The 57,671-nt window shown below is 74.6% G+C and carries 49 protein-coding genes (2 of these 49 only partly in view); 26 read left to right on the top strand and 23 right to left on the bottom strand.

Going from position 1 to position 57,671, the window contains the following annotated elements; translation table 11 throughout:
- The 5 genes from QSK03_RS12505 to QSK03_RS12485 all read left to right on the top strand — a co-directional run.
- On the top strand, window positions 1–430 hold the 3' end of the coding sequence (locus tag QSK03_RS12505) for a 5-oxoprolinase subunit B family protein (protein WP_285652265.1). The gene continues 470 nt to the left of window position 1, outside the view; only the last 430 of its 900 coding nucleotides appear in the window; the start codon falls outside the window, past its left edge; it ends in the stop codon at window positions 428–430.
- Complete coding sequence (locus QSK03_RS12500; protein WP_285652263.1) at window positions 427–1,401, top strand: 5-oxoprolinase subunit C family protein; 975 nt, start codon at window positions 427–429, stop codon at window positions 1,399–1,401. Before QSK03_RS12505 ends, QSK03_RS12500 begins: the two co-directional genes overlap by 4 nt.
- A 10-nt stretch (window positions 1,402–1,411) precedes the next feature.
- Window positions 1,412–1,654: an acetyl-CoA carboxylase gene (locus QSK03_RS12495; RefSeq protein WP_285652261.1), complete on the top strand. Its 243-nt coding sequence runs from the start codon at window positions 1,412–1,414 to the stop codon at window positions 1,652–1,654.
- Window positions 1,651–3,000 carry an acetyl-CoA carboxylase biotin carboxylase subunit gene (locus tag QSK03_RS12490; RefSeq protein WP_285652259.1) on the top strand — a complete coding sequence of 450 codons (1,350 nt, stop codon included), beginning with the start codon at window positions 1,651–1,653 and terminating at the stop codon, window positions 2,998–3,000. Before QSK03_RS12495 ends, QSK03_RS12490 begins: the two co-directional genes overlap by 4 nt.
- Window positions 3,001–3,086: 86 nt before the next feature.
- Window positions 3,087–3,512, top strand: coding sequence for a PH domain-containing protein (locus QSK03_RS12485; protein ID WP_285652257.1), 426 nt, complete (start codon window positions 3,087–3,089; stop codon window positions 3,510–3,512).
- 3 nt (window positions 3,513–3,515) lie between these two features.
- Here QSK03_RS12485 and QSK03_RS12480 read toward each other — a convergent pair whose 3' ends face one another.
- From QSK03_RS12480 to QSK03_RS12465, 4 genes are read right to left on the bottom strand one after another with little or no spacing between them, the layout of a single operon-like run.
- On the bottom strand, window positions 3,516–4,280 hold the full coding sequence (locus QSK03_RS12480) for a LamB/YcsF family protein (protein ID WP_285652255.1): 765 nt from the start codon (window positions 4,278–4,280) through the stop codon (window positions 3,516–3,518).
- Window positions 4,277–5,122, bottom strand: coding sequence for an NAD(P)H-binding protein (locus QSK03_RS12475; protein WP_285652253.1), 846 nt, complete (start codon window positions 5,120–5,122; stop codon window positions 4,277–4,279). The genes QSK03_RS12480 and QSK03_RS12475 overlap by 4 nt, the downstream gene beginning before the upstream one ends.
- Window positions 5,123–5,163: 41 nt before the next feature.
- Window positions 5,164–5,487 carry a winged helix-turn-helix transcriptional regulator gene (locus QSK03_RS12470; RefSeq protein WP_285652251.1) on the bottom strand — a complete coding sequence of 108 codons (324 nt, stop codon included), beginning with the start codon at window positions 5,485–5,487 and terminating at the stop codon, window positions 5,164–5,166.
- The gene (locus QSK03_RS12465) at window positions 5,484–6,767 is read right to left on the bottom strand and encodes an aminotransferase family protein (RefSeq protein ID WP_285652249.1); all 1,284 of its coding nucleotides are present in this window, start codon (window positions 6,765–6,767) and stop codon (window positions 5,484–5,486) included. The genes QSK03_RS12470 and QSK03_RS12465 overlap by 4 nt, the downstream gene beginning before the upstream one ends.
- A gap of 91 nt (window positions 6,768–6,858) precedes the next feature.
- Here QSK03_RS12465 and QSK03_RS12460 point away from each other — a divergent pair, with 91 nt between their 5' ends.
- The gene (locus QSK03_RS12460) at window positions 6,859–7,443 is read left to right on the top strand and encodes a DUF7711 family protein (RefSeq protein ID WP_285652247.1); all 585 of its coding nucleotides are present in this window, start codon (window positions 6,859–6,861) and stop codon (window positions 7,441–7,443) included.
- Window positions 7,444–7,944: 501 nt separating this feature from the next.
- Here the strand turns inward: QSK03_RS12460 and QSK03_RS12455 are convergent.
- The 4 genes from QSK03_RS12455 to QSK03_RS12440 are packed head-to-tail and all read right to left on the bottom strand — an operon-like array spanning window position 7,945 to window position 11,182.
- Window positions 7,945–8,265, bottom strand: coding sequence for a thioredoxin domain-containing protein (locus QSK03_RS12455; RefSeq protein WP_285652245.1), 321 nt, complete (start codon window positions 8,263–8,265; stop codon window positions 7,945–7,947).
- 4 nt (window positions 8,266–8,269) lie between these two features.
- Window positions 8,270–9,487: a metal-dependent hydrolase family protein gene (locus QSK03_RS12450; RefSeq protein WP_285652243.1), complete on the bottom strand. Its 1,218-nt coding sequence runs from the start codon at window positions 9,485–9,487 to the stop codon at window positions 8,270–8,272.
- Between the two features lie 43 nt (window positions 9,488–9,530).
- Window positions 9,531–10,295 carry an alpha/beta fold hydrolase gene (locus QSK03_RS12445; RefSeq protein WP_285652241.1) on the bottom strand — a complete coding sequence of 255 codons (765 nt, stop codon included), beginning with the start codon at window positions 10,293–10,295 and terminating at the stop codon, window positions 9,531–9,533.
- Window positions 10,296–10,318: 23 nt separating this feature from the next.
- Window positions 10,319–11,182 (bottom strand): fumarylacetoacetate hydrolase family protein, encoded by an 864-nt coding sequence (locus QSK03_RS12440; RefSeq protein WP_285652240.1) that lies wholly within the window; start codon window positions 11,180–11,182, stop codon window positions 10,319–10,321.
- A 140-nt stretch (window positions 11,183–11,322) separates the two neighbouring features.
- Between QSK03_RS12440 and QSK03_RS12435 the strand changes: the two genes are divergently transcribed.
- Both QSK03_RS12435 and QSK03_RS12430 read left to right on the top strand, forming a co-directional pair.
- Window positions 11,323–12,000, top strand: a complete 678-nt coding sequence (locus tag QSK03_RS12435; RefSeq protein WP_285652238.1) for a FadR/GntR family transcriptional regulator — start codon at window positions 11,323–11,325, stop codon at window positions 11,998–12,000.
- Between the two features lie 17 nt (window positions 12,001–12,017).
- Window positions 12,018–13,670: a phytoene desaturase family protein gene (locus QSK03_RS12430; protein WP_285652235.1), complete on the top strand. Its 1,653-nt coding sequence runs from the start codon at window positions 12,018–12,020 to the stop codon at window positions 13,668–13,670.
- Here QSK03_RS12430 and QSK03_RS12425 read toward each other — a convergent pair.
- Window positions 13,625–15,067 carry a lipase maturation factor family protein gene (locus QSK03_RS12425; RefSeq protein WP_285652232.1) on the bottom strand — a complete coding sequence of 481 codons (1,443 nt, stop codon included), beginning with the start codon at window positions 15,065–15,067 and terminating at the stop codon, window positions 13,625–13,627. The genes QSK03_RS12430 and QSK03_RS12425 overlap by 46 nt on opposite strands.
- A gap of 150 nt (window positions 15,068–15,217) precedes the next feature.
- Window positions 15,218–17,554: a thiamine pyrophosphate-binding protein gene (locus tag QSK03_RS12420; RefSeq protein ID WP_285652229.1), complete on the bottom strand. Its 2,337-nt coding sequence runs from the start codon at window positions 17,552–17,554 to the stop codon at window positions 15,218–15,220.
- A 128-nt stretch (window positions 17,555–17,682) separates the two neighbouring features.
- Between QSK03_RS12420 and QSK03_RS12415 the strand changes: the two genes are divergently transcribed.
- Window positions 17,683–18,153 carry an Lrp/AsnC family transcriptional regulator gene (locus QSK03_RS12415; RefSeq protein ID WP_285652226.1) on the top strand — a complete coding sequence of 157 codons (471 nt, stop codon included), beginning with the start codon at window positions 17,683–17,685 and terminating at the stop codon, window positions 18,151–18,153.
- Window positions 18,154–18,198: 45 nt separating this feature from the next.
- Here the strand turns inward: QSK03_RS12415 and QSK03_RS12410 are convergent, their stop codons facing one another.
- Genes QSK03_RS12410 through QSK03_RS12400 form a run of 3 tightly spaced genes read right to left on the bottom strand, consistent with a single transcriptional unit; the run spans window position 18,199 to window position 21,661 of the window.
- Entirely contained in the window at window positions 18,199–19,671 is a 1,473-nt protein-coding gene (locus tag QSK03_RS12410; RefSeq protein WP_285652224.1) for an aldehyde dehydrogenase, read from the bottom strand.
- Window positions 19,672–19,694: 23 nt separating this feature from the next.
- Window positions 19,695–20,582 (bottom strand): hydroxymethylglutaryl-CoA lyase, encoded by an 888-nt coding sequence (locus QSK03_RS12405; RefSeq protein WP_285652222.1) that lies wholly within the window; start codon window positions 20,580–20,582, stop codon window positions 19,695–19,697.
- A 17-nt stretch (window positions 20,583–20,599) separates the two neighbouring features.
- Window positions 20,600–21,661, bottom strand: coding sequence for a hypothetical protein (locus QSK03_RS12400; protein WP_285652220.1), 1,062 nt, complete (start codon window positions 21,659–21,661; stop codon window positions 20,600–20,602).
- A gap of 223 nt (window positions 21,662–21,884) precedes the next feature.
- On the opposite strand from QSK03_RS12400, the gene QSK03_RS12395 reads away from it, so the two are divergent.
- From QSK03_RS12395 to QSK03_RS12365, 7 genes are all read left to right on the top strand, one after another.
- Complete coding sequence (locus QSK03_RS12395) at window positions 21,885–23,090, top strand: lysylphosphatidylglycerol synthase transmembrane domain-containing protein (protein WP_285652218.1); 1,206 nt, start codon at window positions 21,885–21,887, stop codon at window positions 23,088–23,090.
- 88 nt (window positions 23,091–23,178) lie between these two features.
- Window positions 23,179–23,436 (top strand): hypothetical protein, encoded by a 258-nt coding sequence (locus QSK03_RS12390; RefSeq protein WP_285652215.1) that lies wholly within the window; start codon window positions 23,179–23,181, stop codon window positions 23,434–23,436.
- 244 nt (window positions 23,437–23,680) lie between these two features.
- Entirely contained in the window at window positions 23,681–25,825 is a 2,145-nt protein-coding gene (locus QSK03_RS12385; protein WP_285652212.1) for a hypothetical protein, read from the top strand.
- A gap of 88 nt (window positions 25,826–25,913) precedes the next feature.
- A complete protein-coding gene (locus QSK03_RS12380) occupies window positions 25,914–26,120 on the top strand; it encodes a hypothetical protein (protein WP_285652210.1) in 207 nt (68 codons plus the stop codon).
- Complete coding sequence (locus tag QSK03_RS12375; RefSeq protein ID WP_285652208.1) at window positions 26,117–28,453, top strand: dynamin family protein; 2,337 nt, start codon at window positions 26,117–26,119, stop codon at window positions 28,451–28,453. Before QSK03_RS12380 ends, QSK03_RS12375 begins: the two co-directional genes overlap by 4 nt.
- The gene (locus tag QSK03_RS12370; RefSeq protein ID WP_285652205.1) at window positions 28,450–30,237 is read left to right on the top strand and encodes a dynamin family protein; all 1,788 of its coding nucleotides are present in this window, start codon (window positions 28,450–28,452) and stop codon (window positions 30,235–30,237) included. Before QSK03_RS12375 ends, QSK03_RS12370 begins: the two co-directional genes overlap by 4 nt.
- Window positions 30,238–30,342: 105 nt before the next feature.
- Window positions 30,343–32,469, top strand: coding sequence for an Hsp70 family protein (locus tag QSK03_RS12365; protein ID WP_285652202.1), 2,127 nt, complete (start codon window positions 30,343–30,345; stop codon window positions 32,467–32,469).
- A gap of 19 nt (window positions 32,470–32,488) precedes the next feature.
- On the opposite strand, the gene QSK03_RS12360 is transcribed toward QSK03_RS12365, so the two are convergent.
- Window positions 32,489–35,125 (bottom strand): helix-turn-helix transcriptional regulator, encoded by a 2,637-nt coding sequence (locus QSK03_RS12360; protein ID WP_285652200.1) that lies wholly within the window; start codon window positions 35,123–35,125, stop codon window positions 32,489–32,491.
- Between the two features lie 196 nt (window positions 35,126–35,321).
- On the opposite strand from QSK03_RS12360, the gene QSK03_RS12355 reads away from it, so the two are divergent.
- Entirely contained in the window at window positions 35,322–36,338 is a 1,017-nt protein-coding gene (locus QSK03_RS12355) for a LacI family DNA-binding transcriptional regulator (RefSeq protein WP_285652443.1), read from the top strand.
- On the opposite strand, the gene QSK03_RS12350 is transcribed toward QSK03_RS12355, so the two are convergent.
- On the bottom strand, window positions 36,330–37,646 hold the full coding sequence (locus tag QSK03_RS12350; protein ID WP_285652198.1) for an MFS transporter: 1,317 nt from the start codon (window positions 37,644–37,646) through the stop codon (window positions 36,330–36,332). The two genes, QSK03_RS12355 and QSK03_RS12350, sit on opposite strands and share 9 nt — an antisense overlap.
- 192 nt (window positions 37,647–37,838) lie before the next feature.
- Here QSK03_RS12350 and rhaI point away from each other — a divergent pair, with 192 nt between their 5' ends.
- From rhaI to QSK03_RS12315, 7 genes are all read left to right on the top strand, one after another.
- Window positions 37,839–39,005, top strand: a complete 1,167-nt coding sequence (gene rhaI / locus QSK03_RS12345) for an L-rhamnose isomerase (RefSeq protein WP_285652195.1) — start codon at window positions 37,839–37,841, stop codon at window positions 39,003–39,005.
- Window positions 38,993–41,044 (top strand): bifunctional aldolase/short-chain dehydrogenase, encoded by a 2,052-nt coding sequence (locus tag QSK03_RS12340; RefSeq protein WP_285652192.1) that lies wholly within the window; start codon window positions 38,993–38,995, stop codon window positions 41,042–41,044. The genes rhaI and QSK03_RS12340 overlap by 13 nt, the downstream gene beginning before the upstream one ends.
- Window positions 41,041–42,489 (top strand): rhamnulokinase, encoded by a 1,449-nt coding sequence (locus QSK03_RS12335; RefSeq protein WP_285652190.1) that lies wholly within the window; start codon window positions 41,041–41,043, stop codon window positions 42,487–42,489. The genes QSK03_RS12340 and QSK03_RS12335 overlap by 4 nt, the downstream gene beginning before the upstream one ends.
- A 55-nt stretch (window positions 42,490–42,544) precedes the next feature.
- Entirely contained in the window at window positions 42,545–43,306 is a 762-nt protein-coding gene (locus QSK03_RS12330) for a (Fe-S)-binding protein (RefSeq protein WP_285652187.1), read from the top strand.
- Window positions 43,307–43,329: 23 nt separating this feature from the next.
- Window positions 43,330–44,799: a LutB/LldF family L-lactate oxidation iron-sulfur protein gene (locus QSK03_RS12325; RefSeq protein WP_502872165.1), complete on the top strand. Its 1,470-nt coding sequence runs from the start codon at window positions 43,330–43,332 to the stop codon at window positions 44,797–44,799.
- Complete coding sequence (locus tag QSK03_RS12320; protein WP_285652184.1) at window positions 44,786–45,427, top strand: LutC/YkgG family protein; 642 nt, start codon at window positions 44,786–44,788, stop codon at window positions 45,425–45,427. Before QSK03_RS12325 ends, QSK03_RS12320 begins: the two co-directional genes overlap by 14 nt.
- Before the next feature lie 211 nt (window positions 45,428–45,638).
- Window positions 45,639–47,171, top strand: a complete 1,533-nt coding sequence (locus tag QSK03_RS12315; RefSeq protein ID WP_285652182.1) for a DICT sensory domain-containing protein — start codon at window positions 45,639–45,641, stop codon at window positions 47,169–47,171.
- 54 nt (window positions 47,172–47,225) lie between these two features.
- On the opposite strand, the gene QSK03_RS12310 is transcribed toward QSK03_RS12315, so the two are convergent.
- From QSK03_RS12310 to QSK03_RS12300, 3 genes are all read right to left on the bottom strand, one after another.
- Window positions 47,226–48,746, bottom strand: a complete 1,521-nt coding sequence (locus tag QSK03_RS12310) for a class I adenylate-forming enzyme family protein (protein ID WP_285652179.1) — start codon at window positions 48,744–48,746, stop codon at window positions 47,226–47,228.
- Window positions 48,743–49,717, bottom strand: coding sequence for a phosphotriesterase family protein (locus QSK03_RS12305; RefSeq protein ID WP_285652176.1), 975 nt, complete (start codon window positions 49,715–49,717; stop codon window positions 48,743–48,745). Before QSK03_RS12305 ends, QSK03_RS12310 begins: the two co-directional genes overlap by 4 nt.
- 66 nt (window positions 49,718–49,783) lie before the next feature.
- Complete coding sequence (locus QSK03_RS12300) at window positions 49,784–49,999, bottom strand: hypothetical protein (protein WP_285652174.1); 216 nt, start codon at window positions 49,997–49,999, stop codon at window positions 49,784–49,786.
- 122 nt (window positions 50,000–50,121) lie between these two features.
- Between QSK03_RS12300 and QSK03_RS12295 the strand changes: the two genes are divergently transcribed.
- Entirely contained in the window at window positions 50,122–51,213 is a 1,092-nt protein-coding gene (locus QSK03_RS12295) for an SPL family radical SAM protein (protein ID WP_285652171.1), read from the top strand.
- 18 nt (window positions 51,214–51,231) lie between these two features.
- Here QSK03_RS12295 and QSK03_RS12290 read toward each other — a convergent pair whose 3' ends face one another.
- Both QSK03_RS12290 and QSK03_RS12285 read right to left on the bottom strand, forming a co-directional pair.
- Window positions 51,232–52,035, bottom strand: coding sequence for a thioesterase family protein (locus QSK03_RS12290; RefSeq protein ID WP_285652168.1), 804 nt, complete (start codon window positions 52,033–52,035; stop codon window positions 51,232–51,234).
- A 17-nt stretch (window positions 52,036–52,052) separates the two neighbouring features.
- Window positions 52,053–52,544 carry an Lrp/AsnC family transcriptional regulator gene (locus tag QSK03_RS12285; RefSeq protein ID WP_285652165.1) on the bottom strand — a complete coding sequence of 164 codons (492 nt, stop codon included), beginning with the start codon at window positions 52,542–52,544 and terminating at the stop codon, window positions 52,053–52,055.
- A gap of 174 nt (window positions 52,545–52,718) precedes the next feature.
- Between QSK03_RS12285 and QSK03_RS12280 the strand changes: the two genes are divergently transcribed.
- Window positions 52,719–56,249, top strand: a complete 3,531-nt coding sequence (locus QSK03_RS12280; RefSeq protein ID WP_502872162.1) for an indolepyruvate ferredoxin oxidoreductase family protein — start codon at window positions 52,719–52,721, stop codon at window positions 56,247–56,249.
- Between the two features lie 45 nt (window positions 56,250–56,294).
- On the opposite strand, the gene QSK03_RS12275 is transcribed toward QSK03_RS12280, so the two are convergent.
- The 3 genes in view from QSK03_RS12275 to QSK03_RS12265 are tightly spaced (at most 36 nt apart) and all read right to left on the bottom strand, a layout consistent with a single transcriptional unit that may run on beyond the window.
- Window positions 56,295–56,774 (bottom strand): OsmC family protein, encoded by a 480-nt coding sequence (locus tag QSK03_RS12275; RefSeq protein WP_285652162.1) that lies wholly within the window; start codon window positions 56,772–56,774, stop codon window positions 56,295–56,297.
- Window positions 56,775–56,776: 2 nt separating this feature from the next.
- On the bottom strand, window positions 56,777–57,172 hold the full coding sequence (locus QSK03_RS12270; protein ID WP_285652160.1) for a DUF3224 domain-containing protein: 396 nt from the start codon (window positions 57,170–57,172) through the stop codon (window positions 56,777–56,779).
- A gap of 36 nt (window positions 57,173–57,208) precedes the next feature.
- Window positions 57,209–57,671, bottom strand: the 3' portion of a protein-coding gene (locus QSK03_RS12265; RefSeq protein WP_285652157.1) for an SDR family NAD(P)-dependent oxidoreductase. The gene runs 353 nt beyond the window's last position; the window shows 463 of its 816 coding nt (coding positions 354–816); its start codon lies off the right edge, out of view; it ends in the stop codon at window positions 57,209–57,211.

Genomic DNA, 57,671 nt, shown 5'->3' with positions numbered 1-57,671 from the left:
GGGCTTCGTGCCGGGCTTGCCGTGGTGCTTCCAGCTGGTGCCCCGGGAGCGGCAGGTCGAGGTGCCCAAGTACGTCCGGCCGCGCACCGAGACCCCGGAGCGGGCGTTCGGGTTCGGCGGCGCGTTCGCCGTGATCTACCCGGTGAAGGGCGCCGGCGGCTACCAGCTCTTCGGTTCGGCGCCGGCGCCGATCTTCGACGGCGAGCAGCGCCTGCCGGACTTCGCCGAGAACGACTCCGTGGTGTTCTTCCGGCACGGCGACGTCATCAACTACCGGCGTGTCGACCAGGAGGAGTACGACGACGTGCGCGCGCAGGTCGACGCCGGCACGTGGCGGTACTCCTACCGGGAACTGGAGTTCTCGCCGAGCCGCTTCCTCGCCGACCCGGACGGCACCAACGCCGCGATGAAGGAGGTGCTGTACGGGTGAGCGTCATCGTTCGTGACCCCGGGCTCGAGACGACGGTGCAGGACACCGGGCGGCTCGGCTACTACAGCATCGGCTTCCCGCCCTCGGGTGCGCTCGACTCGTTCGCCTACCACGTCGGCAACGCGCTCGTGGGCAACGAGCCGGGCGCCGCGGGCCTCGAGGCCGTGTACCTCGGGCCGACGCTGGAGTTCACGCAGGACACCGTGATCGCCGTGACGGGCGCGGACATCCCGGCGTTCGTCGACGACGCGGAGATCCCGACCTGGGAGTCGGTGGCCGTGCCGGCTGGCTCAGTGCTGTCGTTCGGGCAGCTGCGCGCCGGCGCCCGCCCGTACGTCGCCGTCGCCGGCGGCATCGACGTGCCGCTCTACTACGGCAGCCGCTCGACCTACACGCTCGTGGGCATCGGCGGGTTCCAGGGGCGCGCGCTGCGGGCCGGCGACGAGCTCCCGTTCGGGTCGCTCGCGCGGGATCCGCGAGCCGGCCGACGGGTGGACGACGCGGACATCCCGTCGCACCCGTCGACCGCCGAGGTGCACCTGCTGGTCGGGCTGCACAGCTACCGGCTCACCGAGGACAGCCTCGCGCGCTTCACCGACACCGAGTGGAAGGTGACCCCGGACGCCAACCGCGTCGGCTACCGGTTCCGCGGCGCCGAGCTGGAGTTCGTGCCGCGCGAGCAGCCCTTCGGGGCCGGCAGCGACCCGGCGAACGTCACCGACTGCGGCTACCCGGTCGGGTCGGTGCAGGTGCCCGGCGGCGTCGAGCCGATCGTGCTGCTGCAGGACGCGGTCACGGGCGGCGGCTACGCGACGCTCGGCACCGTCGTCTCCGTCGACCGCGACCGGCTCGCCCAGACCAAGACGGGCGACCGGACCCGCTTCGTCCCCGTCGACCTCGACGGGGCGCTGGAGGTACGGCGGGACCGCCTCGCCGCGCTCGACCGCATCCGATCCGCACTCGCGTCCTAGGGGGTCCCCGGTGGCCAGTCACAAGATCACCTCTCGTACGCCCGGCGTCTTCTACCACCGGCCCTCGCCCGACGCGGACCCCTACGTGACGACGGGGGCGTCGGTCGCCGAGGGCGACACGGTCGGGCTGGTCGAGGTCATGAAGACGTTCCACGAGGTCAAGGCCGACGCCGCGGGCACCGTGTCGGCGTTCCTCGTCGAGAACGAGGACGAGGTGACGATCGGCCAGGACCTGGTCGAGCTGGAGACGTGACGATCGACAGCGTGCTCGTCGCGAACCGCGGCGAGATCGCCCTGCGCGTCGTGCGGGCGTGCCGGGAGCTCGGGATCCGGTCGGTCGCGGTGTACTCGGACGCCGACGCCGAGGCCGCCCACGTCCGGCTGGCCGACGACGCCGTGCACCTCGGGAAGTCGGCGGCGTCGAAGAGCTACCTGAACGTCGACGCGGTGCTCGAGGCCGCGCTGTCGGCCGGCGTCGACGCGATCCACCCTGGCTACGGCTTCCTCTCCGAACGCCCGGCGTTCGCGGCCGCCGTGGAGGAGGCGGGTCTGGCGTTCGTCGGCCCGCCGTCGTCGGTGATCGCGACGATGGGGGACAAGGCGGCGGCGCGCGCCGTGGCCCGGTCGGCAGACGTGCCCGTCGTCCCCGGCAGTGACGAGGTCTCCGCGGTCGAGGACGCCGTCGCCGCGGCCGAGGAGATCGGCTTCCCGGTACTGGTCAAGGCCTCGGCGGGCGGCGGCGGGCGGGGCATCCGGCCGGCGGCGAGCGCGGACGAGCTGCGCACCGTCGTCGTCGAGGCCCAGCGCGAGGCGTCGTCGGCGTTCGGGTCGGACGCGGTCTACCTGGAGCGGGCGTTGCAGGGGCCGAAGCACGTCGAGGTGCAGGTCCTCGCCGACACCCACGGCACCGTCGTGCACTGCTTCGAACGCGAGTGCTCGCTGCAGCGCCGCCGCCAGAAGATCCTGGAGGAGGCGCCGGCGCCGGGGTTGGACCCGTCGGTCCGGTCCTCGTTGTGCGACGCGGCTGTGCGCCTCGCGCGCGAGGTGGGTTACGTGGGCGCCGGGACCGTGGAGTTCCTGGTGGACGGCGAGGAGTTCTTCTTCATCGAGATGAACACCCGCATCCAGGTCGAGCACCCGGTCACCGAGTGGATCACCGGTCTCGACCTCGTCGCCGAGCAGCTGCGCATCGCGGGCGGAGCGCCGCTGTCGGTGGCCCAGGACGAGATCGTCTGCCGGGGCGCGTCGATCGAGTTCCGGGTCAACGCCGAGGACCCGGACCAGGATTTCCTGCCGTCGCCGGGCTCCATGGACGGTCTGGAATTGCCGGGCGGGCCCGGGGTCCGCGTGGACACCGCGCTCATGACCGGCGACGTCGTGCCGCCGTTCTACGACTCGCTCGTCGCCAAGCTGTCGGTCTGGGCGCCCACCCGCGCCGAGGCCCTCGCCCGCGGCCGCCGCGCCCTCGCCGAGTACCGCGTCGAGGGCCTGCCGACCACGATCGGCCTGCACCGCCGTCTGCTCGACGAACCCGCTGTCGTCGACGGGAGCTACGACATCACGACGCTGGAGTCGTGGCTGTCCGGAGCAACAGACTAGGACCGAAGAACCTATCTCGTTCCGCGAAGTGGAGCTGACGCATCGTCACCTGCACACTGCTGGGAGTAGTGATGCGAGGAGAGACCATGTCGCTCCAAGGTCGGACGGGTGATTCCGGGCAGCTGGCGGGACCGGTCAGGCCCGAGCACCGCGCGGGATACATCCAGCACCACGGCCCCGGTGTCCAGGCCATCCGGCGGGACATCCTCGAGGGCGAGCAGATCTACGGCATCTTCGGCGACCGGCGTGGCCCGACCATCCTCATCGGGATCACCAACCGCCGTGTGCTGCTCGTGGACGCGGCGTACGAGGACGGACGTGTGGCGCTGACCTCGGTGCCGCTGCGCCAGATCGTCAGCTGCTCGTACATCGTGGCGGCGGACCGGCCGGTCACCGAGGCCACCGTCGTGGGGATCAAGGTCGGCCGGAACATGTTCGAGGTGAGCTGCACGTCGCCCGAGGAGGCGCAGGACGTGCACGGCCTGATCATGTGGCACCTGATCGGCCTGTAGCGCTCAGCCGCGCAGCAGCTCGACCGCCGGCACCCGCTCCACACCGGCGTCGTCGAAGCGCCGCACGAGGGTCTCGACGATCTCGACGGCGTTGGGACGGTCGCCGTGCAGGCAGATCGTGTCGACCTCGACGTCGAGGTGCTTGCCGGACGTCGACGTCACGTGACCGTCGAGCAGGTCGAGGGCCTGCCGGGCGACGGCGTCGGGGTCCTTCGCCTTCGGCTCGGGCTCGACGATGATGTGGCCCTCGTCGGTGTACTCGAGGTCGGCGAACCCCTCGCGGGCCACGGTCGCACCGAGCGACCGGGCGAGCTCCGCGGTCGGGCCCGCGAGCCAGAAGATCATGAGGCCCGGGTCGAGGCGCAGGACGGCCTCGGTGATCGCCGTCGTGATCTCGGGGTCGGTCAGCGCCATGCCGTAGAGCGCCCCGTGCGGCTTCACGTGCACGACCTCGGCGCCCTCCGCGCGGGCCGTCGCCTGCAGCGCACCGGTCTGGTACAGCACCAGCTGCGCGGCCTCGTCCGGGCGCAGCGCCATCCGCCGCCGCCCGAACCCGACGAGGTCGGGCAGACCGGGGTGCGAACCGATCGCGGTGCCGGTGGCGACGGCGGTGCGCACCGACTCGCGCATGGTCACCGGATCGCTGGCGTGGAAGCCGCAGGCCACGTTCACCGAGGTCACGTGGGCCATGAGCTCGCTGTCGTGCCCGAGCTTCCAGCGCCCGAGGCTCTCGCCGGCGTCGGCGTTGAGGTCGACACGGGTCGTCATGGTCGGACAGTCTCCGCCCGGAACGCGTCGAGGTGAACCTCTGCCCACTCCCGGAATGTCCGTGCCGGCCGCCCGAGCAGATCCGGGACGACGCTGGTGACGTGCCCGTCGTCGTACTCCCCGCCGCGGAAGAAGCGGAAGAAGGCGTCGACGTAGCGCTCCGGCATCGTCCCGCTCATCCGCGCCCGCGCCGCGTCGTCGGGCTCCGGCTCGAGGCGCAGGTCGCGGCCCAGCAGGTCGGCGAGGACCGCGAGGCGGTCGGCCGGGAGGGAGACCTCGGGGCCGGTGAGGCGCAGGCTCCGCCCGGCGAGGCCGGGGTCGGTCAGCGCGCGGGCGGCGACCGCGCCGATGTCGGCGGGGTCGATGACGGCGACCCCGACGTCGGCGAACGGCTCGCGGACGACGCCGGTCAGGGGCGCCCACCCGAGCGCGTTGGACATGAACCCGCTCGGCCGCAGCACCGTCCACGCGAGCTCCGCGTCCCGGACGGCCGCCTCGGACACGACGTTGAACCGGGTGACCGCGTTGTCGAGGTCGCCGCCGACGACCGCGCCGGTCGAGAGCAGCACGACCCGGCGCACCCCGGCCGCCCTCATGTCGGCGAGCAGGCCCGGCGGGTCGGGATGGCCGGCCGGGAGGAAGACGGCGTCCACTCCCCGCCAGGCGTCCGCCACCGACGCGCGGTCGCCGAGGTCCCCGGTCACGGCCGTCGCCCCGTCGACGGGCGCACCCCGCCGCGAGAGCGCGCGGACGGCCGGGACCCCCAGCTCCACCAGCGCGCGCACGACCTCTGCGCCCACGTTCCCCGTGGCACCGACGACGAGCGCCGTGTCGATGTCCATGACCGCGATGGTGGTCGCCGTGAGGGAACCGTGGGGTTCCCTCAGGCGAGCTCGTGGGCGTGCTCCTCGGCCCACGCGGTCAGCGCCGTGAGCGGGCCGAGGAGCGACACGCCGAGATCGGAGAGCCGGTAGTCCCCACCGCGCGTCGCGGGCCGGACGACGAGGCCCGCGTCGACGAGGCGCCGCAGGGTCTGGGTCAGCATCTTCTTGCTGATCCCGCCCGCCCGCTCGAGCAGCGCCGAGTACCGCCGGGGACCGTGGGCGAGGCCCACGATCACCACCACCGACCACGTGTCGGCGACCAGCTCCAGCGTCGAGCGGGCCGGACAGTCGGCGAGGAAGACGTCCGGCGCGGGCGCACTCACGCGCCCGGGGCGGACGGCACGGGACGCTCGACGGTGAGGGACTCCAGGCCGGCGCGGATGCCCTCGGCGAGGAAGGCGATCTCCTCGTCTCCGACGGTCAGGGCCGGCGACACCGCGACGCCCTTGCCGAGCCCGCGGACCAGCACGCCCGCCTTCCGCGCCGCCCGCAGCAGGACGTTGGGGGCGTCGGGGATCGCGTCGAGCACCTCCTGCTCCAGCTCGACGGCGGCCAGGAACCCGAAGCCGGCACGCACCTCGTGGACGTACGGGTGCGAGGTCAGCGGGGCGAGCGCCTCGAACAGCGGCATCTCGAGCTCCCCGCCGCGCTGGATCAGGTTCTCGCGCTCGTAGATGTCCAGTGTCGCGAGCCCGGCCGCACAGCACGTCGGGTGGCCCGAGTAGGTCGGGCCGTGGCGCAGGGTGCGCTCGCCGGGGGTGGTCCACCACGGGGCGGCGACCTCGCCGGACGCGATCACGCCGCCGAGGGGGAGGTACCCGGCGGTGACGCCCTTCGCGAACGTGATCATGTCGGGCCGGACGCCGAAGCGCTCGATGCCGAACCACGTGCCGAGCCGCCCGAACCCGCAGATCACCGCGTCGATCACCAGCAGCACGCCGTGGCGGCGGCACAGCTCGGCGACGCCCTCGACGTAGCCGTCGACCGGCAGGTGCACCCCGCCCGCGCCGGTGACGGGCTCGATGACGAACGCCGCGATCCGCTCCGGCCCCACCTCCGCGAAGATCTTCTCGACGCCGTCGAGGTCGTGCAGCGGGGCGACCGTGTTCTCCCCGGCCAGCACGCCCCAGCCCTCGCGATTCGGCGGGATACCGGTGATCGACGTGCCGTAGCCGTGGGTGCCGTGGTAGCCGGTCTCGCGGGACACGACGTGCACGCGCTGGTGCTCGCCCCGCGCCTGCCAGTAGCCCCGCGCGATCTTCACCGCGGTGTCGATGCCGTCCGCGCCGCCCGACCCGAAGAACACCTTCGCGTCGTCGACGGGCGCCAGCGCGGCGAGGCGGTCGGCGAGCTCGAGGGCCGGTCGGTTCGCGATGTCGGCGAAGCACGAGTACGCCTCGAGCTTGCCCATCTGGGCCATCGCGGCCTCGACGATCTCCTGCCGCCCGTGGCCGAGGTTCGCGTACCAGAGGCTCGCGCAGCCGTCGAGATACCGCCTGCCCTCCTCGTCGAAGACCCACGGGCCCTCGCCGCGGTCGACGACGAACTCGTGGCCGTCCACGGCCGCCATGTCGGAGAACGGATGCCACAGCCGGGTGCTCATGGTTCGGATTCTCCGCGTTCGGCGCGGGCCACGGCACCCCCGCGGCATGATCCGCGCACCGGGACGGATCATGTCGGCGGGAGGCGTGGCGATGAAGCGAGCACAGGCCGTGCGGCACCTCGCGGAGATGGCGGAGACGGCGACCGAGTGCCGACAGTCCCGGGGCGCGCCGATGGCGTGGCCCCTGTCGTCGATGTGGGTCACCGGCGAACTGCTCGAGACGAGCCCGACGGTCGAGGGCGGCACCGTGGTCCTGCTGCTCGACCTCCCGCCCGACGAGCTGCCGTGGCTCGCGGTGCACCCGACGGGCGAGTGGGTCTCCGACGCGCTGCGACTCGGTAAACGGCCTGTGCTCTGGTGCTACCGCCCGGCGGCCTGGCCGGCGTGGAACGCCCGGCACCGTCGGGTGCTCCGGTTCTGGTCCGAGGACGACGGTGTCGGGGGTGAGGTCCTCGACGCCCTGCGGAACGGGCGGAGCCCCGAGATCGCCGAGCCGGACGACGAGGAGCGCCGGGCACAGCTGCGCGAGGAGCGGGACCTCGCTCGGCGCCACCTCCGCGCCGTGCTCGACGGCTTCCACGACAGGTCCTGGCGCCGAGCGCACCACGATCCCGCCGATCATCTCTGGCGCGCCGCGCAGGGCCTGCGCGAGATCGAGGACGCCGCGGAAGGCTGAGCCGGGGCCGCGGAGGTGCTGGAGATGCTGGAGATGCTTCGGAATCCGAAGCGTCTCCAGGCACCTCGCGCCTCGCCCCGGCGGCGTCCTTCCCGTGAGGTGTATCGCCACCACGCTCCTCGAGCTACGTGCCGGTCAACGAGAACGGGAGGAAGCTGCGCGCCAGCAGGCGCAGCGCGAGCAGGAAGCTCGCGATCAGGCCGAGGCGGATGCGCTGGCGCAGGCGCGCGCCGACGACCAGGCACGACGCAGAGAGGCGTCGACCGACGACTCCAGCAGTTCCCGGTCGAGCGCAGGAAGCTCGGCGTCCGCCGGCTCCGGCGCGTACCCCGGCTACACCGGCCCCCGGTGCTACGCCCCGGGCGGCCGCACCTGGCGTCCCTGCTGACCATGATCCGCCCCGGTGCTCCTCTCACCCGATGACATCGGGTCAGAGGAGCACCCAGGAGGATCATGTGGGCGGGAGGCGCGGCGAGGGAGCGTCTCCGACCACCCCGACCCTCACCTCTTCGGCGTCACCGCCGTCAGGCGGTCCGCCAACCCGGCCGGCACGTCCCAGTCGCCCGGGAAGCCGGCGCTGTCGTCGTAGCGCCGGGCGGCGTCGAGCAGCACGTCGGCGTCGCCCACACCGATGTGCGAGAAGCGCACGCGCGGCTTGCCGGGGCCGTCGAGGGCGACGTTGCCCGCGTTCGGGCAGCCGCCGAGGCAGGGCACGTGACGGACACGGACGTCGGCCGACGACACCGCCTCGTCCAGCGCGACCCCGAACGATCCGCTGCCCGGGTCGTCGCGCGGACACGTGCGGCAGATCAGCAGCGGCACCGGCTCAGACCGCGTCCTTGTGGAACCGGCCGTCCTTCATGATCGCATGCAGCTTGTCGTGGTCCTGCAGGATCGTGATGTCGTCCAGCGGGTCGCCGTCGACGAGGATGAGGTCGGCGAGGTAGCCCGGCTGGACCTTCCCGAGCTCGTGGGGGCGCAGCATGATCTCGCCGCCCCAGGCCGTCGCGGAGATCAGGGCCTCCATCGGCGTGAAGCCGAGCCGCTCGACGAAGTGCTCGAGGTCGCGGGCGTAGGTGCCGTGCGGGGTCCAGGCGAAGCCGTAGTCGCCGCCGGGCAGGAGCTTGATGCCGCGACGGTGCATCTCGCGCAGCCCGTCGGTGGCCATCTCCAGTTCCTTCTTGTACCCGACGGCCTCGGCGGCCTCCTGCGGGAACCCGAAGGCCTCGGCCTCGTAGAGCGTGGCGATCAGCCAGTTGATGCCGGGGGCGACGAACACCCAGTCCTTGTTGGCCTCGAGCATGTCCATGCCCTCGGCGTCGGTGAACGAGGCGTGGTAGATGATGTCGACCTTGTTCCGCAGGCACATCTTCACGCTCTCCGCGGAGCGGGCGTGGGCGCAGACGCGCTTGCCGCGGCGGTGGGCCTCGGTGACCGCGGCGGCGACCTCCTCGTCGGAGAAGTACGTGTCCTCGGCGCGCTGGGTGCCGGTGATCTCCTCGCCGGTCATCGACAGCTTGATCTGGTCGACGCCCAGGTCGATCAGCTGGCGCACCGCGAGGCGCATGCCCTCCGGCCCGTCGGCGAACTTCGTGATCGACTTGATGAGCGCGCCGCCCGTCACCGCGATCTCGGGGCCGTTGGCCAGGTAGCGCGGCCCGGGGATGCGGCCGGCGTTGATCGCGTCGCGGCACACGACGTCGAGGCGCTCCTTCGCCGACGCGGCGCCGAGGCACATCGTGTAGCCGGAGTCGATGTACTTCTTCGCCGACTCCATCGAGAAGAGCAGGTGCTCCTCGACCGGCATCATCCCGAGCCCGTCGAGGTCGGCCGAGTTGTTCCAGCTGAAGTGGGTGTGCGCGTCGCACAGCCCGGACATCAGCGTGCGGCGCCGGCCCTCCACGACCCGCGCGCCGATCGTGCGGGCGTCGTCGACCGTGCCGACCGCGGCGATCCGGTCGTCCTCCACGAGGACGTCGCCCGGGTACGGCTCGCCCCCCGTGGAGTCGAGGATCGAGACATCGCGGAACAGGACCTTGGTCATGACGGTCTCCTCGTCGTCGAGGCGTGGCGGGTCGGACGGTGGGTCAGAAGAACTTCAGGAGGTGCTCGGTGACCTCGTGCGGCTTCTCGAGAGCGGTCCAGTGGCCGCAGTCGTCGAAGACGTCGACGACGGCCGAGCCGTGCGCGTCGGCGAGGGCCTGGGTGACGGCCGGGGCGCCGACGCCGTCATCCGCGCCGGTGAGCAGGAGCAGGGGGAGCTCGCGCGAGATCGGGCCAGCATCGTTCGCGCCGGCCAGGGCCTCGCACGAGCGGGCGTAGCCCTCCGGGTCCTGCCGCAGCACGAGCTCGCGCACCGCGGCGGCCGTGCCGGGGTGGTCGCGGCGCGTGGCCTCGGCGGTCGCGTTCGTCATGACGGCGGTCGCGACGTCGGGGAGCCCGCCCGCGCGGACCTTCGCCGCGCGGTCGTGCTGACCCTGCTGCCCGGCCTCGGGCAGCGGCGCCGGGACCGCGCCGAGCAGGGCGAGGTGGGAGACGAGCTCGGGGCGCCGGGCGGCCAGGCTGCGCACGGTGATCGTGCCCATCGAGTGGCCGACGACCCGCGCCGGTCCAGCGTCGAGGGCCTCGAGCAGCGCGGCGAGGTCGTTCGCGAACCCCTCGATCGACAGCGTGCCGGTGGCCGGGGAGCGTCCGGAGCCCTCCATGTCGGGCCGGATCACGGTGAACCGCTCCGCCAGGGCCGCGACCTGCGGCTGGAAGAACGTCGACGTGCCGCCCAGGCCGTGCACGAGCAGCACCGCCGGGCCGTCGCCGTCGACCTCGACGGCCAGTTCCTTGCCGTTGACCTGCACGGGTCAGCTACCTCCAGGGTTCGTCAGCGGACGGTGTTGCGGATGGCGCCGAGGCCGGTGATCGCGCACTCGACGACGTCGCCGGGTCGCAGGAAGCGGGGCGGGTCGAAGCCGATGCCGACGCCGGCGGGGGTCCCGGTCGCGATGACGTCGCCGGGCAGCAGGGTCATCCCCGCGGAGATCACGCGGATCAGCTCCGGGACGTCGAAGATCAGGTCGGCGACGGGCGCCTTCTGGCGCGGCTCGCCGTTGACGGTGGAGCTGACCTCGAGCGCGCCGAGGTCGTCGATCTCGTCCTTGCTCACCGCCCACGGGCCCATCGGGGCGTGCGTGTCGAGCGACTTCCCGAGCAGCCACTGCTTGTGGTCGCGCTGGACGTCGCGGGCGGTCACGTCGTCGACGATCGTGTAGCCCCAGACGTGGTCCATCGCGTCGGCGGAGGCGATGCCGCGCCCGCCGCGTCCGATGATCACGGCGAGCTCGGCCTCGTAGTCGAGCTCGGCGGTGAGACCGGCGTGGGCCTCGATGTCGTCGAAGGGGCCCGTGACGCTGGTGGTCGCCTTGGTGAAGACGATCGGCTTGTCGGGCAGGTCCTCCGAGCGCTGCGGGGTGTCGTAGCCGGAGCGCCCGAACTCCGCGACGTGCTCGCGGTAGTTCTTGCCGACGGCGAACAGGTCGCGGCGCGGTGCGGGGAAGGGTGCGCGCAGCCGCGGGTCGTCGACGACGGGCAGGTCGGTCGATGCGGCGAGGCGGGGGGCGAGGCGCTCCCAGTCCTCGATCACCGCGAGCAACGACGACGCTCCCACCACCGGCGTCAGGTCGCGCACCGTCGTCTCGTCGTCGTCCAGTCGGCCGACCGCCTCACGACCGTCGGTCACGAACGTCACGAGCTTCACGGTGGACCTCCAACCAATGACTACCAATGCGGCCGTGTGGTGTCCCACATCGCCGGTGCACTGACCGTAGGACCCATCCGACGTGAGGCCAAGGCATCACAGGCCTCCGTATTGGTCTAGTATTGGTCGCCATGGAGGCGCCGGTGGTGACGCGGCTGCGCGACCTGCTCGAGGGCGGGATCGCCGACGGATCCCTCGGGACGGGGGCGAAGATCCCCACCGAGCGGGCGCTCAGCGACACCCTCCGGGCGTCGCGGACCGCGGTGCGGGCGGCGCTCGCCGAGCTCGAGCGCGAGGGTCGGATCACCCGCCACGTGGGGCGGGGCACGTTCCTCGCCGAGCTCGAGGGCGACCCCGACGCGCCCGCCCGCGCGCGCACCCCGTTGCAGACCAGCCCGGCGGAGATCATGGCGACGCGCCTCGTGCTCGAGCCCGAGGTCGCGGCGCTCGCGGCCCGGCACGCGACCCAGGCCGACATCGAGCACGTGCAGCACTGCCTGCGCCGCGGGGACGCGACGGCGACCTACGAGGAGTTCGAGGCCTGGGACTCGGCGCTCCACCGGGCCATCGCCACGGCCGCGCACAACGGCCTGCTGTTGCGGCTGTTCGACACGATGAACGCGGCCCGCGACCTGCCGGTGTGGGGCAGCATCAAGCGCCGCTCGGCGTCGCCGGAACGCCGACGGGGCTACGAGCGCTGCCACGGCGAGATCGTCGCCGCGCTCGTCGAACGCGACCCCGACGCCGCGCGCGACCACATGCGCCGCCACCTCGTCGACGTCCGCACGAACCTGCTGGGCGCGCCCTGACCGGGCATCCTGCGCGCATGACCTCTGCCGCGTCGCTCACCGCCGACGCCGAGAGCGCCGACGCCGTCGTCGTCGGCGCCGGTCACAACGGGCTGGTGGCGGCGAACCTGCTGGCCGATCGCGGCTGGTCGGTGCGGGTGCTCGAGGCCTCCGACGCACCGGGCGGGGCCGTGCGCACCGAGGAGATCACCGCGCCGGGCTTCCGCAGCGACCTCGGCAGCGCGTTCCACCCGATGGGCTACGTCTCGCCCGTGCTCGGCGGGCTCGACCTCGGCGCGTACGGCCTGACGTGGCGGCACGCCCCGGCACCGCTGGCGCACGTGCTGCCCGACGAGCGCGGCGTGCTGCTCTCGCGCGACGTCGACGTCACCGCCGCCTCGGTCGACCGCTTCGCGCCCGGCGACGGGGAGGCGTGGCGCCGGCTGGCGGCGGAGTGGCAGCGGCTGCGGGACCCGCTGATGGCCGCGTTCCTCGGGCCGTTCCCGCCGGTGCGCGACGCGGCGCGGGTGCTGCGGACCCTCGGCGCCCCGGACGCGCTCCGGCTGGCGCGGCGGATGCTGCTGCCCGCGACGCGCTTCGGCGAGGAGGAGTTCGCCGGCGAGGGCGCGCGGGTGCTGATCGCCGGCAACGCCCTGCACACCGACTTGGCGGTCACCCAGACCGCCAGCACCGCGTTCGGCTGGCTGCTCTCGATGCTCGCCCAGGACGTCGGGTTCCCGGTGCCCTCGGGCGGCGCCCGCTCGTTGACCGACGCGCTGGTGGCCCGCCTCGCCGCGCGCGGCGGCGTCGTCGACTGCCACCGGCCCGTCACCCGCGTCCTGGTGGAGGACGGCCGGGCGGTCGGGGTGGTGGACGCGGCGGGCGGCCTCGTCCGGGCCCGGCGGGCGGTGCTCGCCGACGTGCCCGCGCCGCTGCTCTACGGCGACCTCGTCGGGCACGAGCACCTGCCGGCGCGCCTCGTCGACGACCTCGCCCGCTTCGACTGGGACGACGCGATCCTCAAGGTCGACTGGGCGCTGTCGTCGCCGATCCCGTGGACCGCCCCGGAGCCGCGGGAGGCCGGGACGGTCCACCTCGGGGGCGACACCGCGGGGTTGATCGACTTCGGCGCGGACCTGGCGGCGGGCCGTCTCCCGCGCGATCCCTTCATGCTGCTGGGGCAGATGACGCTGTCCGACCCGTCACGGTCGCCGGTCGGCACGGAATCGGTGTGGGCGTACACGCACGTCCCGCACGGGCGGGCGCACACCGAGGACGAGCTGGCCGAGCAGGTGCGGCGGATGACGGCGGTGATCGAGCGGCACGCGCCGGGGTTCGAATCTCGCGTCGTGGCCCGGGTCGTCTCACGGCCCACCGACCTGCAGGCGCGGAACCCGTCGCTGGTGCGCGGCGCGCTCATGGCCGGCAGCGCGCAGCTGCACCAGATGCTCGTCTTCCGGCCCACGCCGGGACTCGGCAGGCCGGACACCCCCGTCGAGCGCCTCTTCCTCTCCGGGGCGACCGCGCACCCGGCCGGGGCGGTGCACGGCGCGCCCGGCGCGAACGCCGCGCGGGCCGCGCTCGCGGCCGCCGGTCGCCTCGGACCCGTGTACGCGGCGGGGATGCGGGCGGGACGGCGGCTGGTCTACGGGGCGGCCGACTCGCGGGGGAGCGTGCGCGCCGGCAGGTAGTCGCCGATCAGCTCGCGGTGCCACCAGTCGCCGGTCGCGCGGCGCTCGTCGCGGGTCGTGAAGCGGTAGCGGTAGAGCCGGGCGCGCACCCACGCCGGGCGTTCCCCGCCGAACGGGTCGTGGCCGAGCAGGCGCAGCGTGGGGCGGTCGGCCTCGAGGAGCCGGTCGAGCAGCGCGGGCAGCCAGCCCCGTGCCATCCGGGGTGCGATCGGCACGAACCACATCAGCCAGTCCAGGCGCCGGTGGTACGGCGCCACCTGGGGCGGGCGGCGCGACGGGTCGCCCGGCTTGGCCCGGAACGCGTACTCGCGCCAGAGGGCGTCGTCGGCGCCGTCGGGGTGGTCGGTGCCCTCCAGCACGACCTCCTCGCGCTCGCGCGTCACCGAGCCGAAGGCGCCGTAGCTGTTGCCCAGGTGCACCGGCGTGACGCCCGCGTTCATCAGCTGGCGACCGCTCGCCATGTTGAGCACCGGCCAGACCGACAGGGCGATCATCAGGGCGGTCACGGCGAGGACGAGGACCGCGAACCAGGGCGGGAGGGGGCCCGGCGCGGTCGCCGGCAGGGGGAGCACCAGCCCGAAGCTCGCGTCGTCGACCGCGGCGAACGCCAGCGAAATCGTCAGGAAGTTCAGCCAGGCGAAGTTCCCGCTGCTGACCAGCCAGCCCTGGGTGACGACGACGACCACAGCCGCGATCGAGGCGACCGGCTGCGGCAGGAAGAGCAGGAACGGGACGGCGAGCTGGGTGACGTGGTTGGCGAGCACCTCGACGCGGTGCAGCGGACGCGGCAGGTGGTGGAAGAACCAGCTCGTCGGGCCGGGCAGCGGCTGGGTCTCGTGGTGGTAGTCGAGGCAGGTGAGGTCCCGCCAGCAGGGGTCGCCGCGCATCTTGATCAGGCCGGCGCCGAACTCGACCCGGAAGAGCAGCCACACCAGGAGCCAGAGGACCGGGGCGGGCGGTGCCGTGCTCGCCGGGCCGAGGAACGTCACCAGGAACCCGGCCTCGAGCAGCAGCGACTCCCAGCCGAAGCCGTACCAGACCTGGCCGACGTTGACGATCGACAGGTAGAGCACCCAGAGCACCGCCCACAGGGCGATGCCGGCACCGAGCGGGAGCACGTCGGTGGCACCGGCGAGGGCGGCGAGGGCGAGGACGAGGCCCGTCCCGGCGACGATGCGGAAGACGCGGTCGGAGTAGCGCAGGCGGAACAGGCTCGGGTGCTGCCGCGCGGTCGTCGCGGCGAGGAACCGCGGGACCGGCGTGAGCCCGCGCTCGCCGATCAGCGGCGCGAACTGGGCCAGCGCGGCGGCGAAGGCGATGACGTACGTCAGCGCGACGAGGTGCTGGACCACCCAGCGGGCGATCGTGTAGTCGGGCGCCGCGAGCCAGTCGAGCACGGGTGCCTCCTGCGTCGGGACGGCGAACCCGACAGGTACCCGCTGCGCCGACCGGACGATGCGCGCGGCGTGTCGTCGACGTGAGCGTGTGGCGATCCTGGCGTCAGATGCCAGGAAAGCCGCATCGCTCGCACACTCCGTGTGCGCCGATCAGGCGAGCGCGGCGGCGACGATCGCGTCGGCGTCGATGTGGTGGTGGGCCCAGGAGTCGAGGAGGTCCGAGGAGCGGCCGAAGTCGGTGACGCCGAGGTGCGCGGCCCGGACGCCGTGGACCTGGGCCAGGAACGCCAGCGTGTGCGGGTGACCGTCGAGCACCGTGACGAGCTTCGCCGCCCGGTCGGCGGGGAAGGCGGCGTCGAGGATCCAGGTCGGCGCGCTCTCCGTGGAGCCGGTCGCCGCGGTGCGGGCGCGCAGGGCGCGGAACACGCGGTCGGGGCTGGTCAGGACGACGACGTCGGCGGCGACGCCCTGGGCGTCGAGGCGCTCTGCGGCCGCGAGGGCCTGGCCGACCAGGGCCCCGACGACCGCGATCGTCACGTCCGGGGTCCGCGCGGCGCGGCGCAGGAGGTACGCACCCGCGGTGACCTGGCGCCGGCGCTCGGCGCGCGCGGCCGGGTCGGACGGGACGGCGGCGAGGCTCTGGTCGACGGGCACGGTGGACAGGCGCAGGTAGGTCGACGAGCCGCCGGCGCGCCCCAGGCGCCCCAGACCGTCGAGCAGGCACCAGCCGACCTCGACGCCGAAGGCGGGCTCGAACGCCACGCAGCCCGGCTGCTCCAGGCCGATCGACGGCGTGGTGATCGACTGGTGCGCGCCGCCCTCGGGCGCCAGCGAGACCCCCGACGGCGTGCCGACCAGGATCGACTGCCCGCCCGCGTACATCCCGAACGCCCAGGGCTCGAGGGCACGCGAGACGAACGGGTCGTAGAGCACCCCGATGGGCAGCAGCGGCTCGCCCCACCGCGACCACGTGGCGCCGAGCTCGCCGAGCAGCCCGACGAGGTTGGTCTCGGCGATACCCAGCTCGATGTGCTGGCCGGAGGGCAGCTCGTGCCAGTGCAGGATCGTCTCGGTGTCGTCGGCGAACCAGTCGCGGCGCTCGTGCGCCGACCACGACCCGACCTTGTTGAGCCAGCCGCCGAGGTTGGTCGACGACGTGACGTCGGGGCTGACCGTGACCACCCGGCGCGCGGCCTCGGGGGCGGTGCGGGTGAGGTCGAGCAGCGCGCGCCCGAGCGCCTGCTGGGTGTGACCGGTGCCCGTGGGCGTGCGGTCGAGGTCGTCGGGGATCCCCGGCGGCGCGGCGACCGCCACCGGCCGCCGCCGCAGGCGCTCCGCGGTCGTCCGGCACAGGTCGGCCGCGGGGCCGTCGGGCAGCGGCGCCCAGGGGTCGTCGAGGTCGGTGCCCAGGCCCGTGGCCAACGCGCGCATCTGGGTCTCGGTGAGCAGGCTCGAGTGGTTCTGCGGGTGGCCCTGGGTGGCGAGGCCGTAGCCCTTCACGGTGTAGGCGAAGATCACCGTCGGGCGGGTGTCGTCGATGGCGTCGTACGCGTCGGCCAGGGCACCGAGGTCGTGGCCGCCGAGGTTGCGGATCGCGGCGTGCACCGCACCGTCGTCGACGCCGGCGAGCAGCGCGGCGATCGCCTCGGAGTCCGGGCCGTCGCCGGGCAGGCGCTCGCGCAGCTGCAGCGGCGTGCAGCGCAGCAGGCGCTGGTACTCGGGGTTGGTCATCTCGTCGATGCGCCGGCGCAGCGCGCCGCCGCCGGGCTTCGCGTAGAGCTCGGCGAGCAGCCGGCCGTACTTCACCGTGATGACCTGCCACCCCGCGGCCGAGAACAGTCCGAGCAGGCGGGTCGCGGAGATCTCGGGGACGACGCGGTCGAGCGACTGGCGGTTGAAGTCGACGATCCAGCAGACCTCGCCGAGCTCGCGGACCACCGGGTCGAGCACGGCCTCCCACACGGCGCCCTCGTCGAGCTCGGCGTCACCGACCAGCGAGAACTGGCGCCCCGTCCCCGCGTGCCCGCCCAGCCCGTCGGCGTAGCGGCGCGCGATCGTCCCCCAGATCGGCGCCGTCGCCCCGATGCCGACCGAGCCGGTCGAGTAGTCGACCGGGTCGGGGTCCTTCGACCGCGACGGGTAGGCCTGCAGCCCGCCGGCCTCGCGCAGGGTCGTCAGGTAGGACGCGTCGAGCTCGCCGAGCAGGTGGTTGATCGCGTGCAGCACCGGCGAGGCGTGCGGCTTCACCGACACCCGGTCCTCGGGGCGCAGCGTGTGGAACCACAGCGCGGTCATGATCGTGACGATCGACGCCGACGACGCCTGGTGGCCGCCGACCTTGAGCCCGCTCGGGTTCGGCCGCACCCGGTTGGCGTGGTCGATGATCGCGGAGGCGAGCCAGAGCACCCGGTCCTCCACGGCCTGCAACGCCTCGCGCTCGGGGTGCTGGTCCGCGATCGGGGCGGGGGCGGGACGCGTCGATGTCATCTCGGGCCTCCGGGTCTCACATTGACGCACGAAGCGTTCGTCATGGCGCTGGAGTGCGCAAGCGATGCGCGGGGCGCTGAGCACTATGGTCAGCGCCAGGGGCCCGGCGTCGGTGGGGAGTGAGCAGGATGGAACCCGTCGACGGGATCGACGCCCGGCTGCTCGCGGCCCTCGGCGAGGAGCCCCGCGCCACGGTCGTCGCCCTGGCCGAGCGGCTCGGGCTGGCGCGCAACACCGTGCAGGCCCGCCTGACCCGCCTCGAGGAGCGCGGCGTGCTCGGCGACTTCGCGCGGCGCATCGACCCGGCGGCGCTCGGCCACCCGCTGCGCGCCTACGTGACCACGCGCGTCGACCAGCGCCGGCTCGCCGAGGTGACCGAGGCGCTCGCCCGCATCCCCGAGGTGGTCGAGGTGGTCGGGCTCGCCGGGGACGACGACCTGCTCGTGCAGGTCGTGGCCCGCGACGCCGACGCGCTCTACACGATCGCCGGGAGCCTGCTCGCCGTCCCGGGCGTCGAACGGACCTCCACCGCGCTCGTCATGCGCCAGCTCGTCCCGTTCCGCCTCGACCCGCTCCTGGAGCGCCGGGCCGGTACGTGAGCAGTTGGCCCCCCGAGAGGGGCGCCAACTGCTCACGTAAGACGGTCAGCCCAGCGTGAAGGGGTCGCGGGTGCCGCCGGTGAGCTCGACCCAGACCGACTTGTTCTCCAGGTACGCGTCGATGGCGTGGATGCCGTTCTCGCGGCCGATGCCGGAGGCCTTGAAGCCGCCGAAGGGCACGCTCGGCGCGACCACGCGGTAGGCGTTGATCCAGATCGAGCCGGCCTTGATCTTCGCGGCGACGCGGTGGGCGCGGTGCACGTCCTTGGTCCACACCGCGCCGGCCAGGCCGTACGGGGTGTCGTTGGCGAGCTTGATCGCCTCGTCCTCGTCGGTGAACGTCACCGCCGCGAGCACGGGGCCGAACACCTCCTCGCGGAACACCGTGTCGGTCGGCTTCACCGAGAGCACGGTGGGCTTGACGAAGTAGCCGCCCAGCGACTCCTCCGACGACCCGCCGTACTCGACGACGGCGCCCTCCTGGCGCGCGGTCTCCAGGTAACCGACGACCTTGTCGTACTGCATCTTGTTGGCCACCGGGCCCATCTCGGTCGCCTCGCCGAACGGGTCTCCGAGCTGGATGTGGGAGGCCCGCTCGGCCACGAGGCGCACGAGCTCGTCGTGGACGTCCGCGTGCACGATCAGCCGCGAACCCGCCATGCACGTCTGCCCGGTGGCCGCGAAGACCCCGGCGACCAGCCCGTTCGCGGCCGCCTGCAGGTCGGCGTCGGCGAACACGACCTGCGGGGACTTGCCGCCGAGCTCGAGGGTGGCGGGGTTGAGGTTCTCCGCCGCGGACGCGGCGACCTTGCGTCCGGTCGCCGTCGAGCCGGTGAACGCGACCTTGTCGACGCCGGGGTGCGCGGCCAGGTGCGCGCCGACGGCGCCGGAGTTCGCGGTGACGACGTTGACCACGCCGTCGGGGATGCCGGCCTGGGCGATCAGCTCGGCGAACCCGAGCGTCGAGCCCGGCGCGTGCTCCGACGGCTTGATCACCACGGTGCAGCCGGCGGCGAGCGCCGGCGCGACCTTCCAGCTCATCAGCAGCAGCGGCGAGTTCCACGGCGTGATCGCGGCGACGACCCCGACCGGCTCGCGGCGCGTGTAGACCAGGTAGTTCGGGTTCGGCGAGGGGATCTGCTGGCCCTCGATCTTGTCCGCGAGCCCGGCGAAGTAGTGGTACCAGCCCCCGAGGCCGGTGAGCTGCCCGAGCATCTCGCGGTAGAGCTTGCCGGAGTCGTTGACCTCCAGGCGCGCCAGGCGCTCGGCGTTCGCGCTGATCAGGTCGGCGAGCCGGCGCAGGCACGCGGCGCGGGCGAAGCCCGTCATCTGGCCCCACTCGCCGTCGAGGGCCGCCCGGGCGGCGTTCACGGCGGCGTCGACGTCCTCGTCGCCGCCGTCGGGGATCGACGCCCACGACTGCCCGGTGTAGGGGTTCTCGGACTCGAAGGTCCTCCCCGAGATCGCGCCGGTCGGCTTGCCGCCGATCAGCATGGACAGCTGCTCGAGCTCGCTCACGGAATCTGCTCCCGTTCGGGTCGTCAGGAAGGAAAGGTGCCGGCGCGCGGCAGCAGCGCCGGCACCGTGTAGCCGAGCTGGTCGGACAGGAAGCCCGCGATGGGCAGCAGGGCCTCCAGGTCGAGGCCGGTGGGGTGGCCCATCCGGTCGAGCAGGTAGACGAGGTCCTCGGTGGCGATGTTGCCGGTGGCGGCCGGGGCGAACGGGCAGCCGCCGATGCCGCCGTTCGAGGAGTCCAGCCAGTCGACGCCCCACTCGAGCGCGGTGACGGCGTTGGCGAAGCCGGTGTTGCGGGTGTTGTGGAAGTGCGCGCGCATCAGCGCGTCCGGGGCGACCGCGCGGACGCCGTCGAGCAGCGTGCGGACCTGGGTGGGCACGCCCACCCCGATCGTGTCCGCGATCGCGATCTCCTTCGCGCCGGCCGCGGCGCCCCGGCGGGCGACCTCGACCACCCGGTCCGGGTCCACCTCGCCGTCGAACGGGCAGCCGAACGACGTCGCGATCGTCAATGAGGCGAAGAGGTCGCGTCCGGTGGCCTCGGCCAGCACCTCCTCGGCCACGTCGGTGAGGGCGTCCGTGGTCGAGTTCTGGTTGGCCTTCGCGAACCCGTCCGAGGCGGGCACGACGACGTTGATCTCGTCGACGCCGGCCTGGACCGCGCGGTCGTAGCCGCGGCGGTTGAGCACGAGCCCGATGTAGGACACGCCTTGCGCCCGGTGGAGGCCCTCAATCACCGCCTCGGCGTCGGCCATCGCCGGCACGAGCTTCGGGTGCACGAACGACACGGCCTCGATGCGCCGCGCCCCCGCGGCGGTGGCCCGCTCGATGAGCTCGATCTTCGCGCCCGTCTCCAGCAGCGCCCGTTCGTTCTGCAGCCCGTCGCGCGGGCTGACCTCCACGATCCCGACCACGGTGTCGATCCTGCCCCTCAGCCCCGGACGGCGGCCACCGTCTCGGCGTGATCACGCATCGTCGCCGCGGGGTCCTCGCCGCGCTGACGGCCCATGCCGCAGTACATGGCGACGCCGAAGTCGGCGAGGTGACGCGAGGCCGTCGCGTGCCGGCGTCGCAGGCCGTCGATGCCGTCGAGCGGCAGGACGATGCCCAGGAAGACCCGCGAGTCGGGAGCGTCGAGGTCCGCGAGCGGCGCGAAGAACGCGTCCTCCTCGCTGCGCAGGTAGCGGGGACCCGCGAGGTGGATCCAGTCCACCGGGCGACCGGCGTGGGCGACGGCGTGGTTGGCCATCCGCACGATCAGCCCCATGTCGCGCGCCTCGTACATGGGCCACTCGGGGAAGGTCCCGTAGCAGAGGTGCAGGCCCATGAGGACGTCCTCGGGGACGTGCGGGGCGAGGCGCGACCACGGGCCGGCGAAGCGCTCCCAGGGGTCGCCCTCGGTCCAGTGGATCACCCGCTCGAGATCCTGGGTCTCGTAGGCCAGGTCCCACTGGACCGCGAGGTCCGTCGCCGGCACCACCGTGAGCAGCTCGTCGAGCGACCGCACCCAGAGGTCCTCGAGCGCCGAGCCGACGATCGCCCAGTCACGGGCGTAGTTGTCCTTGAAGGCGCCGGTGAAGACGCTCGAGGGGAAGGGCAGGCCGACCTGGAAGCGCAGGTGGGCGGGGATCACGCCCTCGTCGCGCAGGGCGGTGAAGCGCTCGTACGACGCGAGCGTCTCCGTGATCCGGGGCCACGTGTCGAAGCGCAGCCGCTCGACGCCGTCGGCGACGGTGAGCCGCGCGGTGTCGTACGCGTGCCGCGCGCGTCCGGTGGGCGACGGCGACGGGGCGATCACCCGGATGTCGGGGTGCGGCTCCAGCAGGGTGGTGCGGTCGTAGCCGACCCAGGCGCCCCGGGCACCGGACTCCCCGTCCGGCAGGGCGGCGACGCGGTCGGCGAACAACGCCGCACCGGCCCGGAACCCCTCGTCGGTCGAGTCCACGGGCAGGCTCCCGACGAGGAGCAGGTCGCTGTCCACACGGCGCGTCATGGCCGGTCTCTCCCTCGGTCGCGATCGGCGGATCCGTGCTCGGGCGGGGGTGCGTCGGCGCCCCGGTGCCCGTCGGGCAGCATGGTCCCGCCGTCCCGGGCTGTCATCCCGGCGGCCTGATCACCCGTCACGGGGACGGGTGTTCCGCAGATCGCACCGCGCGTGGTGTGACGCCCCACCGGTCACCCGGAGGTGACCGGGCGGGCAGGAGGACACTGGAGGGATGAGCGCGATCGTGACCACCGCGAGCGGCACGACGCGCGCGACGCCCCGCACCCGGCGCGTGCTGCGCATCGTCACGGGCGTCGTCGTCGCCGCCGTGATCACCACCGGCGTCGTGATCGTGTTCCCGACGGTCAAGGCCGCCGGCACCGCGCTGGTCGGCGCCGACCCGTGGTGGGTGATCGTCGCGATCGCCTGCGAGGCCGGGTCCCTGATCGCGTTCTCGGCACTGCACCACCGTCTGCTCGTGGCCGCCTCGGTCCGCGTGTCGCTCCGCGCGGTCACCCTCGCCACGCTCGCCGCCAACGCCCTGCACCTCACCGTGCCCGGCGGCGCGGCGCTCTCGACGGCCTACACCTACAAGCGCCGCCGCGCCTGGGGCGCCACCGCCCCGGCGACGACCTGGACGATGGTCGCCGGCGGCGTCGCGGCGAGCCTCGCGCTGGCCGCCATCGCGCTGGGCTCGGCCCTGGTCGTCGGCGGGCGCCCCACCTCGCTGCCCTGGCTGATCCTGCAGATCGCGGGCGTCGCGGCCCTCGGGGCGGGCGTCGTGATCGTGGCCCGCCGCCCCGGGCTGCTCGTCACGGGGGGCACGTGGGGGCTGCGCCTGGTCAACCGCGTGCGGTCCCGTCCGCGTGACACCGGGGTCGCCGAGCTCTCCGAGCAGATCGCCGCGCTGCAGCTCATCGAGCTGCGCGGGCGGGGTCGTGCCGTCGTGGGGTCCGCCGCGCTGGCGAACTGGGTGCTCGACATCGGCTGCCTCGCCGCGTGCTGCGCCGCCGTGGGCGCCGAGGGCATGACGCTCGCGCTCGTGCTCGTCGCGTACGCCGCGGCCACGGCCGCCTCCAGCGCGGCGTTCCTGCCCGGCGGCCTCGGCCTGGTCGACGGTGCGCTGCTCGCGGCCCTCGTCGCCGGGGGCGTGCCGTCCCACCCGGCGCTCGCCGCGGTCCTGCTCTACCGCCTCGTCAGCTTCGTCGGCGTCGCCGCCGCGGGCTGGGTCGCGTGGTTCGTCATCCACGCCCGGGAGACGCCGTCGGCGTCCCTCGACGACGAGCTCGACGGTCGCGACGACGAGCGTGAGGGCGACGACCGGGTCGCCGCGGACCGCATCCCGACCGACCGGATCCCCGCCGTCGACCCCGAGACCGGGGGCGCCGTCGACGCCGACGGGACCCGCGACGCGCTCGGACACCGTCGCCGGCTCTGAGTACTCTGCGGGCTCGACGCGCCCGCTGGCCCCGCGAGGCTGCCCGTACACCGGCAACGTCGCCCTCGACGGCCCCGGCAAGCCGCGCGTGCGGTTCTCGCACATCGGTGTCGACGACGCCGACGTGCTGCTCGACGCCGCCCGGCGCTACGACGACAGCGCCGGCTTCCGGGCGCCGGGACGTGCCGGCCGGGGTGGCGGCTCGCCTGACGGCGGTGACGCCGAGGAGGTGAGGCCCCGGGGTGGCTGGAAGTGCTTCGGATTTCGAAGCATCTCGAGCGCCTCCGTGGCCTCGGCTCAGGTCTCCGCCCCCGTCCTCGATCTCCCGCCGACCGGAGGTGAGTAGCGGGGTGGGGAGAACCCGACCCCGGGCCCCCTCGTGGGGTGCACCCACCCGCCCGCGGGGGACAACCCCACCGGAATCGCCCGGGTCGGGGCCGATCACCTGAGTACTCCTCGCTGTGACGGGCAGCGCAGTCGAGTACTCGCGTGCTCATGACCACCGCCGGCGCCCGCCGCACTCTGGTTCCCATCACCGACGAGCACCTCGGTCGGACCCCCGGTCCGTACCCGAGCCGAAGGGAACCGACATGAGTACTCCGATCAACCTCGCTCCGCAGAGCGGCGGTCCGGCGGCACCCCCGGACACCGACGGCGACGGGCGACCCGACACGCCCCCGGGAGACCCGACCGGCGGTGCCGGTCCGGGCACGCCCGGCACGCCCGGCACGCCCGGTACCCCCGGCACGCCCGACCCGACGGGCGGTACCGACCCCGGCCCGGACGACCCGAACGCGCCGGACTCCCCAGACGACTCGACCGACACGGGCCCCGGGGACCCCGAGCACCCGGAGACCCCCGAGACCCCCGAGACCCCCGAGGACCCGAGCTCCGGCTACCAGTGCCCCGCGCACGGCTGGGGCTGCCCCGGGGACTGTGACTACCTCGAGCACTGGCGCCAGTCGCACCAGCTGCCCGACGACTGGACCCCCGACCACTCCGGCTCGGATGACTCCGACGGCTCCGACAGCTCGCAGGACTCCGACAGCTCCGGCTACGAGTGCCCGTCGCACGGCTGGGGCTGCCCCGGGGACTGCGACTACCTCGAGCACTGGCGCCAGTCGCACCAGCTGCCCGACGACTGGTACCCGCGCCACGACTCGGAGAGCTCCGACGACGACTACCGGTGCCCGTCGCACGGCTGGGGCTGCCCCGGCAGCTGTGACTACCTCGAGCACTGGCGCGAGACGCACAACCTGTCCGACGACTGGTATCCCCGTGACCCGTGGGAGTACCACCCCGAGCACAACCCGCACTGCTACCACCCGACGCACAACCCGTGCGGCTACCACCCCGAGCACGAGCCGAACTGCTGGCACCCCGAGTACAACCCGTCCGGCTACCACCCGGAGCACCACCCGCACTGCTACCACCCGGACTACAACCCCTGCGGCTGGCACCCGACCGAGAACCCGCACTGCTACGAGCCGGACGAGAACCCCTGGGGCTTCCACCCGGAGCACAACCCGCACTGCTGGAACCCGGACTACAACCCGTACGGCTACCACCCCGACTACCAGCCGTACTGCTTCCACCCGACCGCACAGCCGTACTGCTGGAACCCCGTGTACCAGCCCTACTGCTGGCACCCCGTGTACTACCCCCACGGCTACAACCCCGAGCACAACCCGAGCGGCTGGCACCCCACCGAGAACACCGGCGGCGACGACTACGACCCGAACGGGCCGTACACCCCGGACGACTCGCAGCCCGAGGTCCCGGAGCCGACCCAGGAGCCGCCCACGGGTGACCACGACGGCCAGCCGCCGGTGGACACCACCACGCCCGAGACGCCGCCGACCGACCCGACGGACCCGACGGGCGGCACCACCGACCCGACGGACCCGACCGGTGGCATGACCGACCCGACGGGCGGTACGACCGACCCGACGGACCCGACCGGTGGGACGACCGACCCCGGCACGCCGGACCCGACGGACCCGACGGGAGGCACGACCGACCCGGGCACGCCGGACCCGACGGACCCGACGGGCGGGACGACCGACCCGGGCACGCCGGACCCGACGGGCGGCACGGACCCGGGCACGCCGGACCCAGGCCCGGACCCGACCGGTGGGACGGACCCCGGGACGCCGGACCCGACCGGTGGCACGGACCCGGGCACGCCGGACCCGACCGGTGGCACGGACCCGGGCACGCCGGACCCGACCGGTGGCACGGACCCGGGGACGCCCGACCCGACGGGCGGCACGGACCCGGGGACGCCCGACCCGACGGGCGGCACGGACCCGACCGGTGGGACCGACCCGACCGGTGGCACCGGCCCGACCGAGCCGACCGACGACGGCACGGACGCCGGCGGCTCGTCGACCGGCCAGCCCGACGGGTCGGACGGCTCGCCCGACGAGGGCGGCGACAGCGGGCCCGTGTTCCACGGCCCCAGCACGACGCCGGACGTGCAGACGGCCGGCACGGGTGCCGACGGCCAGGACGGCTCGGGCGCGGGCAGCCAGGAGCAGCCCGAGGAGGAGCTGTCGGACGACACCCCGCAGCACCAGCCCGAGCCGGAGCCCGAGCCGGTGCACGAGACCGTCGCGGCCGAGCACCACGACTCGGGCTCCTCGAGCCACGACAGCGGCGGCGACAGCGGTGGTGGCCACGAGGACAGCGGCAGCGACTCCTCCGGTGACCACGGCATGGTCGGCATGCACTGATCCGTGACCGCTCGACGGTGGCCCCGGCCGGGATCTCCCCGGCCGGGGCCACCCCGTCTCCTGTCGTGCCCCTTGCGAGGAGGAACCGGTGACCCACGCCGGCACCGAGGGCCGTCCGCTCGGCCCACGCCCGCGGAAGTCGATCTTCCGTGACGACGCCGCCGACTTCGAGCAGCCCGATGCGCTGACCGTCGTCGAGCCCGTCGCGGTCACGGACCCCACGACGGGGCACGACCCGTCCGGCCGCTCGATCTTCCGGCCGGGCCCCGAGAGCCACGACGGAGCGACACCATGAGCACCCAGCCCTGGCCGGCGTCCTCCGGCGAGCCGGCCGAGAGCCCGCCCGAGCGCGCGGCCGCCGCGCCGGCCGCGCCGTCGGACAGGGTCGCCGAGGCCCGCGCCGTCGAGGAGAAGGCCGAGAAGGCGCGCGCCGCGGCGCTGGCACGCGCCGAGGCGGCGAAGAAGGCTCGCGAAGCCGACGCGGCCCGGCGCAAGGCCGCCCAGCAGGCCGCCGAGCAGAAGGCGGCCGAGCTGGAGGCCGCCGAGCAGCAGGCCGTGGAGGCGGCGGCCGCCGCGCGGAAGGCGGCCGAGCAGAAGGCCGCCGAGCAGAAGGCCGCCGAGCAGAAAGCCGCCGAGCAGAAGGCGGCCGAGCAGAAGGCGGCCGAGCAGAAGGCGGCGGAGCAGGCGGCCGCGCGCCAGGCCGCCACTCCGGCGCCCCAGGTGGCCGCGCCACCGAAGGTCGCCGCACCCCCCAAGGCCGCGCCGGCCAGGGCGCCCGCCGCCAAGGCCCCCAGCGCGGCGAGCAAGCACGCCGGCGACACGGTCGACATGACGATCAAGGCGGCGACCGCCTACGAGCGCGAGGACCTCGTGGCGCGGCTCCGTGTCGCCAAGAAGCTGCTCACCGACAACGCGATCCGCATCCCCGTGGTCGGTGAGTTCAAGCAGGGCAAGAGCTCGCTGGTCAACGCCCTCGTCGAGGCCGCGGTCTGCCCGGTCGACGACGACATCGCGACGGCGGTGCCCACGGAGGTGCGGCACGCCGCGTCGCCGACGGCGAGCGCGCACTTCGAGGCGCTGCCCGGGTCGAAGGGCGCCGGCTGGACCGAGACGATCACCCCGGAGGAGGTGCCCTCCTACGCCTCCGAGGCCGGCAACCCCGGCAACGCCCGCCGGCTCGTGTCGGTGTCGGTCGGCATCAACCGTCCGCTGCTCGCCGAGGGCCTGGTGCTCGTCGACACCCCCGGCGTCGGCGGCCTCGGCGGCGTGAACCAGAGCGCCGTCGCGGACCTGCCGCGCTCGCACGCGTGCCTGTTCGTCAGCGACGCCTCGCGCGAGCTGACCGACAACGAGGTCCGCTTCCTGCACGCGGTCGTGGACCTCTGCCCGACCGTCATCATGGTGCTGACCAAGACGGACCTCACCCCGCACTGGCGGCGCATCCTGGAGCGCAACCAGTCGCACCTGCACCACGCGGGCGTCCGGATCGAGACCTATCCGTTCTCCTCGGAGCTGCGCCGGATCGCGACCGAGGCCGGTGACGCCGAGCTCGAGGCGGAGTCCGGCGCGCCCGAGCTCCTGGCCCGGCTGCAGCGCGTGCGCGAGGAGGCGGCGCACATCGCCGGGCGGTCGGTGATGATCCAGGTGACGTCGGCGCTGGCCCAGCTCGAGTCCACGGCGCGGGCGCGTCGCGACGCGCTCGTCGACCCGGCCCGCCACGAGGCGCTGGTCGCCGAGCTCGCCGCGGCCAAGCAGCGCGCGGACGGCCTGCGGGACAAGGGCACGAAGTGGCAGTCGGTGCTGACCGACGGCTTCGCCGACATCTCCGCCGACACCGACTTCGACCTGCGGACCAGGGCCCGGGCGGTGCAGAAGGAGGCCGACGAGGCCATCGAGGCCGGCGACCCGGCGAAGAACTGGGAGGAGTTCACCGACTGGCTGCGTCGGCGGCTCGCGGCCGAGGCGATGGAGAACTACGCGCTGTTCGTCCGGCGGGCCAAGGACGTGGCGATGAACGTCGAGCAGCAGCTCGACATGGCGGAGTCCCGCATCACCGCGCGGAGCGTGGACGCGCCCGCCGACGTCATGGCGCAGATGCGGCTCGACGTCGAGTTCGCGCCGTCCGGGCTGCGGCAGAGCATCAAGCTGCCGATCCTGCAGAAGGTCTTCGGCGGGGTCGTGATGCTGACGATGATCTCCAACATGGCCGGTCTCGGTATCCCGATGGCCGCGGGGCTCGTCCTCGGTGCCGTCCTCGGCGGGTTCGGGATCAAGGAGGAGCGCAAGAAGGCCCTCGAGAAGCGGCGCAACGACGCCAAGTCCGGCGTCCGCAAGTACACCGACGACTTCATCAACCAGGTGGGCAAGGACTCCCGTGACGCGATCCGGCACGTGCAGCGGGAGCTGCGGGCCGCGTGGACGGAGCGGGTGGGCGAGCTGCAGCGCGCCGCGACGGCGGCGATGACCGCGGCGCAGACCGCGGTCCAGGCGGGCAAGACCGACACCGGCGCGCGCGAGCGCATCGAGCAGGACCTGGAGTCGCTCCGGTTGGTCCGGGCCCGCGTCGACGACCTCAGCGAGCACCTGCGTCGCACCGCGCCGGCACCCGCCGGGTCGAGGGCCTCGTGAGCGGCCGCTCGGGCCCGCCCCGTCCGCCCGGCGGGTTCCCGCCGCCGCCCCGGCACCAGCCCCCGCCGCCCGGGCGGCCACCGCAGGGCACGCCCGCGCGCGGCTTCCCGCCGGTCCCCCCGGGACCTCCGGGAGGGCCGCGACCCCACGGTCCGCCGGGGCCGCAGGGGCCGCGGCCGGGCCCGCCGATCCCGCCGCCGGGCGGCGGCCACCCGCGCACCGGACCACCGGGGGCCGCGCCCCGCAACGCCCCGCCGGGGCCCGCCGGCCGGCCGTGGTCGCCGGACGCTCCGCCGCCGGACTCGCCGCTGCTGCACCGCGTCCGCGCGCTCATGGCGAAGGTGGCGCCGCTGTACCGCGGCGCGCCGGCGGCGCCCGTGCTCGAGCGCGCCACCCGGCGCCTCGACGAGCCGCTGCGGGTCGCGATCGCCGGCCGCCTCAAGGCCGGCAAGTCGACGCTGCTCAACGCCCTCGTCGGGCAGGAGCTCGCGGCGACCGACGCGGGGGAGTGCACGCGGATCGTCACCTGGTTCCGCGACGGCCACACCTACCGCGTGCAGGCGCTGCTGCGCGACGGTTCGGCGCGCCAGCTCCCGCCGGGGCCGACCGGCGGGCTGCTCGACATCGACCTCGGCCGGCTGGGGGCCGACGACGTCGACCGCCTGCTCGTGGACTGGCCGTCGCAGGCGCTCCGGTCGATGACCCTCGTCGACACCCCCGGTCTCGACTCGCTGTCGGCCGAGCTCTCCCGGCGCACGGAGGCCGCCCTGGCCCCCGGCGCGGGCGGGATCTCCGAGGCCGACGCCGTCGTCTACCTGATGCGGCACGTGCACGCCTCGGACATGCGGTTCCTCGAGGCGTTCCGTGACGACCCCGGCGAACGCCGCGCGATCAACGCGGTCGGCGTGCTGGCGCGGGCCGACGAGGTGGGCCACGCCCGCCCCGACGCGCTGGAGAGCGCCGCGACGATCGCGGCGCGCTACCGCGAGGACCAGCGCCTGCGCGGCCTGTGCCAGACGGTGATGCCGGTCGCCGGCCTGCTCGCCGCCAGCGCGGCGACGCTGCGCGAGGACGAGTTCCGGGCGCTAGGGCGGCTCGCCACCGCGCCCGAGGCCGACACCGACCGGCTGCTGCTCAGCGCCTCCCGCTTCGCCACCGCCGAGGCGGACGTTGACGTCGACGCCCGCCGCCGCGCGTTCCTGCTCGATCGCTACGGGCTGTTCGGGGTGCGCCGGTCGGTGCGCCTGCTGCGGGAGGGCACGGTGACGACGGCCGGCGAGCTCTCCCGCGAGCTGGTGCGCGAGAGCGGGCTGGGGCCGCTGCGCGAGGTCCTGACCACCCGGTTCGCGGGCCGGGCGGACGTCCTGCGCGCGCAGTCGGCGCTCACCGTGCTCGAGGGCGTGATCAAGCGCTGGCCGGTGTCCACGGCGGCGTCGCTGCGCACCGAGATCGAGCAGATCACCGCCGGCGCGCACGAGTTCGTCGAGGTCCGTCTGCTCGACCGGTTGCACACGGGCGCGATCCCGCTGCCCGACGAGGAGCGGTTCGAGGCCGAGCGGCTGCTCGGCGGCGAGGGGCTCGCGCCGCCGGCGCGGCTCGGCCTGCCCGACGACGCGCGGGGCGAGGAGGTGGCGCGGGCGGCCCAGTCGACGCTGGGCCGCTGGCAGCGCCGCGCCGAGCACCCGGGGTCGCCGCGGGAGGTCCGCGACGCCGCCCGGGCCGTCGTGCGGACCTGTGAAGGCCTGCTCGTCTCGGCTCGGAGGGTCGGCCGACCGGCGGGGTGAGCAACGCCGGAGGGCCCGGCGGCGATGAGGTGAGTACCCGGCTGCTCATGACACCCCCGAACGCGGGGTCGAGAGTGGGCAGTCGGACCGATGCGAGGAGGACCGGTGGCGTACGGGCTGGGTGTCGATCTCGGCACCACGTACACGGCGGCTGCCGTCGTGCGCGAGGGGCACGTCGAGATGGCTCCCCTGGGCGACCGCTCGACCGCGATGCCGTCGGTGATCCTCATGCGCGCCGAGGGCGGGGTGCTCACCGGTGACGCCGCCAACCGCCGCGCGGCCAGCGAGCCCGACCGCGTGGCGCGCGAGGTCAAGCGGCGCCTGGGCGACCCCACGCCGATGCTGCTGGGCGGCACGCCGTTCTCGGCCGGCGACCTGCTGGCCGCCCAGCTGCGCGAGGTCGTCGCCCAGATCTCCGAGCGCGAGGGCGGGCCGCCGTCGGCGGTGCGCCTGACATACCCCGCGAACTGGGGCCCGTACAAGCGGGAGCTGTTCGAGCAGGTGCCGCGCCTGGCCGGCCTGTACGACGTCGCGATGATCACCGAGCCGGAGGCGGCCGCGGCGCACTACGCGACCAACGAGCGCATCGCCGAAGGCAGTACCGTCGCGGTCTACGACCTCGGCGGCGGCACGTTCGACGCGACGATCCTGCGCACCACCGGCGGCGGGTTCGAGATCCTCGGGGAGCCCGAGGGCGTCGAGGGCCTGGGCGGCGTCGACTTCGACGAGGCCGTGTACGCCTACGTCGACCGCACCCTCGACGGCGCGGTCTCGGCGCTGGACCCGTCCGACGCGGCGGCGACCAGCGCGATCGTCCGGCTGCGCCAGGACTGCGTGCTCGCCAAGGAGGCGCTCTCGGCGGACACCGACGCCACCATCCCCGTGTTGCTGCCCTCGCAGCAGACCGAGGTGCGGCTGACCCGCGGCGAGTTCGAGGACATGATCCGGCCCTCGGTGGCCTCCACCATCGCCGCGCTCCGGCGGGCGCTGGTCTCGGCCGACGTCGAGCCCGAGCAGCTCGACAAGGTGCTGCTGGTCGGGGGCTCCTCACGCATCCCGCTGGTGGCCCGGATGGTGTCGGCCGAGATGGGCCGCCCCACGGCCGTCGACGCGCACCCCAAGCACGCGATCGTGCTCGGCGCGGCGATGCTGGTCGAGCCGCCGGCGCGCGCCGCGGGCCCCGGTGCCCCGAGCCCCGCGCACACCTCGGTGTTCCCGAGCTCGGGCGCGCCCTACCGCACGCCGATCCCTCCGGTCAGTCCCCGCACCCCGTCGGGCGGCGTCCGGATCGGCACCGGCGCGGCGACACCGCGCCAGGCATCGGGCCCGAGCTCCGGGATGATCCCGACGGTCGCGTCGACCCGGGGACCGTCGACGGGCGGCACCCCGACGGGCCGGACGTCGACGACCTACACCCCGAAGACGCGCACCGGGGCGGCCGCGTCGTCGGCGTTCTCGCCCTCCGGGCGCGCGCCCGCGTCGACGACGTACACGCCGACGACCCGCACCACCGCGGGCGGCCAGGGTCCGCACACCGGGCAGACCGTGGCCCAGCCCCACGCCGCACCGACCCAGGTCGCCCCGACCCACACCGGCCCGACCCAGGTGGCGCCGACCCACACCGGCCCGACCCAGGTCGCCCCGACCCACGCGGACCCGGCCCGGCAGGCCGGACGGGGACCGACGGGCACCGCGGCGATGTACAGCGGCGCGGCGGCGTCCGCGGCGTCCGCGGCCCACGGGGCGCCCCCGCCGCCGCTGGGCGACGGGGACCGACACGGCACGAACGGCGCCGGGGAGGAGGCCCCGATCGGGCGCCCGCGCCGCCGGATGCCCCTGGTCCTGACGGCGGTCCTGCTGGTCGCGCTGCTCGCCGGCGGCGGGACGTTCGCCTACCGCGCCCTCGCGTCCTCGACCCCGCCCGCGCCGACCCCGACGCCGTCGCAGGTCGTGTCCCCCGAGCCGTTGCCGACGACGACCGCCGCGCCGCCGACCCAGGACAACTCCGGCGGGACCCCGGGCGGGAGCGGACGCACCGCGAACGGCGGCGCGGGGGGTTCCGGGGGCTCGGGCGGTGGCGGCGGCCGGTGGACGACGACCACGACGACGTCCCACCACAGCTCCGGCACCACCGACGGCGGCACCGGCACGAGCACCGGCACCGGCACGACGGGCGGCTGCTGCGAGGCGACGCCCGGTTCGGGCAGCGACGGCGGGGCGGCGACCCCCTGAGCGGCCCCGCCCCGAGCGGTCAGACCGAGCGGAGCCCGAGCGCCTCGGTGAGCTCGCGGCGCCCGGAGACGCCGAGCTTGGCGTAGACCGAGCGGAGCACGTTGTTGACCGTGCGCACGGAGATGACGAGCTGGTCGGCGATCGCGCGGCTGGTCAGACCGCCCGCGGCGAGCGCGGCGATCTCCGCCTCGCGCGGCGTGAGCTCGCCGGTGCGCTCGAGCAGCCCCGCCGCGGGCGTCTCCGCGCCCTCGCACGCCTCGGTGGCGGCGCGGCTGCGGGAGGCGGACCACCCGGCGGCCCCGGTGTGCCCGGCCGCGCGGTGCGCGGCGCAGGCCTGCGCGTAGACCTCGGCGGCGACCAGGACGTGGCCCAGCTCGGCGAACCCGCCCGCCACCGCGTCCAGCGCGGTGCCGTGACCGGCGGCGAGGGCGCGGGCGTGGCCCGCGCAGAGACCGGGGAGGTCGCCGTCGCCGCGGTCGGCGAGGTCGTCGAGCAGGGTGATCACCGCGCGCCCGGCGCCCAGCCGGACCGCGGTGTGGAGCGCCTGGAGGCGGTCGGCGTACGACGCGGCCGGGCGGTCGTCGAGAGCCAGCTCGGTGGCCCGGCTGACCCGGCCGTCGACGCCGGCGAGCCAGACCTGAGCGCCCTGCAGCCATCCCGCCAGCGGGCTGGTGGACGTGCCGTGCACCTCGGCGAGCACGTCCTGGGCCTCGGTGGTGCGCCCGACGCCGGCCAGCGCGACGGCGAGCTCGGCGACCAGCGGGGCCGTGAACGGGAAGCGGCGCGCCGAGACCCCCGAGGCGGCCTCGTGCAGGAGACGCACCGCGGTCTGCAGCCGCCCGCGCCGGCCGGCCACGATGCCGAGCCAGCTCAGGTACAGCGAGATGTGCTCGCCGACCCCGGTCGGGCCGGCCTCGGTGTGCCAGTCGCGCGCGAGCTCCTCGGCCTCGTCGAGGCGGCCCGTCCCGAGGGCGGCGAGCCACCGGGCGATGCGCAGCTCGAGGGTGAGCCAGCCGCGCCCGCCGTCGAAGGGTGCCGCGAGGCCGCGGGTGGCCAGGGCGACGGCGCGCTCGCCCTCGCCGAGCTCGACGTGGGCCAGGGCGGCGACGGCGAGCGCGGCGGTCGTGGCGTGGTCGTCGGTCCCCGGTGACGCGAGGAGGGGCGCCACGGCGGCGAGCGCCTCGGCGGGCCGGTGGCCGATGTAGGCCGTGAAGCCCCGCAGGGCGGCGGCCAGCTCGCCGCCGTCGGTGCCGCGGTCGGCGGCCGCCGCGAGGGCCGCCGTCGCCGCGGCCCGGGCGCCGGGCTCGTCGCGCAGCCCCCAGAAGAGGTTCCGGCAGCGAGCGGTGGCCACGAGCAGCGGATCGGGCGCGGTGGACCGGTCGAGCCCGACCGCGTCGCTGGCCTCGGCGAGCTTGGCGGCGCTCGCGAGGGCGGTCTCGGCGGGGTCGAACATGCCCAGCTCGATGCGCAGCAGGCCCAGCCGCCACAGCACCTCGAACCCGGCGCCGTGGTCGGCCGCGGCGCGCAGGAGGCGCTCGGCCGTTCGGGGCTCGCGACCGCTCACGCTGCTCGCGGCGTCGAGCAGCTCGGTCGGGTCGGTGGCCAGGCCCTCGGCGGCGCGCCACGCCAGCAGGCGGTGCCGGTCGCCGGCGCGGCGCGAGCCCGACGTCTCCATGGCGGCCCGCAGGCGCCGGTAGGCCTCCCGCTCCTGGAGCGGGGTGGCGCGGCTGCGCAGGAGCTCGGTGTAGAGCGGGTGGGCCAGGGAGATCTCGAGGCGCCGGCCGTCCCGGACCGACGTGACGAGCCCCTCGGACTCGAGGCGTTCCAGGGTCACCACCGGGAAGAGGGCGGCGACGACCTCGCTGCCCAACGGCTGCCCGAACGCCAGCGTGCGCATGAGGTCCTGCTCGATCGGGGCGAGCCCGCCGACCCGCGCGGTGAGCAGCTCCATCAGGCGCCGCGGCGGGTGCCGGGGCGGGTCCCACCGCCAGACCGACCCGGCCCGGTGCAGGGCGCCGTCGTCGCGCGCACCGTCCATGAGCTCGCAGAGGAAGCGCGGGTTGCCCAGCGACAGCTCCCAGAGCCGGTCGAGCGTCACGCCGTCGACGTGCCCCTCGAGGGCCGTCTCGACGAGGTGGTCGGACTGCGCCCGGTCGAGCTCGGCGAGCTCCAGGCGGGTGGCGTACCCGTCCCGGTAGAGGGTGTGCAGCGGCTCGGGGGAGACGGCGCCGGTCGGCGCGGTGAGCAGGAGGAACGCGTGCCCGGTGCGGGCCAGCTGGGCGAGCACCACCGCCGAGGTGGGGTCGAGCAGGTGCGCGTCGTCGATGAGCAGCAGGCGGCGCGGGGATCCGCCGGCCAGATGCCGTCGCGCCTCGCGGAGCAGCCCCGCGGTGTCGGTGAGCCCGGGGTCGAGGTCGCCGACGAGGTGCCCGAGCGCCCCGAGCGGGATGTCGGCGGTCACCGAGCTGGTCATGATCGTGTCGGCGCGCCACTCGCCGGCGGCGCCCAGGGCGGCGAACGCGGTGCGGGCGAAGCGGGTGCGTCCCACTCCGGACGGCCCGCCCACGACGACGGCGGCGACGCGCTCGTCCCCGCCCGCGGCCACGGCGGCGGCGAGCGCCTCCGATCGCCCGACCAGCGGTCGGCTCTCGGCCATGCGTCGCCTCCTTCCCGCCCCGACCCCTCCTTGATCGCGTGCGCGAGCAGTGTCGTCACCCGGACGGTCCCGGTGGAAGCATCCCGCACCGCATTGCGTAGAAGTGCGTAGGCATTCAGGTAACCAGGGGTCACAGATACTTCGGCCCGGAGCGCGACGGCATGATGGCGGGGTGGGCGGATCGAGCGGACCGGGGATGAAGGACGTCGCGGCGCGCGCCGGCGTCTCGCTCGGCACCGTGTCCAACGTCCTCAACCGCCCGGAGCGGGTCAGCCCCGCCACGCGCGAGCGGGTCGAGTCGGCGATCGCCGAGCTGGGCTTCGTCCGTAACGAGTCCGCCCGCCACCTGCGGTCGGGACGCAGCCGCAGCCTCGCGTACGTCGTGCTCGACGCCGCCAACCCGTTCTTCACCGACGTGGCGGCCGGCGTCCAGCACGGGGCGGACGCCGCCGGGCTCGCGACCTACCTCTGCGACTGCGGCGGCGACGCCGGGCGCCAGGCGCGCTACCTCGACCTGCTCGCCGAGCAGCGGGTGCAGGGCGTCCTGGTGACCCCGGTCGACGACGCCGACGCGCGGCTGCAGTCCCTGCCCCGGCGCGGCACGCCGGTGGTCGTGGTCGACCGCCGGGCGGGCCCGACGCACTGCTCGGTGACCGTCGACGACGTCACCGGGGGCGCCCTCGCGGTGGGCCACCTCGTCGAGCTCGGGCACGAGCGCATCGCGGTGGTCGGCGGTCCGGCGACGCTCGGGCAGGTCGCCGACCGCGTCACCGGCGCCCGCGCCGCGCTCGAGCACGCCGGGCGGGACCCCGAGGATCTCGTCGTCCTCGAGACCGCCGGCCTCACGGTCGCCGAGGGGCGTCGCGCGGGGGAGCGGCTGGCGGGCCTGCCGGCCCGGCGCCGCCCGACCGGTGTCTTCTGCGCCAACGACCTGCTCGCCCTCGGCCTGCTGCAGCGCAGCGTGCACTGGGGGCTGCGCGTCCCCGACGACCTCGCGATCGTGGGCTACGACGACATCGAGTTCGCCGAGGCCGCGGCCGTCCCGCTGACCTCGGTGGCGCAGCCCCGGGACCTCCTCGGGCGCACCGCGGTCGACCTCCTGCTCGCGGAGGTCGCCGCGGGGGACGGGCACGAGCACCGCCAGGTGGTGTTCGACCCGGAGCTCGTCGTGCGCGCCTCGACGATCGTCCCGGGCCGCTCGGTCTCAGCCTGAGCCGACCGTCGTCGGCGCGGGATCGGCGCGCTCCGCCTCGATCCGCTCCAGCGACTTGCCCGTGGTGTCGGGCATCGCGAGGTAGCCGACGACGCCGCTGACCAGGAGGAAGAACGTGAGCAGCAGCGCCACCGGCACGATGCCGATCGCCGAGAGCAGCGGGACGACGAGGCTGAAGACGCCGAGGACGACGCGGGCGACGCCGAACGTGAGGCCCTGCGCCGTGCCGCGCAGCATCGTCGGGAACAGCTCCTGGCTGGTGACCTTGTACGTCGCCTCGCCGGCCACGGCACTGCCGACGTAGAAGAGCAGGACGCTCGCGATCACGCTCAGCACGGTGAAGTCGACGACGAGGTACAGCCCGTAGGCGCCGATCTGCATGACCGCACCCAGGGCGAAGAGGCCCTTCCGGACGCCGTGCGACCGGTCGTAGAACGGCATGAACAGCGCGAGGGTGCCGACGATGCCGGCGGCGAACCCGAGGCACGACAGCGCGACGCCCGCGGCGTTCGAGCCGGCGCCGATGGTCGTGACCATGTACGGCGTGAAGATGCCGGCGGTGCCGGCCGCCAGGTTCCAGAACATGTAGAAGGTGCCGGTGTAGAGCAGCGCCTTGAGGTGGTTGCCGCGCAGGAGGGTGCGCACGCGCTGGGCGGCGTTGCCCGGCAGCTCGCTCGCCGAGCGCCACCGGGCGGACTCGGCGATCCCGCGTCGCAGTGCCCAGGTCACGAGTGCCACGACGAACAGGCTCGCGAACACCAGGCGCGTGCCCAGGACGCCGAGCGGGTCGAGCACGAGCGCCAGCAGCAGCACGACGACCGGGCCCACGTACCAGGCGACCTGGGTCAGGCCCAGCAGGCGGCCGCGGGCGCGGTCCGGCGCGAACTCGCCGACCAGCGCCAGCGAGGTCGGGACGTCGGCGCCCACCGCCACACCGACGATCACGGTGCCGACGAAGAGCATCGCCGGGTGCACCGCGAGGGCGATCAGCGCGATGCCGAAGGCGTAGACCAGGAGATCCCACTGGTAGATGCGCTTGCGGCCGAGCCTGTCGCCCAGCCGCCCGCCGACGAAGGCGCCGACCGCGCACCCGATCGCGTTCGGGCCGATGGCGGCGAGGACGCCCACGCCGGTGTCCGAGAGCCCGAACTCATCCTGGAACACGGTCAGGCCGGAGGCGAGGGCGACGATGGAGCCGGCGTCCAGGTAGGACGCCATGCCGGCCAGGCCCGTCCACTTCCACTGCTGCCTGCTGATGGTGTCGTCGTCCCGCGGGGGACCGGCCGCTGCGTCCGGTGTCGTGGACATCCGGGCTCCTCGTCGTCGTTGAAACGTATTAGCAAGGCAACGTAAGAACGCGTCGTACGGGTCACAAGGGCATCACGAGGTGTCGATGTTGCTGAACCGCTCCAGCGTTGCGACGTGCCGCGCCGTCGTTGACCGGGCCCTCACGGCCTCTCTAGCCTGCGAATTGAAACGATCGAAGAAGGAGGGTCGACCATGACCGACCCGGTCGCCGTGCGGCGCGACCTCGCGGCGCAGAGCATCGACACCCCGTCGTGGGCGTACGGGAACTCGGGCACCCGGTTCAAGGTCTTCGCGCAGGCCGGCGTGCCGCGCGACCCGTGGGAGAAGATCGACGACGCCGCCGTCGTCCACCGGCTCACCGGCGCCGCACCGACGGTGTCCCTGCACATCCCCTGGGACCGCGTCGACGACTACGGCGAGCTCGCCAAGCACGCCGCCGAGCAGGGCGTCGGGATCGGCGCGATCAACGCCAACGTCTTCCAGGACGACGACTACAAGCTCGGCTCGGTGACGCACCCCGACCCGCGGGTGCGCCGCAAGGCCGTCGATGCGCTCCTGCAATGTGTCGACGTCATGGACGCCACCGGCAGCCGCGACCTCAAGCTGTGGTTCGCCGACGGCACGAACTACCCCGGCCAGGACTCGATGCGCGCCCGGCAGGACCGTCTCGCCGAGGCCCTCACGGAGGTCTACGGCCGCCTGGGCGACGACCAGCGGATCCTGCTCGAGTACAAGCTCTTCGAGCCGGCCTTCTACCACTCCGACGTGCCGGACTGGGGGACGTCGTACGCGCACTGCCTCGAGCTCGGACCGCGCGCGACGGTCTGCATCGACACCGGCCACCACGCCCCCGGCACGAACATCGAGTTCATCGTCGCGTTCCTGGTCCGGGCCGGGCGGCTCGGCGCGTTCGACTTCAACTCGCGCTTCTACGCCGACGACGACCTCATGGTCGGCGCCGCCGACCCGTTCCAGCTCTTCCGGATCATGAACGAGATCGTCGAGGCCGGCGTCCACACCCCGGCCTCGGGCATCGCGTTCATGCTCGACCAGTGCCACAACATCGAGGCGAAGATCCCCGCGATCATCCGCTCGGTGATGAACGTGCAGGAGGCCACGGCCAAGGCGCTGGTGCTCGACCGGGACGCGCTCGCCGCGGCCCGCGACGGCGGCGACGTCCTCGGCGCGCACGAGGTCCTCATGGACGCCTACGCCACCGACGTCCGCCCGCTGCTGCGCGAGGTCCGCGAGGAGCAGGGCCTCGACCCCGATCCCCTGGGCGCCTACCGCCGCTCGGGCCACCAGGAACGCCTCGAGACCGAGCGCGTCGGCGGCACGCAGGCGGGGTGGGGCGCGTGAGCGACACCGTGCACGACCTGCTCGCCCGCAGCCACCGGCTGGGCGCCGACCCGACGACGACGAACTACGCCGGCGGCAACACCTCGGCGACGGGCACCGCCACCGACCCGGCGACGGGCCGCGAGGTCGAGCTGCTGTGGGTCAAGGGCTCGGGCGGCGACCTCGGGACCCTCACCGAGGCCGGGCTGGCCGTGCTGCGCCTCGACCGCCTGCGCGGCCTCGTCGACGTCTACCCCGGCGTCGAGCGCGAGGACGAGATGGTCGCCGCGTTCGACTACTGCCGGCACGGTCCCGGCGGTGCCGCGCCGTCGATCGACACCGCGATGCACGGCCTCGTCGACGCCGCGCACGTCGACCACCTGCACCCCGACGCGGGGATCGCGATCGCCACGGCCGCCGACGGGGAGGCGCTGACCAAGGAGATCTTCGGCGACCGCGTGGTCTGGATCCCGTGGCGGCGCCCGGGCTTCCAGCTCGGCCTCGACATCGCCGCCGTCGCCCGCGAGAACCCGCAGGCGATCGGCGTCGTCCTCGGCGGACACGGCATCACCGCGTGGGGGGCGACGTCCGAGGAGTGCGAGCGGCGGTCGCTCGAGATGATCCGCCTGGCCCGGGACGCGATCGACGCCCGCGGCGGCACCGACCCGTCGGTGGCGTTCGGGGCGGTCCGCCCGGGCTTCGCGGCCCTGCCGGAGGCCGAGCGCCACGCCCGGGCGGCCGCGCTCGCCCCGGTGCTGCGCGGGCTCGCGTCCACCGACCGGCGCGTGGTCGGCCACTACACCGACACCGACGCGGTGCTGGAGTTCCTGGCGCGCTCCGAGCTCGACCGGCTGGCCGCCCTCGGGACCTCGTGCCCCGACCACTTCCTGCGCACCAAGGTCCGGCCGATGGTCCTCGACCTGCCCGCGACCGCTCCGCTGGACGACGTCCTCGCGCGGCTGCGCGAGCGGCACGCGGCCTACCGCGAGGACTACCGGGCCTACTACGAGCGCCACGCCGACGCCGGGTCGCCGCCGATGCGCGGCGCGGACCCGGCGATCGTGCTCGTCCCCGGTGTCGGGATGTTCTCCTTCGGAGCCGACGCCGCGACCGCCCGGGTCGCCGGCGAGTTCTACGTCAACGCGATCAACGTCATGCGCGGTGCCGAGACCCTGTCCACCTACGCGCCGATCGACGAGCGGGAGAAGTTCCGCATCGAGTACTGGGCCCTCGAGGAGGCCAAGCTCGCGCGGCGGGCGGCGCCGGAACCCCTGGCGGGGCGCATCGCGCTCGTCACCGGCGGCGGCTCCGGGATCGGCCGCGCCGTCGCGCACCGGCTCGCCGACGCGGGCGCGTGCGTCGTCGTGGCCGACCGGGACGCGGACGCGGCCACGACCGTGGCGGGGGAGATCGGGAGCGCCGACGTCGCCGTCCCGGTCGCCGCCGACGTCACGTCGGCCGAGGCGGTCGAGGCCGCCCTCGACGCGGCCGCCCTGGCCTTCGGCGGCGTCGACCTCGTCGTCAACAACGCCGGGCTGTCGATCTCCAAGCCGCTGCTCGAGACCACCGACGCCGACTGGGACCTCCAGCACGACGTCATGGCCCGGGGCTCGTTCGTCGTCTCGCGCGCCGCGGCGCGGCGCATGGTCGACCAGGGCCTCGGCGGCGACATCGTCTACGTCGCGTCGAAGAACGGGGTCGTCGCCGGGCCGAACAACGTGGCCTACGGCGCCGCGAAGGCCGACCAGGCCCACCAGGTGCGGCTGCTCGCCGCCGAGCTGGGGGAGCACGGCATCCGCGTCAACGGCGTGAACCCCGACGGGGTGGTCCGCGGGTCGGGGATCTTCGCCGGCGGCTGGGGCGCGCAGCGGGCCGCGGTCTACGGCGTCGAGGAGTCCGAGCTGGGCGCGTTCTACGCGCAGCGGACGCTGCTGAAGCGCGAGGTGCTGCCCGAGCACGTGGCGAACGCGGTCTTCGCACTGTGCTCGGCGGACCTGTCGCACACCACCGGCCTCCACGTCCCCGTCGACGCCGGCGTCGCGGCGGCCTTCCTGCGATGACCTCCGGGGTCACGGTCGCCGCCGTCGACCTGGGCGCCTCGTCCGGGCGGGTCGTGCGGGCCCGCGTCGGGGGCGCGGCGGGGCTGGAGCTCACCGAGGTCCACCGCTTCGCCAACGGCCCGGTCCGCGTGCGCGACACGCTGCACTGGGACGTCGTCGGCCTGCACCGGGAGATCCTCGCCGGGCTGGGCGCGGTCGGACCGGTCGACGGGATCGGCATCGACACCTGGGGCGTCGACTACGGCCTGCTCGACGCCGACGGCGCGCTGCTCGGCACGCCGGTGCACCACCGCGACGAGCGCACCGCGGGCGTGGCCGCGCGGGTGCACGAGGTCGTGCCCGCGGCCGAGCTCTACGCCCGCACCGGGCTGCAGGAGCTGCCGTTCACCACGATCTACCAGCTCGTCGCGGCGGCCGGGTCGGCGCAGCTCGGGGCGGCGCGGAGCCTGCTGCTCGTCCCCGACCTGCTGACCTGGTGGCTCACCGGCACGCGCGGCGCGGAGCGGACCAACGCCTCGACCACCGGCCTGCTCGCCGCGGACGGTTCCGGCTGGGACACCGACCTGGCCCGCCGGGTCGGGATCGACCCCGGGCTGCTGGCGCCGCTGCGGGACCCGGGCTCCGTCGTGGGGCCGGTGACCCCGTCGGTCGCCCTCGAGACCGGGCTCGACCCGGCGACGCCGGTGCTGGCGGTCGGGTCGCACGACACGGCCTCGGCCGTCGCCGGCGTGCCCGCCACGACCGACCGCTTCGCCTACGTCTCGTGCGGGACCTGGTCCCTGGTCGGCGTCGAGCTCGAGGCCCCGGTGCTCTCTGAGGCCTCCCGCGCGGCGAACTTCTCCAACGAGCGCGGAGTCGACGGCACGGTCCGCTACCTGCGCAACGTCACGGGGCTCTGGCTGCTGCAGGAGTGCCTGCGGGCGTGGGGCTCTCCGGAGCTCGACCCGCTGCTCGCCGGCGCCGCGACCCACGACGGGCCGCCGGCGGTCGTGGACGCCGCCGACGAGGTGTTCCTGGCCCCCGGCGACATGCCCGCGCGGATCGTCGGGGCGGTGCGCGCGCTCGGCCAGCCGGCGCCCGAGACACGCGAGGGGATCGTGCGCTGCGTGCTGGACAGCCTGGCGCTGGCCCACCGGCGCGCGGTCCGCGAGGCCGCGGCGCTCTCCGGGCGGTCCGTCGACGTCGTCCACGTCGTGGGCGGCGGGGCCCGCAACCTCCTGCTCTGCCGGCTGACCGCCGACGCCTGCGACCTCCCGGTCGTCGCGGGGCCGGTCGAGGCCACCGCCACCGGCAACGCGCTGGTCGCGGCGCGGGCGCTCGGCGCGGTCCCGGGCGGTCTGCGCGACCTGCGGTCGTTCCTCGTGCGGCACGTCGCCACCGAGACGTTCGCGCCCGGCGGCGACCCGGGCCGATGGGACGATCTCGAGGCCCGCCTCGGTCGCTGACCGCCCCCTGCCGGGGGACACTGCTCCGACCACCACCACGACCGCGAGGAGTCCCGTGCGGATCGCCCTCGTCGCCACCTGCCTCGGCGACGCGATGTTTCCGCAGGCCCCACGGGCCACGGTCGAGCTGCTCGAGCGCCTCGGCCACGAGGTCGTCTTCCCGGCCGACCAGACGTGCTGCGGCCAGATGCACGTCAACACCGGCTACCTCGACATGGCGCTGCCGCTCGTGCGCCACCACGTCGACGTCTTCTCCGGTGCCCTCTCGTCGGGGCGCGCCGACGTCGCCGTCGCGCCGTCCGGGTCGTGCGTCGGCTGCGTGCGCCACCAGCACGCGATGGTCGCCCGCCGCGGCGGCGACGAGAAGCTGGCCCGGGCCGCCGAGGAGCTCGCGGCCCGCACCTACGAGCTCTCCGAGCTGCTCGTCGACGTCCTCCGCGTCACCGACGTCGGCGCGTACTACCCGCACCGCGTCACCTACCACCCGACGTGCCACTCGCTGCGGATGCTGCGCGTCGGGGACAAGCCGCTGCGGCTCCTGCGCGAGGTCCGCGGGCTCACGCTGACCGAGCTGCCCGACGCCGAGGTGTGCTGCGGGTTCGGGGGGACCTTCGCCGTGAAGAACGCGGAGACCTCGACGGCGATGCTCGCGGACAAGATGGCGAACGTGGTCTCCACCCACGCCGAGGTCTGCGCCGCCGGCGACTCGTCGTGCCTCATGCACATCGGCGGCGGCCTGTCCCGGCTGCGCTCCGGGGTGCGCACGGTGCACCTCGCGGAGATCCTGGCGTCGACGACCGACGGGGTGCCGGCGTGACCACCGATCTCGGAAACGGCCGCATGACCACCGACCTCGGCATGCCGACCGTCGCGTCGGACCCGCACCACCACCTGCGCGGCACCGAGCCGTTCCCCGTCGCCGCGCACCGGGCCCTGGCCGACACGCAGCTGCGCCAGAACCTCGGCCACGCCACCCGCACCATCCGGGCCAAGCGCGCCGGGGTCGTGGGCGAGGTCGACGACTGGGAGGAGCTGCGCCGCGCCGGCGAGGGCGTCAAGGCCGACGTCATGGCCCGGCTGCCGGAGCTCCTCGAGCAGCTCGAGGCGTCGGTGACCGCGCGGGGCGGGGTCGTGCACTGGGCGCGCGACGCCGAGGAGGCCAACCGGATCGTCGTCGACCTCGTGCGGGAGACCGGGTCCGACGAGGTCGTCAAGGTCAAGTCGATGGCGACGCAGGAGACGGGGCTGAACGAGGCGCTCGGCGCGGCCGGGATCGCCGCGCTCGAGACCGACCTCGCCGAGCTGATCGTGCAGCTCTCCGACGACACGCCCTCGCACTTCCTCGTGCCGGCGATCCACCGCAACCGCTCGGAGATCCGCGACATCTTCCTGCGCGAGATGCCCGACGTGGACCCGGCGCTGACCGACGAGCCCCGGCGGCTCGCGATGGCCGCGCGCACGCACCTGCGGCGGAAGTTCCTGTCGGCGACGGTCGGCATCTCCGGGGTGAACTTCGCGGTCGCCGACACCGGGACGATCTCGGTCGTCGAGTCCGAGGGCAACGGCCGGATGTGCCTGACGCTGCCCGACACCCTGATCACGGTGATGGGCGTCGAGAAGATCGTCCCGACGTGGTCGGACCTCGAGGTGTTCCTCCAGTTGCTGCCGCGCAGCTCGACCGGCGAGCGGATGAACCCGTACACGTCGACGTGGAGCGGCGTCACCCCCGGCGACGGCCCGCAGGCGTTCCACCTGGTGCTGATGGACAACGGCCGGTCGAACGTCCTCGCCTCGCCCGACGGCCGGCAGGCGCTGCACTGCATCCGCTGCTCGGCGTGCCTCAACGTCTGCCCGGTCTACGAGCGCACCGGCGGGCACGCCTACGGGTCGATCTACCCCGGCCCGATCGGAGCGGTGCTCTCGCCGCAGCTCACGGGGATCGACGGTCCCGACGACGTCAACGCCTCGCTGCCCTACGCCTCCTCGTTGTGCGGGGCGTGCTTCGACGCCTGCCCGGTGCGCATCGACATCCCGCACCTGCTCGTGCAGCAGCGCGCGGCGGCGGTCGAGGCGCACGGGCGGCCGACGGCCCAGGACGTCGCGATGCGCGCGGCGGCGACCGCGATGGCGTCGCCGCGGCGCTTCTCGCTCGCCGAGCGGGCGCTGCGGCTGGGGCGTCTGCTGGGGCGGTCGGGGCGGATCCGGTCGGTGCCGGGACCGGGAGCGTCGGCGTGGTTCGGGGCCCGCGACATGCCGGCGCCGCCGACCGAGACCTTCAGGGAGTGGTGGGCCCGACGTGACCGCACGTGACGAGGTCCTGGCGCGGCTGCGGGCGGCGCGGGACGCGGGCGGGGCGACGCCGCCGGACGTGCCGCGGGGCTATCGACGCACCGGCGCGTTCGCCCCGGGCAGCGCCGAGGTCGTCGCCCGTCTCGACGAGACGCTGACCGACTACCGCGCGACGGTGCACCGCGTCGCCGACGAGGACGACGTCTCGGAGGCCGTCGCGCGGGTGCTCGAGGAGGCGGGGGCCACGACGTTCGTCGCGCCGCCCGGGCTGCCCGCGCGGTGGGTCGCCGCGGTGACGGCGCGGGTCCGGCCCGACGAGCCGCCGCTGTCGGTCGCCGAGCTCGACCGGGTCGACGCCGTCGTCACCGGGGCCGCGGTGGCGATCGCGGACACCGGCACCTTCGTGCTCGACGCGCTCGCCCCGGACCAGGGGCGGCGGGCGATCAGCCTCGTGCCCGACCACCACGTGTGCGTGGTGCGCGCCGACGCCGTGGTGTCGTCGGTGCCCGAGGCCCTCGCTCGCCTCGACCCGGACGGCCCGCTGACCTTCGTCTCCGGTCCCTCGGCGACCAGCGACATCGAGCTCGACCGCGTCGAGGGCGTCCACGGCCCCCGCCGCCTGGACGTGGTGCTGGTCGGCCCCATGTGAGCAGTCGGCGCCCTCATCGAGGCGCCGACTGCTCACGTACGGAGGGTGACCGGGGAGATCCTCGGGCGGGTGCGGGCCGTTCGGGTGGCGTGCGTCTCTTCGTCGACCGTCGTGGGCCGTTCGTCGCTCGGCCACTCGGCGGCGGGTGGAGGACGCGTCGGCGGGGAACGGCCCGAGCCACCCGCGTCGATCCACCCGCCAGGAGCCCCCGGTGACCAGCCACCCGAACGGCCGCTCGCCGCTCGCCCCCGTGCCGACCGTCCCGCCCGTGCGTCGCGTGCCGGCCGGGGGCACGGCCGGGGTGGCCGGTCCCCTGTCGCAGGCCGTCGCGGAGGCGACCGCCCGCGCCACACGGACGCGCCTGGACGCCGACCCCCGTCACACGTGGGAGCACACCGCGGGCGGACGGCCGTCGCTCGTGCCCAAGCGCCTGCTGGTCGCGGTGAGCCACGCGATCGAGAAGGCCGTGGTCTCCTCGCCGGTCTCCGGCGCGCCGACCGTCGTCGTCGCGCTCTTCCAGCGCCTCGAGTTCTTCGAGCGGGAACGGGTGGTCTACGAGCGCCTCGCCGAGGCGGGCGCCGACGTCGTCGTGGGCTTCGTGCGCGGGGAGGAGCACGCCCCGCCGCGGGGGGTGCACACCGTGCTGGTCGACCCCGACGAGAAGCTCGCCGACGAGTGGACCGTGGTCGCGGTCGGCCCCCGCGCGGGAGCGTTCCTCGTGGCCACCGACCAGCACGCCTACGACGCCCACGAGCGCGACCGGGAGGCGAGCCGCCAGTTCGCGGGGCGCTGGGGCTACGCGCACGTCCAGGCCGGCGCCGAGCTCGCCCGGCTGCGCCTGGCGCTCGGGACGCGCCTGCCCGATGCCCTGCTGCGCCGCATCGACACGCTGCTCGGCGAGGTCATGGCCGCCGGCGGCGAGGTGGCGGGCAGCGGGGGCACGCCCGGCGAGGCGTGGGCGACGGCGTCGCTGGCATACATGATCACGCGCATGCAGACCGCGCAGGCGGGCAGCCGCGCGCTGCGCGAGCAGCTCGCCGACGCCCACCGCGCCGCCGACGCCCAGCGCTCCGCGGAGACCGACCCCTCGAGCGGGCTGCTGACGCCGGACTTCCTCGAGCGATGGGCGGCGCCCGGCGGCGCGGCCGAGCTCCCGGTGGGCCTCGCGCTGGTCGACGTGCCGGGCCTCGCCGCGTCCTTCGAGGAGCCGCGCGCCGAGTACCACGCCGCCCGGAAGGTGGCGGCTGCCCTCGAACAGCCGCTCGGGCCGGTGGACGCGGCGGTGCGCCTGAACCGCCGCGAGTTCCTCGTCGTCGTCCCCGGCGCCTCGCCCCGCCACCTCGCGGGCCTGGGGGACGAGATCGCCGAGCAGCTCGAGCTCTCCTCCGACGGCTACCCGCACGTGTCCCTGAGCGCCGGCGTCGCCACGATCGTCACGCACTCCCGGCCGCTGCCGCTGGACGACCTGCGGGTCGCCCTCACGCGGCTGCGGGCCGACGGGTCCGGTGTCGTGGACGCCGGGCGCACGGTCACCGGCGAGCGGGTCGCCGCGGTCAGCACCCGCACCGGACGGGTCGTGCCCGGGCCGGGCCGTGAGGCGCCGAGCCGTCACGAGCGGGACGTCGACACCACGGCCGAACACCCCTGGTTCGGGGCCGACGCCGACGACGAGCCCGAGCACCCCGACCACCTGCTGCCCGGCTCGCACGGCGTCGTCGCCACCGAGGTGCCGCAGCCCCGCTAGTTCCTCCGTGAGCGAACTCGGGGGCTATAGCACCGAAGTTCGCTCACATAGCGGTCAGCGGCCCCGGACCGGCGAGCCCCAGGCGGTGCCGTCGCGGAGGGTCCGCTTGAGCAGCTTGCCGCCCGGGTTGCGGGGCAGCGGATCGGGGCTGACCACGACGTACTGCGGCACCTTGAAGTCGGCGAGCTGGGTGTCCAGGTACTCCAGCACGGCGCCGACGTCGATGTCGCCGCCGACGAGCACGGCGCCCACCTTCTCGCCCATGACGTCGTCCGGGACGCCCACGACGGCCGCGTCCGCGACCCCCGGCGCGCCGGCCAGCGCGTTCTCGACCTCCACCGAGTAGACGTTCTCGCCGCCGCGGTTGATCACGTCCTTGGCGCGGTCGACGATCCGGACCATGCCGTCGTCGACGCGGGCGAGGTCGCCGCTGTGCAGCCAGCCGTCGACGAAGGTCGCCGCCGTCGCCTCGGCGGCCTTCCAGTAGCCGTCGACGACGTTGGGCCCACGGATCAGCAGCTCGCCGACGCCGGCGTCGTCGACGTCGGTGAGGGCGACGTCGACGACCGGGGCGGCGAACCCGACCGCGTCCGCGTTGTCGACGGCCCACTCGTGGGGCAGGAACGTGGCGATCGAGGAGGTCTCGGTGAGGCCGAACCCGTTGCCGAGCCGGGCCCGGGGGAGCCGCTCGGTCAGCCGGCGGACCAGCGCGGGCGCCATCGGGGCGCCGCCGTAGGTCAGGCGCCGGACGTGCGACAGGTCGGCGTCGACGTCCTCGCGCGCCAGGGTCAGGCCGTAGATCGCGGGGACGCTGACGAGGGTGTCGGTGCGCTCGGCGACGATCGTGCGGACGAACGCCGCCCCGTCGAACGCCGGGAGCACCACCGTCGTGCCGCCGAGCCCGAGCTGCACCAGCAGCTGGGAGTTGCAGCCGGTGACGTGGAACAGCGGCACCGAGACGAGGTTGCGCAGCGTGGGCCCGTCGGCGCGGTCGATGCCGATCACGCGGATCGCGGTCTCGACGTTGGACAGGAAGTTGCCGTGGGTGGTCCGGGCGCCCTTCGGCCGGCCGGTGGTGCCGCTGGTGTAGAAGATCGCCGCGAGGTCGCCGGGGACGAGGTCGTCGAGGGCCTCGGGATGCCCGCTCGGTAGCGGCGCGCCCGGTCGCAGCACGGCCGCCGCCTCGCTGTCGGCCAGGACGTAGGAGACCTCCGGCGGCGCGAAACGGGTGTTGACCGGGACCGCCACGGCGCCGGCGAGCAGGGTGCCGAGGAACCCGACCACCCAGTCGAGACCCGCCGGCAGCAGGGAGGCCACGCGGTCGCCGCGGCTCACGCCGTCGGCGACGAGGCCGCCGGCGACCCGGGCCGCGCGGTCCCACAGCTCGGCGTAGGTCACCCGCCCGCCGCCGACCTCGACGAGCGCCTCGACGTCGGGGTGGCGCTCGACCGACGCCCGGACCATGGCGACCACCGACGGGTGCAGGTGGTCGTAGCGGGCGACGCCGTCGGCGCCGCGCGTGATGCCGGTGGTGTCGAAGGGTGCGGCCCCGCGGTCGAGCGGCTCGGTGCTCACGAGAAGTACCGGCGCGGGTTCTCGACGAGCATCGTCGTGAGCTGGTCCTCGGTGACGCCCTGCTCGCGCAGCGCGGGGAGCACGTCGTGGTGGATGTGCTCGTAGTGCCAGTTCGGCGCCGCCTGGGCCAGCGCTGCCTGCGAGGCCTCGCCGGAGAAGAAGTCCATGTAGCAGGCGGCGTCGTGGGCCAGCACGATCCGGTCGGCGTAGCCCTGGGCGCACAGCGCCGCGATCGTCGCGACGCGCTGCTCGGTGGGGTTGAACAGGTCGAGCCCGAAGCGGTCGCAGCCGATGGTGGCGCCCCGGTCCATGATCTCGCGCAGGTAGTCGAGGTCGTTCGTGTCACCGGCGTGCCCGACCACGACCTTCATGAGGTCGACGCCGACCTCGTCGTAGAGGTCGAGGGCGAGCCGCCCGGTCTGGTGGGCGCTGTTGGTGTGCACGGTGATCGGGACGCCGGTCTCCGTGTGGGTCTCGGCGATCGCCAGCTGCACCCGTCTCTGGTCCGGCGTCAGGCCGCGCTCCTCGACGACGCCCTTGAGGAAGGCCGCCTTGATGCCGGTGCCCCCGATGCCCTCGCGGATGTCCTTGACGAACATCTCGACCATGGGCTCGTCGCCGCCCAGCAGCGTGCCGGGGCCGCGGTAGTGCAGGTAGTGCGGGATCTCGTCGAACGTGTAGAGCCCGGTGGCCACCACGATGTTCAGGTCGACCTCGGCGTTGATCCGGGCCACGCGCGGGATGTAGCGGCCCAGCCCGACGACGGTGGGGTCGACGATCGTGGTGACGCCGAGGTCACGCAGCCGGCGCAGCTTGTCGATCGCGTCGGCGACCCGGACCTCCTCGTCCCAGTACTCGTCGCCGTAGTTCTGCATCATGTCCGGCGTGAGGACGAAGACGTGCTCGTGCATGAGCGTCGTCCCGAGGTCGCCCACGTCCACCGGACCGCGCACCGTCTCCACCGAGGGCATCGCCCGCACCTCCGCCGCGTCGTCGGGCTGTGACGCGGACCACCCTACGGCGGTGAGCGTGGGAGGTCAGGCCTGGCGGTACGCCAGGAGGCGCACACCGAGCGCGGACTCGGTGCGCTGGATCGCGGCGAGCTGGTCGGCGGAGAGCTCGGCGTAGGGGCTGGCGGCCTCGTAGGCGACGACCGGCGTGCCGAGCCGCTCCTCGAGGCGGTGGAGCTCGTCGAGCGCCGTGTCGTCGAGGGCCGCGGGCCGCAGGTCGGGGCCGGTGGACGGAGCGGACATCGGGGTGCCTCCCGCGAGGTTCGGTGTGACCGGCGCCACGCCGGATGTCGGCGAGTATCCCGCCCACCATCGGCCGAATCACCTCGTGTGGGCGGAAGCCGCCGGACGGGGGACCCGACGACGTGAGCGCGACCCTCTCCCCGTCCCGGCACCGCCCCTGGACCCCGGCGCAGGTGCTCGTCACCCGGTCCGCCCAGGAGCACCCGCACACCGCCGAGATCCTCCGCCGCTGCGAGGCCGCGGGCGTGGACGACGTCGCGCTGCTCCGCGGCGACCGGATCACCGTGCGCGGGGAGACCGACCGCGAGACCTACGCCCGCGCGAAGTCGACGCTGGCGGTGGTCACGAGCCCGGCGTCGGCGCGGAAGCTCGATCCCATCCCGCCGAGCGCCGACTGGCGCGTGGACCTGGCCCGCGGGTGCCCGGCGCACTGCCAGTACTGCTACCTCGCGGGGTCGCTGACCGGACCGCCGGTGACCCGGGTCTTCGGCGACCTGGACGCGATCCTGCACGGGCTGGACGCGTACGTCGGGCACGGCACGATCACCTCCGCCTCGGCCGCCCGCGCCGGCGAGGGGACGACGTTCGAGGCGTCCTGCTACACCGACCCGCTCGGCATCGAGCACGTCACCGGCAGCCTGTCCGCCGCCGTCCACCACGTCGGCACCCACGACTTCGGCGGCCCGGTGCAGCTGCGGGCGACCACGAAGTTCGCCGACGTTGACGGCCTGCTCGACCTGCCCCACGGCGGGCGGACGCGCCTGCGGTTCTCGGTCGGACCCGAGTCGGTGGTGGGCCGGTTCGAGGGCGGGACGGATCCCGTTGCCGCGCGGATCGACGCGCTGGCGACGCTCGCGCAGGCGGGCTGGCCGGTCGGGCTGACGATCGCGCCGATCATGCCCGTCGGTGACTGGCGGGCGGCCTACACCGATCTGTTCGCACGGGTCGGTGCCGTTCTCGACGGCGTCGAGGACCTCGACCTCACCGCCGAGTGCATCACCCACCGCTTCACGCCGGGCAGCAAGGAGACCCTCGAGAGCTGGTACCCGCGCACGCGGCTGGAGATGGACCCGGACCAGCGGCGCACCAAGCGCGGGAAGTTCGGCGCGGTGAAGCACGTGTACCCCGACGACGTCATGGCCGACCTGCGGGCGCACGTGACGTCGGAGCTCGCCGAGCATCTGCCGTCCGCCCGCATGCTGTACTGGACGTGAGGATGCCCGCAGGGCACCTCACAGCAGCAGGGCGAGCTGGCGCGACTGGGCGACGAGGACGCCGCGCGCGTCCCAGACCTCGACGTCCTCCTCGTGCAAGCCGTGGGACAGGTGCTGCGTCACCGTCCGGCAGGCCAGCGGCCCGGGCGCCGGGTGCTCGCGCAGGTGCACCGTCAGCTGGACCGTGCTCGACCCGCGGCCCAGCTCCAGCACCACCGGCGCCGCGCCGTCCACGACGAACGCCAGGTCGAGCAGCGTGGCGTCCGACCCGTCGGCGAAGGCGAACCAGAACTCCGCCCGCGGGTCGCCCGACGGCGTCCCCCGGGTCCAGCCCGGCATCTCGGCGACCCCGTAGCGCATCCGCCGCCCGACCGAGGCGATGTCCGGGGGCGCGTCCTCGCCGCCGAACGTCCGGCACTCGGCGAAGGGCGGCAGGTCCCGCGGCGCGGTGAGGTCGACGGTCTCGGCCGGGCTCGCCGCGAGGTCGGCGAACGTGGCCTCGAGCCTCAGGACGTCGCGCTCGGCCCCGTCGGGCCCGCCCTGCACCAGGCGCGCCGTCCCCGTGGCCAGGCGCCGCCCGGCCCGGACGACCGACGTGAGCACCCGGGCCGGCCCCGGCATCGCCGGGCGCAGGTAGGACGCCGACGCCACGACAGGATCGGGCAGCGGGACCTCCGCGGCGAGCGCCCGCAGCGCCACGCTGAGCTGGTAGCCCCCGTTGAGGCGCCCGTCCTGCAGGCACCAGCGGTCGGACAGGTCGATCACGTGGACCCCGTCGCCGACCCGCTCGGACGCGCTGTCGAGCGCCAGCTCACCGATCACGCGGCCGAGTAGACCACTCACCCGCCGCGCCGGCCCCGCGGCAGCGCCCGCACCAGCGGCAGCACCCGGTGGGGCACCCGCTCGGTGAGCGCGATCTCCGTGCGGGTGCGCTCCACGCCCGGCGTGCCGATCATCCCCTGGACGACCTGTTCGAGGTGGGCGTTGGTCCGCGCGACGACCTTGGCCCACAGGTCGCCGTCGCCGGTGATGCTGTGGACCTCGACGACCTCGGCCACCTCCTCCAGGCGCTGGGCGACGTCGTCGAGCCGGCCCTGCGTGATGTGCAGCGTGACGAAGGCCTGCACGTCGTAGCCGAGTGCACCCGGGTCCACGTGCGGGGCGAAACCGACGATGACCCCGCGCTCCTGGAGCCGGAGGAAGCGCGCCTGTGCGGTGCCGCGGGCGATGCCCAGGGCCCGCGCGTGCTCGCGCAGCCCCACCCGCGGGCGTTCGAGCAGGGCGAGCAGCAGTGCCCGATCGAGGTCGTCGAGGTCCACGGTGTCGTCCAATGGCCGAAGCGGATCAGTCAAGCCCGGTGCGCAGTGGGCCAATGGCCCAGTCGCTGAGGACGACAGTAGACCACTGGCGAGTAACTCCCTAGCTTGGCGACCACCGCGAACACGCGTGGATCCGGCCGCCGGAGACCACCCACTCCGAGCCCGCTTCCGCCGAGGAGGTCCGCCATGACCGTCGACGTCCGCCCGCCCGCACTCGACGTGCCCCACGGCGACGACGGGGAGCCCCGCCGGCCGATGACCCTGCGCGACCGCTACACGCTCGAGGCCGGCCGCGTGCACCTCACCGGCGTCCAGGCCCTCGTGCGCCTGCCGCTCGACCAGCACCGCGCCGACCTCCGGGCCGGCCTGCGCACCGGCGGCTACGTCTCCGGTTACGAGGGTTCGCCGCTGGCCGGCTACGACCTCGAGCTCGCCCGCCAGCGCGCCCTGCTCACCGAGAACGACGTCGTCTTCGCCGCCGGCCTGAACGAGGAGCTCGCGCTCACCGCGGTCGAGGGCACCCAGCTCGCCGCGGCCACCGGCGGCCTGACCCGTGACGGCGTCGTCGGCTACTGGTACGGCAAGGCCCCCGGCCTCGACCGCGCCACCGACGCCCTGCGCCACGCGAACCTCACCGGCACCCACCCCCGCGGCGGCGCCGTCGCGTTCGTCGGCGACGACCCGGCCGCGAAGTCCTCGAGCGTGCCCTGCGCCTCCGAGGCCGCCCTCGCCGACATGGCCGTCCCGGTGCTCTTCCCCGCCGACTCCCAGGACGTCCTCGACCTCGGCCGCCACGCCGTCGCCCTCTCCCGGGTGAGCGGGCTGTGGACCGCGCTGAAGATGGTCACCGCGGTCGCCGACGGCTCCGGCACCGTCGACGTCGACCCGGACCGGCTCGCGATCGTCACCCCCGACCTCACGATCGACGGCCGCGAGTACGTCCACACGCCCTCGGCGACCCTGCTCCAGCCGAAGCTCGGCCCGATCGAGCGCGACCTCTACCGGGCCCGCCTCGAGATCGCCCGCCGCTACGCCGCCGCCAACGGGCTGAACCGGATCGTCGGGCACGGCCCGGCGCGGATCGGCGTCGTCGCCGCCGGCAAGAGCTGGCTCGACCTGCGCCAGGCCCTCGACACCCTCGGCCTCGACGAGGCGGAGCTGGAGCGTCGCGGCGTCCGGCTCCTGCGCGTCGGGATGCCCTGGCCGCTCGAGCCCGGCGTCGTCGAGCGCTTCGCCGAGGGCCTCGACGAGATCGTCGTGGTCGAGGAGAAGCGCGCCTTCCTCGAGACCCAGATCAAGGAGCTCCTCTACGGCCGCGCCGGCGCCCCGCGGGTGTACGGCAAGCGGGGACCCGAGGGCATGCCGATGTTCCCCGAGGCCGGCGACCTCGACCCCGACGTCGTCGCCCGCCGCGTCGGGGAGCGTCTCCTCGCGCACGGCGACGTCCCGAGCGTCCGCGCGTGGCGCGACGAGAAGGCCCGCCGCAGCCGCATCGACCTGTCGCTGACGCCGGTCGCGGGCGCGCAGCGCACGCCGTTCTACTGCTCGGGCTGCCCCCACAACACCTCGACCACCGCGATCCCCGACGGCTCGCTCGTCGGCGCCGGCATCGGCTGCCACACGATGGTGCTGCTGATGCCCGAGGAGCAGGTCGGCGAGGTCACCGGGCTGACCCAGATGGGCGGCGAGGGCGCGCACTGGCTCGGCATGGCACCGTTCGTCGAGGCCGACCATTTCGTCCAGAACATGGGCGACGGGACGTTCCACCACTCCGGCTCGCTGGCGGTCCGCGCCGCCGTGGCCGCCGGCTCGCACCTGACCTTCCGCCTGCTGCACAACGGCGCCGCGGCGATGACCGGCGGGCAGGACGCCGTCGGCGCGCTGTCGATGCCGGCGCTGACGCAGTCGCTGATGGCCGAGGGCGTCACGAGGATCATCGTCACCACCGAGGACCGGTCGCGGTACCGGCGCGTGCGCCTGGCCAAGGGGGTCGCCGTCTGGGACCGCTCGCGCTACGAGGAGGCCCAGCGCGTCCTCGCCGACACCCCCGGCGTGACCGTGCTGATCCACGACCAGGAGTGCGCGGCCCAGAAGCGGCGCAAGCGCAAGCGCGGCACGCTCGCCGACCCGTCGACCCGCGTCATGATCAACGAGCGGGTCTGCGAGGGCTGCGGCGACTGCGGCCAGACGTCGAACTGCTTGTCGGTGACGCCGGTCGACACCGAGTTCGGCCGCAAGACCCGCATCCACCAGGCGTCCTGCAACAAGGACTACTCCTGCCTGGACGGCGACTGCCCGGCGTTCCTCACCGTCGAGCCGGGGACGGCGGCGGCACCTCCGGCGCTCGCCCCGCTGGCGGCCGACGCCCTCCCGCGGCCGCGGTCCGTCGTCGACACCGAGGCGTTCACGATCCGCCTCGCCGGCATCGGCGGGACGGGCGTGACGACGGTGTCCCAGGTGCTCGCGACCGCCGGCCTCGCCGCCGGGCGCCACGTCCGTGGCCTGGACCAGACGGGGCTGGCCCAGAAGGGCGGCGCCGTCATCTCCGACATCAAGATCAGCCGGTCGGCCCAGGACGCCGCCGGGCGGGCGGCCGAGGGCGAGTGCGACCTCTACCTCGGCGCCGACCTCCTCGTCGCGGCCGAGACGGCGAACCTCGCCACCTGCGCCTCCTGGCGCACCGTCGCCGCGGTGTCGTCGGCGAAGGTGCCGACGGGCGCGATGGTCGTCGACCCGACGGTCACCTTCCCGGACACGGACGCCGTGCTGCGGCGCATCACCGACCGCGTCCGGCGCGACGTCGGGATCGTCGTCGACGCCCGCGCGCTGGCCGACGCGCTGTTCGGCGACGACCAGTTCGCGCTGACGCTGCTCGTCGGCGCCGCGTTCCAGGCCGGCGCGCTGCCGCTGCCGGCGGAGTCGATCGAGGAGGCGTTCACGCTCAACGGCGCCGCCGTGGACACGAACCTCCAGGCGTTCCGCCGCGGGCGCCAGTCCGTGGCCGACCCCGAGGCGTTCGCGCAGGTGGTCGGGCAGGCCACCGGGACGGGTCCCGACACCGGCGTCCCCGGCCTCACCGAGCGCGGGGAGGCCGAGGCCGCGGAGATCGTCGCCGCGATCGGCGCGCCCGCGGGCAGCGAGCTCGAGCGGCTCGTCGGCATCCGGGTGCCCGAGCTCGTCGCCTACCAGGACGCGGCCTACGCGCGGCAGTACGCGGACGTCGTGGCGGCGACGGTCGACGCCGACCCGCGCCTGTCCGAGGCGCTCGCCACCGGGCTGTACAAGCTCATGGCCTACAAGGACGAGTACGAGGTCGCGCGCCTGTCGCTCGACCCCGCCCTCGACGCGTCGGTGCGCGCGCAGTTCGGCGACGGGGCGCGCTACGCCTGGAAGCTGCACCCGCCGGTGCTGCGGGCCGCGGGCATGCAGCGCAAGATCACGCTGGGCCGCTGGTTCCGGCCGGGCTACCGCACCCTGCGCGCCATGCGCCGGCTGCGCGGCACGAAGCTCGACCCGTTCGGCGTCGCCGAGGTCCGCCGCGTCGAGCGGGAGCTGGTGGCCGAGTACCGCGCGCTGGTGCCGACGCTACTGTCCATGGACGACGCCGAGCGAGCGGCGGAGATCGCCGCCCTGCCCGACATGGTCCGGGGCTACGAGCAGATCAAGCTCGACAACGTCGCCCGCTACCGCGCCCGCCTGGCCGAGCTCCTGGGCTGACCGGCCTACGTGAGCAGTTGGCGCCCTTCTAAGGGCGCCAACTGCTCACATGAAGGTGACCACGGGCTCGACCGCCACGGGGGTGGCCAGGCTGTTGGCGATGTAGCACTCCTTGTGGGCCAGCTCGACCAGGCGCTCCACGCGGGGGACGCTCGGTCCCGGCGCCACCGTGATGTGCGGGCGCAGCACGATCGCCGCGATCCGGGCCGGGCCCTCGTCGTGCGACATCGTCGCCTCGGCGTCGTCGCGGTAGTCGGTGACGTCGACGCGGGCCCGGGCGGCGATCGCGAGGAACGACAGCAGCTGGCACGACGCCGCCGCGGCCAGCACCAGCTGCTCGGGGTCGAGCAGGCTCGCGTCGCCGCGCAGCGAGGGGTCGTTGGAGAGCTCCAGCGCGGTCGCCGCCGGCGGCGCCTCGACCCGGTGCGCGCGCACGAAGCCGTCGTAGCCGAGGCCGGTCGAGCCCGACCAGGTGCACGTCGCGCGGTAGCGGTGGGTGCCGTCGGGGTCGCGGGTGAAAGCCATGGTCAGGGCAGCTCGTAGTCGAGGGTCAGCAGCTCGTGGGCGAGGATCCCGGTGCCCTGCAGCCCGGCGAGCCCGCCGGTGCCCGACCCCGCGACGACGTAGGCCCACTGCCGCAGCTCCTGGCCGTCGCCGCCTGCCGCGCCGTGCTGGAGCACGAAGCTTCCGGCCCGGCCCTCGAGCTCGCCGACCACGCGCTCCTGCGCGAGGTAGGCGGCACCGCCCTCGCCCTGGGTGGTGAGGAGCTCGGCCACCGAGGTCCCCGCCAGCGGCCCGGTGTAGGTCTTGCGGACCAGCGCCCGGCCGGTCGCCGGGCCCCGGCCCTCGGGCTCGGCCAGGGCGTCACCCTCGGCCGGTTCCCAGACGTCGATGGTGAAGGCGCTCTCGAGGTGTGTGGTCACCCGCGCATCCTCGCGCGCGTGAGCTGACACCCGTTGTCAGGGACCCGTCAGCTCGTCGGCGATCCCGCGCAACCGTCGCCGCGCCAGCGCGTCGTGGGCCTGCGGATCGGGCTCGGCCTCCCGGAGACCGTTGTAGTACCGGCCCGTGACCCCGGCGAGCTCCGGGTCGACCGCGAGCCGCGCCGTCGCCTCGACGCCCTCGGCGATCGTGCTGATCGGCGAGGGCACGATCTTGGTGGGCATGTACGTGGCCGGGTGCAGGGCGGTCGCGGTGACGACGTCGGGATCGAGCTCCTCGGCGAGGTCGAACGCGTCGAGGATCTGCGCGAGCTTGCTCTGGCAGTACGCCCGCCAGCCCGAGTAGCCGCGGCGCAGCATGAGGTCGTCGAAGTCGAGGGCCGCCTGCCCGGCCGACGACACCATGACGATCCGCGCGGGGTCGCCGTCGGCGCCCGCGGCCCGCAACGGCCCGAGCAGCCGGCGGGTCAGCAGGTGGCCT

It is taken from the genome of Actinomycetospora sp. NBRC 106375, assembly GCF_030269665.1.
GTDB lineage: Bacteria > Actinomycetota > Actinomycetes > Mycobacteriales > Pseudonocardiaceae > Actinomycetospora.
Note: the sequence above shows the minus strand (reverse complement) of the source record. Positions and strands in the feature narration are given on the sequence as shown.

Excerpts from the sequence above, each read along its gene's own strand:
- QSK03_RS12325 (WP_502872165.1), top strand. The coding sequence starts at position 43,330 with ATGACCACCGACCTCGGCATGCCGACCGTCGCGTCGGACCCGCACCAC.
- QSK03_RS12280 (WP_502872162.1), top strand. The coding sequence starts at position 52,719 with ATGACCGTCGACGTCCGCCCGCCCGCACTCGACGTGCCCCACGGCGAC.
- QSK03_RS12480 (WP_285652255.1), bottom strand. The coding sequence starts at position 4,280 with ATGACGACCCGTGTCGACCTCAACGCCGACGCCGGCGAGAGCCTCGGG.
- QSK03_RS12415 (WP_285652226.1), top strand. The coding sequence starts at position 17,683 with ATGGAACCCGTCGACGGGATCGACGCCCGGCTGCTCGCGGCCCTCGGC.
- QSK03_RS12460 (WP_285652247.1), top strand. The coding sequence starts at position 6,859 with ATGAAGCGAGCACAGGCCGTGCGGCACCTCGCGGAGATGGCGGAGACG.
- QSK03_RS12300 (WP_285652174.1), bottom strand. The coding sequence starts at position 49,999 with ATGTCCGCTCCGTCCACCGGCCCCGACCTGCGGCCCGCGGCCCTCGAC.
- QSK03_RS12450 (WP_285652243.1), bottom strand. The coding sequence starts at position 9,487 with ATGACCAAGGTCCTGTTCCGCGATGTCTCGATCCTCGACTCCACGGGG.
- QSK03_RS12400 (WP_285652220.1), bottom strand. The coding sequence starts at position 21,661 with ATGACGCGCCGTGTGGACAGCGACCTGCTCCTCGTCGGGAGCCTGCCC.
- QSK03_RS12305 (WP_285652176.1), bottom strand. The coding sequence starts at position 49,717 with ATGCCCTCGGTGGAGACGGTGCGCGGTCCGGTGGACGTGGGCGACCTC.
- QSK03_RS12335 (WP_285652190.1), top strand. The coding sequence starts at position 41,041 with ATGACCTCCGGGGTCACGGTCGCCGCCGTCGACCTGGGCGCCTCGTCC.
- QSK03_RS12375 (WP_285652208.1), top strand. The coding sequence starts at position 26,117 with ATGAGCACCCAGCCCTGGCCGGCGTCCTCCGGCGAGCCGGCCGAGAGC.
- QSK03_RS12435 (WP_285652238.1), top strand. The coding sequence starts at position 11,323 with ATGGAGGCGCCGGTGGTGACGCGGCTGCGCGACCTGCTCGAGGGCGGG.
- rhaI (WP_285652195.1), top strand. The coding sequence starts at position 37,839 with ATGACCGACCCGGTCGCCGTGCGGCGCGACCTCGCGGCGCAGAGCATC.
- QSK03_RS12385 (WP_285652212.1), top strand. The coding sequence starts at position 23,681 with ATGAGTACTCCGATCAACCTCGCTCCGCAGAGCGGCGGTCCGGCGGCA.
- QSK03_RS12350 (WP_285652198.1), bottom strand. The coding sequence starts at position 37,646 with ATGTCCACGACACCGGACGCAGCGGCCGGTCCCCCGCGGGACGACGAC.
- QSK03_RS12475 (WP_285652253.1), bottom strand. The coding sequence starts at position 5,122 with ATGGACATCGACACGGCGCTCGTCGTCGGTGCCACGGGGAACGTGGGC.
- QSK03_RS12275 (WP_285652162.1), bottom strand. The coding sequence starts at position 56,774 with ATGGCTTTCACCCGCGACCCCGACGGCACCCACCGCTACCGCGCGACG.
- QSK03_RS12395 (WP_285652218.1), top strand. The coding sequence starts at position 21,885 with ATGAGCGCGATCGTGACCACCGCGAGCGGCACGACGCGCGCGACGCCC.
- QSK03_RS12420 (WP_285652229.1), bottom strand. The coding sequence starts at position 17,554 with ATGACATCGACGCGTCCCGCCCCCGCCCCGATCGCGGACCAGCACCCC.
- QSK03_RS12485 (WP_285652257.1), top strand. The coding sequence starts at position 3,087 with ATGTCGCTCCAAGGTCGGACGGGTGATTCCGGGCAGCTGGCGGGACCG.
- QSK03_RS12465 (WP_285652249.1), bottom strand. The coding sequence starts at position 6,767 with ATGAGCACCCGGCTGTGGCATCCGTTCTCCGACATGGCGGCCGTGGAC.
- QSK03_RS12355 (WP_285652443.1), top strand. The coding sequence starts at position 35,322 with ATGAAGGACGTCGCGGCGCGCGCCGGCGTCTCGCTCGGCACCGTGTCC.
- QSK03_RS12360 (WP_285652200.1), bottom strand. The coding sequence starts at position 35,125 with ATGGCCGAGAGCCGACCGCTGGTCGGGCGATCGGAGGCGCTCGCCGCC.
- QSK03_RS12430 (WP_285652235.1), top strand. The coding sequence starts at position 12,018 with ATGACCTCTGCCGCGTCGCTCACCGCCGACGCCGAGAGCGCCGACGCC.